The 42538-nt window shown below is 68.5% G+C and carries 36 protein-coding genes; 17 read left to right on the forward strand and 19 right to left on the reverse strand.

What is annotated here, in order from left to right:
* Nucleotides 1-379 precede the first annotated feature (379 nt).
* From N2652_12500 to cimA, 3 genes are read left to right on the forward strand one after another with little or no spacing between them, the layout of a single operon-like run.
* Nucleotides 380-1690, forward strand: a complete 1311-nt coding sequence (locus tag N2652_12500) for a homoserine dehydrogenase (protein MCX7820006.1) — start codon at nucleotides 380-382, stop codon at nucleotides 1688-1690.
* A 19-nt stretch (nucleotides 1691-1709) separates the two neighbouring features.
* Entirely contained in the window at nucleotides 1710-2981 is a 1272-nt protein-coding gene (locus N2652_12505; protein ID MCX7820007.1) for an aspartate kinase, read from the forward strand.
* Complete coding sequence (cimA, locus tag N2652_12510) at nucleotides 2978-4585, forward strand: citramalate synthase (GenBank protein MCX7820008.1); 1608 nt, start codon at nucleotides 2978-2980, stop codon at nucleotides 4583-4585. Before N2652_12505 ends, cimA begins: the two co-directional genes overlap by 4 nt.
* Nucleotides 4586-4881: 296 nt before the next feature.
* Here the strand turns inward: cimA and N2652_12515 are convergent, their stop codons facing one another.
* Nucleotides 4882-5814, reverse strand: coding sequence for a PEP-CTERM sorting domain-containing protein (locus N2652_12515; GenBank protein ID MCX7820009.1), 933 nt, complete (start codon nucleotides 5812-5814; stop codon nucleotides 4882-4884).
* A gap of 268 nt (nucleotides 5815-6082) precedes the next feature.
* Between N2652_12515 and N2652_12520 the strand changes: the two genes are divergently transcribed.
* From N2652_12520 to N2652_12530, 3 genes are read left to right on the forward strand one after another with little or no spacing between them, the layout of a single operon-like run.
* The gene (locus tag N2652_12520) at nucleotides 6083-7225 is read left to right on the forward strand and encodes a glycosyltransferase (protein ID MCX7820010.1); all 1143 of its coding nucleotides are present in this window, start codon (nucleotides 6083-6085) and stop codon (nucleotides 7223-7225) included.
* Complete coding sequence (gene folK / locus N2652_12525; GenBank protein ID MCX7820011.1) at nucleotides 7222-7749, forward strand: 2-amino-4-hydroxy-6-hydroxymethyldihydropteridine diphosphokinase; 528 nt, start codon at nucleotides 7222-7224, stop codon at nucleotides 7747-7749. Before N2652_12520 ends, folK begins: the two co-directional genes overlap by 4 nt.
* 3 nt (nucleotides 7750-7752) lie before the next feature.
* Complete coding sequence (locus N2652_12530) at nucleotides 7753-9825, forward strand: NPCBM/NEW2 domain-containing protein (GenBank protein MCX7820012.1); 2073 nt, start codon at nucleotides 7753-7755, stop codon at nucleotides 9823-9825.
* Between the two features lie 12 nt (nucleotides 9826-9837).
* On the opposite strand, the gene N2652_12535 is transcribed toward N2652_12530, so the two are convergent.
* The 8 genes from N2652_12535 to tgt all read right to left on the reverse strand — a co-directional run bounded on the left by N2652_12535 (nucleotide 9838) and on the right by tgt (nucleotide 20975).
* Entirely contained in the window at nucleotides 9838-10974 is a 1137-nt protein-coding gene (locus N2652_12535) for a KamA family radical SAM protein (protein ID MCX7820013.1), read from the reverse strand.
* Nucleotides 10971-11561, reverse strand: coding sequence for a GTP cyclohydrolase I FolE (gene folE / locus N2652_12540; GenBank protein ID MCX7820014.1), 591 nt, complete (start codon nucleotides 11559-11561; stop codon nucleotides 10971-10973). Before folE ends, N2652_12535 begins: the two co-directional genes overlap by 4 nt.
* On the reverse strand, nucleotides 11561-12880 hold the full coding sequence (locus N2652_12545) for a hypothetical protein (protein MCX7820015.1): 1320 nt from the start codon (nucleotides 12878-12880) through the stop codon (nucleotides 11561-11563). Before N2652_12545 ends, folE begins: the two co-directional genes overlap by 1 nt.
* Entirely contained in the window at nucleotides 12877-15078 is a 2202-nt protein-coding gene (locus N2652_12550; protein ID MCX7820016.1) for a DUF2339 domain-containing protein, read from the reverse strand. The genes N2652_12545 and N2652_12550 overlap by 4 nt, the downstream gene beginning before the upstream one ends.
* Nucleotides 15079-15141: 63 nt before the next feature.
* Nucleotides 15142-16848, reverse strand: coding sequence for a single-stranded-DNA-specific exonuclease RecJ (gene recJ, locus N2652_12555; GenBank protein MCX7820017.1), 1707 nt, complete (start codon nucleotides 16846-16848; stop codon nucleotides 15142-15144).
* 17 nt (nucleotides 16849-16865) lie between these two features.
* Complete coding sequence (gene secD, locus N2652_12560) at nucleotides 16866-19448, reverse strand: protein translocase subunit SecD (protein ID MCX7820018.1); 2583 nt, start codon at nucleotides 19446-19448, stop codon at nucleotides 16866-16868.
* Between the two features lie 31 nt (nucleotides 19449-19479).
* On the reverse strand, nucleotides 19480-19752 hold the full coding sequence (yajC, locus tag N2652_12565; protein MCX7820019.1) for a preprotein translocase subunit YajC: 273 nt from the start codon (nucleotides 19750-19752) through the stop codon (nucleotides 19480-19482).
* A gap of 65 nt (nucleotides 19753-19817) precedes the next feature.
* The gene (gene tgt / locus N2652_12570) at nucleotides 19818-20975 is read right to left on the reverse strand and encodes a tRNA guanosine(34) transglycosylase Tgt (protein ID MCX7820020.1); all 1158 of its coding nucleotides are present in this window, start codon (nucleotides 20973-20975) and stop codon (nucleotides 19818-19820) included.
* A 174-nt stretch (nucleotides 20976-21149) separates the two neighbouring features.
* Between tgt and N2652_12575 the strand changes: the two genes are divergently transcribed.
* The 3 genes from N2652_12575 to N2652_12585 are packed head-to-tail and all read left to right on the forward strand — an operon-like array spanning nucleotide 21150 to nucleotide 24776.
* A complete protein-coding gene (locus N2652_12575; protein ID MCX7820021.1) occupies nucleotides 21150-22595 on the forward strand; it encodes a sulfatase in 1446 nt (481 codons plus the stop codon).
* On the forward strand, nucleotides 22592-23950 hold the full coding sequence (locus tag N2652_12580) for a Gfo/Idh/MocA family oxidoreductase (protein MCX7820022.1): 1359 nt from the start codon (nucleotides 22592-22594) through the stop codon (nucleotides 23948-23950). Before N2652_12575 ends, N2652_12580 begins: the two co-directional genes overlap by 4 nt.
* Nucleotides 23940-24776 (forward strand): uracil-DNA glycosylase, encoded by an 837-nt coding sequence (locus tag N2652_12585; GenBank protein MCX7820023.1) that lies wholly within the window; start codon nucleotides 23940-23942, stop codon nucleotides 24774-24776. The genes N2652_12580 and N2652_12585 overlap by 11 nt, the downstream gene beginning before the upstream one ends.
* 12 nt (nucleotides 24777-24788) lie before the next feature.
* On the opposite strand, the gene N2652_12590 is transcribed toward N2652_12585, so the two are convergent.
* Genes N2652_12590 through N2652_12600 form a run of 3 tightly spaced genes read right to left on the reverse strand, consistent with a single transcriptional unit; the run spans nucleotide 24789 to nucleotide 30258 of the window.
* Entirely contained in the window at nucleotides 24789-28121 is a 3333-nt protein-coding gene (locus N2652_12590) for an SUMF1/EgtB/PvdO family nonheme iron enzyme (protein MCX7820024.1), read from the reverse strand.
* Nucleotides 28122-28171: 50 nt separating this feature from the next.
* Nucleotides 28172-29581, reverse strand: a complete 1410-nt coding sequence (trmFO, locus tag N2652_12595; protein MCX7820025.1) for a methylenetetrahydrofolate--tRNA-(uracil(54)-C(5))-methyltransferase (FADH(2)-oxidizing) TrmFO — start codon at nucleotides 29579-29581, stop codon at nucleotides 28172-28174.
* Entirely contained in the window at nucleotides 29578-30258 is a 681-nt protein-coding gene (locus N2652_12600) for a small multi-drug export protein (GenBank protein ID MCX7820026.1), read from the reverse strand. Before N2652_12600 ends, trmFO begins: the two co-directional genes overlap by 4 nt.
* A gap of 97 nt (nucleotides 30259-30355) precedes the next feature.
* On the opposite strand from N2652_12600, the gene N2652_12605 reads away from it, so the two are divergent.
* The 4 genes from N2652_12605 to N2652_12620 all read left to right on the forward strand — a co-directional run bounded on the left by N2652_12605 (nucleotide 30356) and on the right by N2652_12620 (nucleotide 33666).
* Nucleotides 30356-30847 carry an arsenate reductase ArsC gene (locus N2652_12605; protein ID MCX7820027.1) on the forward strand — a complete coding sequence of 164 codons (492 nt, stop codon included), beginning with the start codon at nucleotides 30356-30358 and terminating at the stop codon, nucleotides 30845-30847.
* A gap of 126 nt (nucleotides 30848-30973) precedes the next feature.
* On the forward strand, nucleotides 30974-32341 hold the full coding sequence (locus N2652_12610) for a Gfo/Idh/MocA family oxidoreductase (protein MCX7820028.1): 1368 nt from the start codon (nucleotides 30974-30976) through the stop codon (nucleotides 32339-32341).
* A 239-nt stretch (nucleotides 32342-32580) separates the two neighbouring features.
* Nucleotides 32581-32865 (forward strand): hypothetical protein, encoded by a 285-nt coding sequence (locus N2652_12615; protein MCX7820029.1) that lies wholly within the window; start codon nucleotides 32581-32583, stop codon nucleotides 32863-32865.
* A 27-nt stretch (nucleotides 32866-32892) separates the two neighbouring features.
* Nucleotides 32893-33666: a radical SAM protein gene (locus N2652_12620; GenBank protein ID MCX7820030.1), complete on the forward strand. Its 774-nt coding sequence runs from the start codon at nucleotides 32893-32895 to the stop codon at nucleotides 33664-33666.
* Between the two features lie 87 nt (nucleotides 33667-33753).
* Here the strand turns inward: N2652_12620 and N2652_12625 are convergent, their stop codons facing one another.
* Both N2652_12625 and N2652_12630 read right to left on the reverse strand, forming a co-directional pair.
* Nucleotides 33754-34167: a HEPN domain-containing protein gene (locus N2652_12625; protein ID MCX7820031.1), complete on the reverse strand. Its 414-nt coding sequence runs from the start codon at nucleotides 34165-34167 to the stop codon at nucleotides 33754-33756.
* Nucleotides 34164-34658 carry a nucleotidyltransferase domain-containing protein gene (locus N2652_12630; protein ID MCX7820032.1) on the reverse strand — a complete coding sequence of 165 codons (495 nt, stop codon included), beginning with the start codon at nucleotides 34656-34658 and terminating at the stop codon, nucleotides 34164-34166. The genes N2652_12625 and N2652_12630 overlap by 4 nt, the downstream gene beginning before the upstream one ends.
* 259 nt (nucleotides 34659-34917) lie before the next feature.
* On the opposite strand from N2652_12630, the gene N2652_12635 reads away from it, so the two are divergent.
* Together N2652_12635 and N2652_12640 are read left to right on the forward strand one after the other, a co-directional pair.
* Complete coding sequence (locus N2652_12635; GenBank protein MCX7820033.1) at nucleotides 34918-35421, forward strand: FHA domain-containing protein; 504 nt, start codon at nucleotides 34918-34920, stop codon at nucleotides 35419-35421.
* Complete coding sequence (locus N2652_12640; GenBank protein ID MCX7820034.1) at nucleotides 35418-36089, forward strand: prepilin-type N-terminal cleavage/methylation domain-containing protein; 672 nt, start codon at nucleotides 35418-35420, stop codon at nucleotides 36087-36089. Before N2652_12635 ends, N2652_12640 begins: the two co-directional genes overlap by 4 nt.
* On the opposite strand, the gene N2652_12645 is transcribed toward N2652_12640, so the two are convergent.
* From N2652_12645 to N2652_12660, 4 genes are read right to left on the reverse strand one after another with little or no spacing between them, the layout of a single operon-like run.
* Nucleotides 36022-37275 carry a glycosyltransferase gene (locus N2652_12645; protein ID MCX7820035.1) on the reverse strand — a complete coding sequence of 418 codons (1254 nt, stop codon included), beginning with the start codon at nucleotides 37273-37275 and terminating at the stop codon, nucleotides 36022-36024. The genes N2652_12640 and N2652_12645 overlap by 68 nt on opposite strands.
* 6 nt (nucleotides 37276-37281) lie before the next feature.
* Complete coding sequence (locus tag N2652_12650; protein ID MCX7820036.1) at nucleotides 37282-37509, reverse strand: hypothetical protein; 228 nt, start codon at nucleotides 37507-37509, stop codon at nucleotides 37282-37284.
* Entirely contained in the window at nucleotides 37506-37958 is a 453-nt protein-coding gene (locus tag N2652_12655) for a hypothetical protein (GenBank protein MCX7820037.1), read from the reverse strand. Before N2652_12655 ends, N2652_12650 begins: the two co-directional genes overlap by 4 nt.
* Complete coding sequence (locus N2652_12660; GenBank protein MCX7820038.1) at nucleotides 37955-38623, reverse strand: exonuclease domain-containing protein; 669 nt, start codon at nucleotides 38621-38623, stop codon at nucleotides 37955-37957. The genes N2652_12655 and N2652_12660 overlap by 4 nt, the downstream gene beginning before the upstream one ends.
* An 89-nt stretch (nucleotides 38624-38712) precedes the next feature.
* Here N2652_12660 and N2652_12665 point away from each other — a divergent pair, with 89 nt between their 5' ends.
* Both N2652_12665 and N2652_12670 read left to right on the forward strand, forming a co-directional pair.
* Nucleotides 38713-40035, forward strand: coding sequence for a phosphomannomutase/phosphoglucomutase (locus N2652_12665; GenBank protein ID MCX7820039.1), 1323 nt, complete (start codon nucleotides 38713-38715; stop codon nucleotides 40033-40035).
* Nucleotides 40036-40112: 77 nt separating this feature from the next.
* Nucleotides 40113-40850, forward strand: coding sequence for a DUF1080 domain-containing protein (locus N2652_12670; protein MCX7820040.1), 738 nt, complete (start codon nucleotides 40113-40115; stop codon nucleotides 40848-40850).
* A gap of 49 nt (nucleotides 40851-40899) precedes the next feature.
* On the opposite strand, the gene N2652_12675 is transcribed toward N2652_12670, so the two are convergent.
* Complete coding sequence (locus tag N2652_12675) at nucleotides 40900-42153, reverse strand: serpin family protein (protein MCX7820041.1); 1254 nt, start codon at nucleotides 42151-42153, stop codon at nucleotides 40900-40902.
* Nucleotides 42154-42538 lie beyond the last annotated feature (385 nt).

Consider the following 42538-nt stretch of genomic DNA (forward strand, 5'->3'; position numbering starts at 1 on the left):
GTGGAGGTGAACACGGGGCGGCTGGTGGACGTGAAGGGGCAGGTGGCGCGGTATGTGCGGCTGTACAGTCGGGGCAGCACCGCGGGGGAGATGAACCACTACATCGAAGTCGAAGTCTACGGCCGCAAGCCGAAAAACTGAACATGGAGGACGGCGGCCGGTTTCGGCGCTCGCGGCTGATGGGGGAGGAGTGCCGCCGGCTCCGCGTTGCGCGCGGCCGCGGGGCGGGCTAAGTTAGAGCGGTGTTCGTGAGGGCCGTTGAGGCCGGAGAACAGCGATGCGGTGGGGTATTACGACGATCGTGGCGGACGGCGCGTGACCGCGCCCGCGGTTGCACGGCGCCCCGCATCGCGGGGTTTTTTTGTATCCGACGAGCGCGATGAGCGGCAGTGAGACAGGCGTGGCGATCCTGGGGTTCGGCACCGTTGGTGGCGGTGTCGCGGACCTGTTGGCTCGTCACGGCGAGCTGATCGCGGAGCGCGCGGGGGTGCGGTTGGTGTTGCGAGCCATCGCCGACACGGACCTCGAGCGCCCTCGGGGCGTCCGGGTGGATCGCTCGTTGCTGACGCGCGATGCGATGGCCGCACTGAGGCGCGAGGACGTGCACCTCGTGGTGGAAACGATTGGAGGGCTGGGCGCGGCGCGGGAGCTGACGCTGGCGGCGCTGGAGGCCGGCAAGACGGTCGTCACCGCGAACAAGTCGCTGCTGGCGCAGCACGGCGTGGAGCTGTTTGCGGCGGCGCGCCGCAGCGGGGCGGGGCTGTACTTCGAGGCGGCGGTCGCCGGCGGCGTGCCGATCATCCGCGCGCTGCGGCAGGGACTGGTCGCTTCCCGGATCCCGGCGATCTTCGGCATTCTGAACGGCACCTGCAACTACATCCTCACGCGGATGGAGGAGGCGCGGGCGCCGTTCGAGACCGTGCTGAAGGAGGCGCAGGCCGCGGGCTATGCGGAGGCCGACCCCTCGCTGGATGTGGACGGACTGGACACCGCGCACAAGGCGGCGATTCTCGCGACGCTCGCGTGTGGGCGGCCGGTGCCGTTCAGCGCGGTCGGTGTGGAGGGCATCCGGACCGTCTCGAATCTGGATCTGGACTACGCGCGGGGTCTCGGGTATGCGGTGAAGCTGCTGGCGGTGATCCGGAACGAGTCGGGCGGCGTCAGCGTGCACGTGGGCCCCTGCTTGGTGCCGCGCAGCCACCTGCTGGGCCAGGTCCGGGACGTGTTCAACGCGGTGTTGGTGAAGGGCGATGCCGCCGGCGACACGATCTACTGCGGCCCCGGCGCAGGGCGCTACCCGACCGCGGGCGCGATCATCAGCGACCTGGTCGAGGCTGCGCGGCGTCGCGCCGCGGGCGCCGCGCACGACGACGCGTACGCGGGAGAGCCGCCGCGCATCCGTGCGGATGCGTATGATCGCGCGCGATGGTACCTGCGGGTGATGCTGCGCGACCAGCCCGGCATGCTCGCCCGCGCGGCGGAAGTGCTCGGACGGCACGAGATCAGCATCGCGTCGGTCGTGCAGCGCGAATCCCGGCTCGAACCGCACGTGCCGGTGCTGTTTCTCACCCACCGCGCCGCGTTCGGCGCGGTGCGGCGCGCGATCCGAGAACTGTCGCGGATGGATGGCAGTGGCGGGCCGCCGGTGTGTTTCCGGATCGAGGATCTCGACGGATCGTCGGGCCACTGAGGGCCCAGGGAGCGGAACGATGGCGTTGGTGGTGCAAAAGTACGGCGGAAGTTCGGTCGCCGACGCGGCGTGCATGATGAACGTTGCGGAGCGCATCCGGCGAACCCGTGAGCGCGGCGACCAGGTGGTCGTCGTCGTCAGCGCAATGGGTGACGCGACCGACGACCTCATCGAGCTCGCGAAGCAGGTCAACCCGGATCCCGACCCGCGCGAAATGGACATGCTGCTGGCCACCGGCGAGCAGGTCTCGATCGCGATTCTCACGATGGCGCTGCACCGGCTCGGCGTGCCGGCGATTTCGCTCACCGGCCCCCAGGCGGGGATTTTTGCGGAGGGTATTCATTTGAAGGGCCGCATCCGCGACGTCCGGCCGGAGCGCATCTGGCGCGCGCTGCGGGAGAACAAGGTCGTGATCGTCGCGGGGTTCCAGGGCCTGGACTCCAGCGACGACATCGTCACGCTGGGCCGCGGTGGTTCGGACATGACCGCGGTCGCGCTCGCCTGGGCGCTGAAGGCGGACCGATGTCAGTTTTACAAGGATGTGCCGGGCGTGTTCACCGCCGATCCGCGGGTAGTGCCCGAGGCCCGCAAACTCGACACGATCTCGTACGACGAGATGCTCGAGCTGGCCAGCATGGGTGCCGCGGTGCTGCAGTCTCGCGCGGTGGAGTTCGCGTCCGCGTATCGCGTGCCGCTGGAGGTGCTGTCGAGCTTCGAGGACCGTCCCGGTACGCTGGTGTGCGAGGAGACCCCCGACATGGAAAAGATCATCGTCCGCGGCGTCGCCGCCGACACGAAACAGGCGAAAGTCACGTTGCTGGAGGTTCCCGATCGGCCCGGCATTGCCGCGGCGATTTTCACCGCACTGGCGAATGCCGGCATCAACGTGGACATGATCGTGCTGAACGTGCGTTCGCAGGGCCAGCGCGCGGACCTCTCGTTCACGGTGCCGGTGGGCGACCTGAAGACCGCGCTGGCGGTGGTCGCCGACGTGGTGCCGGAGGTCGCCTCCAGCGGCGTCACGCACGACCCGGACATCGCGCTGGTGAGCATCGTCGGTGTCGGCATGCGCAGCCACTCCGGCGTCGCCGCGCGGATGTTCTCCGCGCTCGCAAAGCACGGCATTGATATCCAGATGATCTCCACCTCCGAGATCAAGATCTCGGTCGCGATCGCAAAATCCCAGGCGAACGAGGCGGTTCGAGTGCTGCACCGGGAGTTTGAACTCGACCGGGAGCCCGCCACCGCGCCGCCCGGCCGTGCGCGGCGCCGGTCCCCCCGCGCCCGATGAGCACCCGTGTGGAAATCTACGACACGACGCTGCGTGACGGCGCGCAGGCGGAGGGGGTGTCGTTCACGCTGTCGGGCAAACTGCGGGTCGCGCAGCGGCTGGACGCGTTCGGCGTTGACTACATCGAGGGCGGCTACGCGGGCTCGAACCCGAAGGACATGGAGTTCTTCCGGGAGGCGCGCCGGCTGGAGCTGCGCCGCGCGCGACTGGTCGCGTTCGGCAGCACGCGGCGTGCCCGCCGCAGCGTGGAAGAGGATGAGGGGCTCGCGGCGCTGCTGGAGGCCGGCACCGCGTCGGTCGCGATCTTCGGCAAGTCGTGGCGGCTACATGTGCGGGAGGTGCTGCGCACCAGCGAGGAGGAGAACCTCCGGATGATCGCCGACAGCGTCCGCCGGCTGAAGGCGGCGGGCCGCGAGGTGATCTACGACGCGGAGCACTTCTTTGACGGCTGGCGCGATTCCGCCGACTACGCCGCGCGCACGCTGGCGGCGGCCCGCGACGCGGGTGCGGACGTGCTGGTGCTGTGCGACACCAACGGCGGCACGATGCCGCACGAGCTGGAGGGCATCGTCGCGGAGGTGGTTCGGCGGTTTGGCGGCCGGATCGGCATTCACGCGCACAACGACAGTGAGCTGGCGGTCGCGAACTCGCTGGCCGCAGTGCGTGCGGGCGCACTTCATGTGCAGGGCACCATCAACGGGTTCGGCGAACGATGCGGCAACGCGAACCTCGTTTCGGTCGTGCCGAATCTGGTGCTGCGGTTCGGCTGCGAGTGTCTGCGGCCGGACGCGTTGCGGGAGCTGAAGGCGGTCTCGGAATTCGTCTACGAGATGGCCGACGTCCGGCCGCACGCACGCCAGCCCTTCGTGGGTGACAGCGCCTTCGCGCACAAGGCCGGCATGCACGCGGACGCGGTGCGGAAATGCCCGCGGGCCTATGAACACGTGGACCCCGCCTCCGTCGGCAATGAGCGGCGGATCCTTGTCTCGGAGCTATCCGGTGCCAGCAACGTGTTTCTGAAGGCCGTCGAGATGGGGCTGGCGATGGACCGCGATTCGCCGGAGGTGCGCACGGTGCTGCGGGAGCTGGAGCGACTGGAGCGCAGCGGATACCAGTTTGAGGCGGCAGAGGCCTCGTTCCGGCTGCTCGTCGAAAAGGTGTTGAAGCGTCACCGTTCGTTCTTCAGCCTCGACGCCTTCCGGGTGATCGTGGAGAAGCGTCGAGCCGGCGAACCGTGCATCTCGGAGGCGACTGTGAAGCTACGGGTGGACGGCCAGCCGGTGCACACGGTCGGCGAGGGCGACGGGCCGGTGGATGCGCTGAACCGCGCGCTGCGGAAGGCGCTGGAGCCGTTTTATCCGGCCGTGCGCGACGTGCGGCTGGTGGACTACAGCGTCCGTATTCTGGATCCGCAGGCGGCGACCGCCGCGAAAACGCGCGTGCTGATCGAATCGGCGGCGGGCGGGCGCACGTGGAGCACAATCGGCGTCTCCGACAACATCATCGAGGCCTCCTGGGAGGCGCTGGTGGACGGCATCGAGTACAAGCTGTTTCTCGATGAGCAGACCGGCGGCGCCGCCCAATCCCCCCCTGCTTCCGACTGACCACCGGGCGGGGAAGCGGCAACGCGCATACGCCGGGGCCCCTTCGCAACGACGTCGCGAAGCCAAGTCGATCGCGCGCTCCAAGCGTTGGACGCGCTCGGTTGGGTGTCCTCCAAGGACTGGACACACACCTCCGCGATGCGGTTCGAAGCTCGGCCGGTTCCGCACCGCCCTCTGCGGCGTTCATTCCATCGCGGTGCAACTGTGGCGACCAACAGAAACCTGCCGACCACCGGAAGTTCCCGCAACACCGAAGAGGGAAATCGCCCCGGCCGCAGAGCCGGGCCGCAAGCGACTTAGACGCGCCGACGGTGAAATCTGGCGGCCATCAAGCCGAGAAGCAACAGCCCGACCGTTGCCGGTTCGGGAATGGCCTGGACCGCCACGGAATCGATGCGCTGGATTCCGCGGTCACCGTTGCCAGCGATGTAGGCGTAGGCGCCATGCGAGCTGTCGAGGTTGTTGCCAAAGCCGGGATTCCACGTATAGGGGCTGGTCTGAAGGATTAGCGTGTTGCCGCCTGTCTGGCCGTCACTCCCCCAGTCGCGGAGCCGCAGGTTGGCCAGCGTCCAACTCGAATTCGCGGGATTGCCGCTGTTGTAATTGAAGGTCAGGTCGAAAGAGAACTGGTACCAGGTTCCCACGACCAGGCTCGTTGACGCGATGCCACCCTGAAAGTACGTCGCGGGAATATCGGTGCCGGCGCCACCGTATTGTCCGAGGCGTCCGCCGCTGCTGGCACGTGCGATATTGTTCACGTTCTCCGTTCGGCGAAGGCCGATCAGCAGCCGGTCCGCATCGCCGACCGTGTAGGGTGAAACGCCGTCGGTTGCCGGACTCAGGGCCCAGCCGACTCCGAGGAAGCCGCCCAACTGCGTCGAGATGGGATCGAAGCGAAAATGCACACTGAAGCTGACGGCGGAATAGGTGGTGTTGGCGATGTTAAACGTGTTGCGGGCTCGCATCGCAACGTCCTGGCTGTGCACGAAGGATGCAGAGTTGGCGACGCCACCACTGCCCTGCACTTGGAGCGCTGTGCGGAGGCCGGTCGCGTTGCCGAGCTTGGGATCGCTGCCCAGCGGCTGCCCCGTCGAGCCGTTGTAGTTGCCGACCGGTGATCCCGAAAAGTCGTTGTCCACAATCACCAGCTGCGCGGGGACGGTTGTGGCCAGAAGCAGACTCGCCGCCACGCTTTCACGCAACCACGCCGTCGTTTTCTCGATTCCCATAACTGCGCCTCAAGCGGGAAGACTCTTATGGCCAGTTCCAGCCTGTCAAGCCAAGGCCACTCCGGCCGTTCCCTCCGGTGATGTTCGCAACCCGCGATGCGTTGCCGTGGCTTCTAGGGAGTCTGCGTCCGATGCAAGAGGCGTCCGGCTTGGCGGCGCGGGAGTGGGGCTGTGGCTGAGCGCAACGGGCGCACGGGCCCATGGGGCCGGCGTTGCGTGTGTGGTAGCTGGGCCGGTACGATCGTGGGGCGGGCGGAAGCCCGCGGAGATGCCGGAGTTTCCCGAAAGCTGGAAGCGTTGGAGGGTCGTGCTGGGCCACGACTGGCTGACCGGTTTGCGCGGCGGCGAGCGAGTGCTGGAGGTGCTCGCGCGTGCTTTTCCGGAGGCCCCGATCCTGACGTTGCTGCACCGCCGGGCCGCGCTGCCGCCCGCGCTGCGCGATCGCCGGCTGGTCGCCTCGCCGTTGCAGCGGTTGCCCGCCATCCATCGGTATTACCGCTGGATGCTGCCGGCGTTCCCCGCCGCGGTGCGCGCGCTGCGCTGCCCGCCGTGCGACCTGCTGATCACCACCAGCCACTGTGCGATCAAAGCGGTGCGACCACCGCCACGCGCGCGGCACCTGTGCTACTGCTTTACGCCGATGCGGTATGCGTGGACTTTCGCGGATGACTATTTCGGCCGGCGCACCCCGATGCGGCTGGCTGTCTCGCCGCTGCTGGCCGCGCTGCGGCACTGGGATCGTGCGACGGCCGGCCGCGTGGACCGCTTTGCGACAATCAGTCGGCACGTGCGCGATCGCATTTGGAACGCTTACGAGCGTGACGCGGACGTCGTGTATCCCCCGGTTCGGCTGGACTTGTTCACGCCGGATCCTGCCAGTTCTCCCCCGTCGGCGGAGAATGCGTATGATCTGGCGGTTGCGGCGCTGGTTCCCTACAAGCGACTGGATCTGGCGGTGCGCGTCTGTTCTCGACTGCAGCGGCGGCTGCGGGTGGTCGGGGTGGGCAGCGAGGCGTCGCGACTGCGCCGGCTTGCGGGGCCGTGCGTGGAGTTTTTGGGCGTGGTTTCGGACGAGCAACTGCGGGACCTGTATCGCGGCTGCCGCTGCTTGATCTTCCCGGGCGAGGAGGATTTCGGCCTGGCGCCGGTCGAGGCCCAAGCATGCGGCCGGCCGGTTGTCGCGTACGGGCGGGGCGGCGCGGCGGAGTCCGTCGTGGACGGTGAAACGGGGGTATTGTTTCAGCCGCAGACGGAGGCGGCGCTAGCCGCGGCGCTGGCGAGGGCCGACACGATCGTATGGGACGCCGAGCGAATCCGCCGCAATGCGGAGCGCTTCAGCGAGGCCGCGTTTGTCGAACAGTTTGACCGGGCGATTTCGGCTTGCATGGCGGGTACGGAGGCGAGCCGATGAGCAACGCGGTGCCGCTGCGCGAGGCGGGGTTCAGCCTCGGCTCCAACCTGGGCGACCGGCTCGCGAACCTTCGCGCCGCGCGCGCCGCGCTCGCCGCAACGCCTGGCGCGCGCTTGCTGGCGAGCGCGCCGGTATACGAGACCGAGCCGATCGGGGTGCGACCGGAGCATCGGCATCTGAAGTTTCTGAACACCGTGGTGGTGCTCGAGGCGCCACTGGACGCGGCGGCGTGGATGGTGAGGGCGCGTGAAATCGAAACAGCGCTGGGCCGCGTGCGCACGCTCGACCGCTACGCGCCGCGCCCGGTGGATGTGGATCTCTTGTACTGCGGCGAGCAGGCCGTGGACGAACCCGAGCTGCGCGTGCCACATCCGAAGTGGGCCGAACGGCGATTTGTGGTGCAGCCGCTGGCGGATGTGCGGCCATCGCTGCGGCTGCCAGGGTGCGAGGGTGACGTCCAGCAGGTGCTCGCAAAGCTTGCCGACTCGGCGGCGGGGGTCCGCCTGCTGTTGCGGGAGTGGTAGAGGATGCGCTCGACCCGATCGACCGTGTCTCGGTTCGCCGATCGTCGCAGCGGCCCGTACGGTGCGGTGTGTGCCGCGCTGCTGCTGTGCGTGAGCGGTGCACGTAGCGGGGTCACCGTCGGCATGGAGGAGCTCGACATTTCGCGGATGACCTGCGGATGGGCGAAGCCGGTGACCAACCGAAACGTGCGGGGCGGACCGATGCAGATGGGGGGACGCGCCTTTGAGCGCGGCGTCGGCACACACGCGGAGAGCCTGCTGCGGCTTGCGCTGCCGACGCGGTCCGCGAGGTTCTGTGCGTGGGTCGGCGTGGACGACGCGGCGGGTGCGGGCCGCGGCAGCGTCGAGTTTCGGGTGCTGGGCGACGGGCGGCTTCTCTGGAGCAGCGGGCGGCTGCGCGGTGGCGAGCCACCGCGGCGGGTGGAGCTGACACTGGGCGAGATTCGGCAGCTGGTGCTGCGCGTGACCGACGGGGGTGATGGCACCACCGACGATCTGGCGAACTGGGCGGAAGCGATCTTCGAACTCGAGGGAGGAGCAATTGAGGTGCTCGATCCGGTGCCCGAGGAACCGCGGAAGATCCGCACGCCGCCGCGGCCGCGGCGGCCATGTTTCCGAGGCGCGGCGGTGGTCGGCGCTCGGCCGGGGCGGCCCTTTACCTGGACGTTGCCGCTCGAGGGAGAGCGGCCGCTGTTCGTGCGGGCGGCGGGGCTGCCGGAGGGACTGGTGCTGGACGAGTCTCGTGGCCGCATCAGCGGCCGCGTGCCGATGCGAGCGGGCCGCTATGAGGCGTTGCTCGTCGCGTCCAATGCGTACGGCGTCACACAGCGGCGATGGCGGCTGGAGGTAGGGGAGCGGCTGGCGCTGACGCCACCGATGGGCTGGAACAGCTGGAACTGCTATGGCGCGAAGATTTCGCAAGCGATGATCGAGGCAACCGCGCGCGCGATGGCGGCGGAACGGCTGCAGGAGCTGGGGTGGACCTACATCGTGCTCGACGACGGCTGGCAACGTCACCCCGACACGCAGGACCCCGACCTGGTCGGCCCGGAACGGGACCCGCGCGGCCGGATTCTCCCCAACCGGCGGTTTCCGGACATGAGCGCGCTGGTCGCGACGATCCGTGAGCTCGGGTTCAAAGCGGGTATTTACTCCTCCCCCGGTCCGATCACCTGCGCCGGCCACACTGGCAGCCATGGCCATGAGAGCGAGGACGCCGAGCAGTTCGCCGAATGGGGGTTCGAGTATCTGAAGTACGACTGGTGCTCCTACAGCCGAATCGCTCGCGGCAGCACGCTGCCGGAGCAGATGCGGCCCTATCTGCGCATGGCGGAGAGGCTCGCGCAGCAGCCGCGGGACATCGTCTTCAGCATCTGTCAGTACGGCGTGGGCAACGTGTCCGCGTGGGGACGAGCCGCTGGCGGTCACCTGTGGCGGACCACCGGGGACATTGAGGACACGTGGGAAAGCGTTCGGCGGATCGGTTTTGGTCAGGCGGGGCTGGAGCCGTTTGCGGGGCCGGGCGGATGGAACGACCCCGACATGCTGGTGATCGGACGGGTCGGGTGGGGGGAGGTGCTCCGTCCCTCGCGTCTGACCCCGAATGAGCAGTACGCGCACGTCACGCTTTGGTGTCTGCTGGCGGCACCACTGATGCTGGGTTGCGACATGACGCAGCTCGATGATTTCACGCGGGGGCTGATCACGAACGGCGAGGTGCTGGACGTGAACCAGGATCCTCTGGGCCGTGCGGCCTCGCGTGTCGCTGTGCGCGGACCGACCCAGGTCTGGGCAAGGCCGCTGGCGGATGGTTCGGTGGCGGTGGGTCTGTTCAACCTCGACGAGGAGCCGCTGGAGGTGGAGGTCCGTTGGGGTGAGGTCGGGATCGCCGGCGCATGGGCGGTGCGGGATCTTTGGCGCGGTCAGGACCTCGGTGTGTCGACGAACGGATGGTCAATGACGGTTGCGCGGCACGGCGCGGAGATGCTCCGGTTGACACCGGCGGATGCGACCGCCTCAAACACTCCGCCCCGCGTGCCGTGGACCTGGCAGGCCGACGCGCGGGATGGGGGGTGAGCGGTCGCGCGGTCACCGGGCGGTCCGCGGGCCGGCGGAGTCACGTCTGCGGGAGGGTCGCGGATCAGGGCAGAACCAGCGGACGCCACCGGGCCCGCGCAACCAGGCGCCGCGCGTCGTCCAACGGATCACCGCGCCCGGCGCCAGCGGTGTCTTGCTGCGGCCGCCGCGCATGTCCACCACAAAGGTCGGCATCGCGAGGCCGCTGAGCCGACCGCGCAGCGTTTCGACCAGATGCAGCGCGCGCCGCAGCGGGACCCGGAAGTGACCGGCGCCGCGCACAGGATCACAATGCAGCAGGTAGTAGGGACGGACGCGCGCGCGGACCAGCCCGCGAAACAGTGCCCCCAGCGTTTCGACGGTGTCGTTCACGCCGCGGAGCAACACAGTCTGGTTGCCGAGCGGAATGCCTGCATCGACGAGCCGGCCGCAGGCGGCCAGCGCGGCGGCGGTGAGTTCAGCGGGATGATTGAAATGGGTGTGCACCCATAGCGGCGCATGGCGGCGAAGCATCCGGCAGAGTGCGCGGGTGATGCGCATCGGCAGCACCACCGGCATCCGTGTACCGAGCCGGAGCACCTCCAGACTGGGCACGGAACGAAACGCGGCCAGCAACCGGTCCAGCTCGGCATCCTCCAGCGTGAGCGGGTCCCCGCCGGTGATGAGCAGTTCACGAACCTCCGGGTGCTGGCGGAGCCAGCGGACCGCGGCAGTGGGGTTGCGAGGCGGCGGATCGCCCAGCTCGTTGCGCCGCGTACAGTGCCGGCAGCGCACCGCGCACTCGCCAGTCGCCCAGAATGCGGCGCGGTCCCTATAACGGCGCACCAGCCCCGGTGCGACACGGTGGCCGAGCTCGTCGAACGGGTCGGGCGGCAGGCGCTGCTCGGTCAGTTCCTCGCGCGAGGGCACGCACTGGCGGGCGATGGGGTCGGTCGGCGCGAGGCGGCGGATGAGCGAGGCGTAGTAGCGCGTCACCGCCATCCGCCAGCCGGTTCGTGCAGGTTCGACCGCCCAGTCGCCCTCGAAGGGGCGGCCGAGAAAGGCGGAAAGCTCTTCGAGCGAGCACAACCGTTGGCGCCACTGCGCCCGCCAGCCGCGGCCGGCGGGCGGCCGCGCTGCGGTGGGGGGTGCTCCAGTCGGCGGGCTCACGTGGCGGAGCGGTGGATCAAACTCAGAAACTCGGTGCGGGTCGCCGGCGAATTGTGAAAACTGCCGAGCATCGCGGACGTCACCATCACCGAGTTTTGTTTCTCGACGCCGCGCATCATCATGCAGAGATGCCGGGCCTCGATCACCACACCCACGCCTTCCGGCTTCAGGTGGTCCATCACCAGCCGTGCGATCTGGTGGGTGAGCCGTTCTTGGATCTGAAGGCGCCGCGCGAAAATTTCCGCAATGCGCGCGAGCTTGCTGACGCCGATGACCCGGCCGCGCGGGATGTATCCGATGTGGCAGCGGCCGAAGAAGGGCAACAGGTGATGTTCGCAGAGACTGAAAATTTCGATGTCGCGAACGATGACCATGTGGTTGGCCTCGCTCTCGAACACCGCGCGGTTCACGATCTCATCGGGATCCTCCGCATAGCCTTTCGTCAGGAACGTCCAGGCGCGCGCGACGCGCTCGGGTGTCCGCGCCAGTCCCTCCCGCGCGGGGTCTTCACCGATCGCGCGCAGCAGTTCGCGCGTCAGTTGTTCGATGCTCTCGATCCGGCGGGCGTTGCTGGATGTCGGGTCCATCAGTTACCTCTCTTTCTCTGACTTCGGCGCGCGGGCGTCTCCTCCGCACCGACCGGTGGGCGCAGCAGCCGGATGATCACGGCGAGGATCGCTGTGGCGGCCACGCCAACCATCAGCACCGCAACGGCGCTGCTCCCGCCGGATACGGCGCCGGGGCGGTGCCGCGGATTTCGCTCGCGCGTCCCGAGCTCCCGAATCGGGAGGTTCGCAATGGCCGACGCCTCAAGCCGGCGCGACAAGTCGTGCTCCGGCGCGCGGACATCGGCGGCTCCATAGTGCAGCACGGCGGGCCCGTCGGCGAGCGGCTCGATCACCAGCCATGCGACGCGCCGCCACGCGCGGACGCGCACATCGGCGAGTGGGGGATCATCGCCGCGAAAGATGTCAATGCGCCAGTAGCGCCCTCCTCCGGCCACATTCACTCGGGCGCTCATCTGCGTTCTGACGCGGTGAATGGATTCCGAGGCGGCCAGCATCCACTGGCCGGTGGGATGAGTTGCGGCCCACACGATGACCGGCCGCGCATACTCGCCGGCGGCCTCGATCTCAATGAGGTGCAGCGGCGTGGTGCGGATGCCCGTGTCGAAGAGGAGTGATTGCCACATCGGCCGGTCCGTCGGCGGGGTGAGCGGGGTCCATTTCACGATCTCCAACGGCGGATCGGCTGCGCCGGCCGGTGCCGGGAGCACCTCGAGGCGATCCAAGGAGGGGGGCTCCCCGACACGACGCGCATCGGGACCGATGCGGATCCGCAGCCGGGGGAAGTCGGCGGGGGAATAGCGGACCAACTCGCTCTGCACCCGATCGCCCTCGTGCGGCAGCCGCAGAATGTGGCCGGCCGCCACGGTGGCCCACTCGCCCTCTTCGTCGGCACCTTGGATGGTGACCGGCCGAATCCAGTCGTCGCCGCGCAGGAGGATTCGGACTGCCGTGTGGACGGGCCGGTGCTGCGCGGTGGAAGGATCCAGCTGTACATCCAGGCGCAGCGTGCCGGGGGGCTCGGTGGTGGAGAGGTTGAGCACTCGTGCGCGCAGGGGAACGGCGACGGTCCGGGGTGGCGGTTCGCACCAAACGATGCACGGCCAGACACGGTCGGCCGCATCGAACACGCGTAGATCGACGGCCGGTCCCTCGACGCAGCCGTCGTAGATGTCCCCTGTGATGCGCACGCGAAAACGTTCCCCGGCCCGAGCGTCGTCAAGGATCGGTTGTCGCCACTCGAACTGCGCGGGCACGGGCGGCACGGCGGCGCGGCCGGCCGGCGGGAGCGGCGCGGCCGGCACCAGCGCGACGGCAAGCAGAAACGACGAACCCTTCACGGTGGTCCGGCCTCCGAGTGGGTCGCAAGCCGCGTTCTCGCGACGCTCTGGTAGAGGTACGAGAGACCCACCAGTGCTGTTCCTGCCGTGAGGAATGCCGCAACGCGGTGGAGGCCGTCCAACGCCGCAATGTCCAGCAGGAACAGTTTTGTGGTCGCCACCGTAAACACCAGCAGACCCAGTTGCCGCAGATGGGCACGGCGCGTTGCCAGCCCCGCAATCACCAGCGCCAACGCGGCCGCCACCCACCAGATGGTGATGTATGAGGAGCGCCAACCGCGCCCGGTGCGAGCAAGCTCCAGCGTGACGGTGATGATCGCGGCGACGAGCGCGGCGACCTGCGGTGCGGTGGTCCATCCCCGGGGCGCGCCGGTGCGGCGACCGGCGGCGGCGAACGCGAGGGCCATCGTGCCCAGCCACGACCAGACCACGACGGCGCGAAAAGGGGCGATGTTTGCAAGGTGCAGGCGGGTCAGCGGCAGGTCCACCATCACCAGCTTGAGCGCGGCGGCGAGCAGCAGCGCCCGGGCGAAGAGCTCGGCCCGGTCGGCCGTTTCGCGTCGTGCGATCGTGGAGAACGCGAGGGCGAGCATCACGAGGGTCGCCGTGGTGATCGCTGCGCCGACGGGGTCACGCCAGCCGCGCCACCAGCCCACATCAGCCCATACCGCGGCGGCCGCCGCCAGCAGTGCCGCGGAGAGCCACGTCAGGGTCGGGCGCTCTGCCGCGGACGCGCGCGGCATGCGCCGCGATGGCCCAAGCCCCGCGAGCGCGACAGCGCCCAGCAGACTCACCGCGAAGCGCGCGTTCAGAAACAGGCGGGGCGGCTCCGGATACAGCGTGGCGTCGTACAGCAGCGATTTGCCCAGCCCGGCCACGCACATCATCACCGACGTTTCGCGCAGCAGCGGGATCTCGAGGTGACCGCCGAACCGTGCGATGAGTGCGCCGCCAAGAATCCAGCCCGCGGAGACCCATGCGCCGTCGAGCTGCGCGGGCAGCGCGAGCGCCGCGAACATCAGCGCGGCGAGCAATCGAACGGCGACCGGTGCGGAGGCCAACCCGAGCCGCCGCCGCAGGCCCAGCGCCCATCCAAGGTGCGCAACTGCTGCGGTGAGCAGCGCGGTACCGAACCAACCGGCGAGGTCGGATGTGTCGAACCAGTGCGCGAGCGCGCCCAGCAGCGCCAGAGAGTTCAGCGCCAGCAGCGCACCGGCGGGGCGGTGGTGGAGACGGTCCGCGCTCGCCGCCACCTGCGCCCACAGAATCGCGGCGATCGCGGTTCCGCGAATGCTGTGCCCCTCCCCGAGACCCGACCACCCGCTGCCCACCGCGATCGTGTACTGCAGCCAGGACAGCGCAAACATTTGGACCCCCAGCGAGGCCCAACGATGGCGTGCGATCAGCGCCAGCACCGGCAAATTGATGAGCGCGACGATCGCGAGTACGAAGAGACCCTGAGGCCGGTCCACCGTGGCGATGAACGGCGAGCCGTGCGCCCCCAGCACCGCGAGCGCGGCGATGACCGGGCTGCGGTACAGCGAGGCCAGCGCGAACACAGCGGCAGAGACGAGCAACAGTGCCACAAAGGCGACTGTCGGGCCGAGCAAGCCGTACCGTGCGCTGGCGGCGTACACGCTGTAGTACAGCAGACCGGCCCCGCCACCGGTGAGCAGGCGGGCGAGCGCAGTCGGCGGCTGCGGCCGCAGCGCGAGGCGATGGCCCACGACCACCATGCCGGCTCCGGCCAGCACACCGGCGGCGACGCGGATCTCCGGCCCGAGCCACGCGCGCTGGATTGCGTAGACGACAAAGAACGCCACACCCAGCATCAACGCGACGACTCCCGCCCAGGCCGCGGCGCGGCCGCCGAGCGTTTCTTCGATCGCGGGGGAGGCGCAAGCGGTCGTCGCCGGCGGCGGCGGTGGGAACATGGACGGCGGTGCGCGCTCGGCGGCGCGCGGGGGCGTGGCGGGCGATGAGGTCGAATCGGGGTGACGAAGCGGCGCACAGGGGCCGCCGGGAAGGGGCGGCGGGCCGCCGGGCCCGGTCAGTCCGCGCCGGAGCCCCTCCATCTCCTTCCGAAGCTCGTCGAGGCGGGTGGAGAGCCGGGATGAATGAACGAGCGCCCAAATGGACAAGGCCAGAGGCAACCCCACAAGGCCGAGCACGAACAGCAGCAGAAGCGCCCCCGTCACGTGCGGATCATACCGCTGCCGGTACCGCACGCAATCGGTGCCGGCGGTGCGTTCCGGCTGTTTTCATGGTGCCGGCCCGTAGCCGCGCCAGTCGACCACTTGCAGATCCGCCTCGGCGCGACCGTCTCGCTCCCGTCGTTTCAGCTCGACGGCCACGTCCACCGCACCCGCGGGTTGCGGCTCGCCGGCCCGATGAAATGCCACCGCGCGACACCGATGCGAGCCCTGGCTCAGCTCCATCATCACGTGGCGATCCTTTGCGATCTTCCAGTCGGTGATCCGTGCGCGACGGATTCCCCACACCGGTGACGGAAAGCCGTGGCCGTAGGGGCCGAGCCGTTCGATCCAGTCGAGCAGCTCCGCGGACACTTCGTCCAGTCGGAGGGTGGCGTCCACCTGCAGCAGCGGCTCAGGTGGCCGACCCTGAAGGTGACGTCGCACCGCCTCGTTGAACGCCAGCGCAAATGCGGGCACCCGGCGCGGGTCGATTTCCAGACCGGCCGCCATCGCATGGCCACCGACCCGTTGGAGATGTGCGGCGCAGTCGCGTAGCACGCCGGCGATGTCCACACCCGCGATGCCGCGCGCGGATCCGCGTGCGGTTCCGCGCTGTCCGATCGCGATCACCACGGCCGGCCGGCGATACATTGCTACCAGTCTTGCCGCGACGATGCCGACCACCCCCGGGTGCCATCCCCGGCCGGCGGCGACCACGCCGAATTCGCGATCGGATGACGGCGTCTCTTCGATCTGACGGACGGCCTCCTCCAGCACCTCTCGTTCGAGCCGCTGGCGGCGGCGGTTGGCCTCTTCGAGCTCCGCGGCCAGCCGGGCAGCGCGAGAAGGGGCGGAGGCCAGTAGCAGCTCCAACGCGACGTCCGCCGCGCCGATTCGTCCGGCGGCGTTGATGCGCGGTGCGAGCACAAACGCGATTTCCCACGCGCCGCGCACCGCGGTCACCTCGGCGGTCTCCATCAGCGCCGAGACGCCGGGGAGGGGGGCGGCGCTCATCGCCTCGATACCTGCGCGGACGAGGGTCCGGTTGACATCCGTCAGCGGGACGCAGTCGGCGATCGTGCCGATGGCCGCCAACTGCAGCATCGCGCCGGCAGCGGACGGCTCCAGCGGCCGGCCGAGTCGTTCGCCGACTGCGCAGGCCACTTCCAGCGCGAGACCGACGCCCGCCACTGGTCTCGACCCCGCGGTGAGATGGGGGTTGACGACCGCGGCGGCCGCCGGCAGACGCCCCTCGGGGAGGTGATGGTCGGTGATCACGACGTCCACGCCGGCAGAGCGCAGCTCCCGTATCGCTTCGCGTGCGGTGGTGCCGCAATCCACCGTGATGATCAGCTGCGGGGACTGGCGGCGAAGGCACCGGCGCACCGCGGCGGGACTCAGGCCATAGCCCTCGCCGATGCGGTGGGGCAGAAAGGGAGAGGCGGCGGCGCCCAGTTCGCGGAGTCGGCGCGTCAGCAGCGCGGTGGCGGTGACGCCGTCGGCGTCGAAGTCGCCAAAGATCGTGATTCGCCGGCGGGCCCGGATCGCTGTCGCGATCAGTTCCGCGGCGCGATCGAGATCCGGCAGTGGGTGCGCAGCGCCAGGTCGCCAGGTGCAAGGCTCCAGCAGTGCGCGTGCAGCGTCGGGCGTCGGCGCGTTGCGGGCGACCAACAGCCGCGCGATCGGGACGGGGCAGCGGAGGTGCGCGACGAGGCGCCGCACCGCGGCGGCATCCGGTTTGGGCCACCGCCAGGTTCGCGCTGCGCTCCGCATCGGCGGGGGGCTCGGCGTTAGCCACCGCGACGGCCGCCGCGCCGTACGGTCGCGGGCGCGGCGGTCGGGGCGGTCATGGGCGTGCGGTGCCAGAGGAGCATCACCGGCGTCGCGATAAAGATGGAGGAGTAGGTGCCGATCACGAGGCCGATCAACAGCAACAGCGCGAAGTCGTTAATCGCGCCGCCGCCAAAGAGGTAGAGCGCCAACACCGTCAGGATCGTGGTGCCGGCGGTCAGCAGTGTGCGGCTGAGCGTCTGATTGATCGCGAGGTTCGCGACCTCCACATAGGAACGGCCGCGCCACAGTTTCAGCCCCTCGCGGATGCGATCGAACACGACGATCGTATCGTTCACCGAGTAACCGACGATCGTCAGAATCACTGCGATCATCGGCGCGCTGAGCTGCCGCCCGAGCAGGCAGAATACGCCGACGGACAGGATCGCGTCGTGCACCAGCGCGACGATCGCGCCGATCGCGAACGCGAACTCGAACCGGAGCGAGATGTACACGACCATGCCGACCAGCGCCCAGAACAGCGCGAGCAGGCCGCTACGCTTCAGCTCCGCGCCGATGTGCGAACCGATCTCCTCGCGCTGTACGATGCGAAAACCGGCGTCCGCAAACCGTTCGGCCAGCGCCGCCTCCGCCGCGGCGGCATCGTCCGGTCCCACCTGCACGACGAGCCGACGACCCGCTGCATCACCGAGAATTTCGCGGTATTGAACCAGCGGTTCGCCCTTCACGCCCGCCGCTCGCAATTGGGCGCGCAGCTCCGTGTCCGGGACTGCGCGCTGGTACTCGATGGTCAGCGCGGTGCCGCCGGTGAACTCGACGCCGAGCGTGCGCGTGCCGCGCACCGCGAACACGCCGACCGTCAGCGCGAGCAGCGCGCCGGAGATCGCCGCGGCCAGCCGGCGGTGCCCGAGGAAGTCAAACGAAGGTGAACGGATCCACTCCATCATGCGCAGCTGGGTGAGGCGGTTGCGAGCGGTCAGCGCGCTGAACGCCATCTTCGTGACGACGACCGCAGTGTACAAGCTGACCAGGATGCCGGCGGTCAGCATCACCGCGAACCCGCGGACCGGGCCGGTGCCCCACCAGAACATCACGATCGCGGCCAGCACCGTGGTCACGTTGGCGTCGAGGATGGTGACCCAGGCCTTTTCGTAGCCGGCGAGAATCGCCGCGACGAGGTGCTTGCCGGCTTTCAGCTCCTCTCGGATGCGCTCGTAGATGAGCACATTCGCGTCCACCGACATGCCGAACATGAGCGCGATGCCGGCGATGCCGGGCAGCGTGAGCGTGGGCAGCTGGGGCATGCCGGGTGTTCGGGCAAACACCGCGAACAGACCGGCGATCAGGAACAGGCCCAGCGGCAGCAACACCGCGTTGAGTAACAGCGCGAGGTCGGCGATCGCGCCGGCGACGCGGTAGTACACGAGCATGAACGCCGCGACGAGCGCCAGGCCGATCAGGATCGCGTTCCGCCCGGACCGCACCGACGCGCGTCCGAGCGTCGGATCCACGGAAAATTCCTGAGTGATTTTCATGGGTGCGAGCAGCGCACCGGTCTTGAGCACGTTCACGAGCTGACGCACTTCGCGCAGGTCCATGCCGCGGCCGCTGATTTCGCAGGAGCGGATCGTTTGGTCGTGCGGGAAACGGTCGGTGATCTCCGGTGCGGAGCGGAGCACGCCGTCCAGAATGATCGCGAGCCGGCGGCCGCGCTCGTTGTTGCGGTTCATCTCGCCGTTCGGCCGGTAGTCGCGCACGATCTGCGTGAACTTGCGTGCGCCCGCGCGGGTGAACTGCAGCTCCACCACCGGCCGCCCGAGCTGGTCGCTGTCAGGCCGAGCATCCTGCACCATGCTGCCGGTCATCAGCGGCGTGCGCTCGACGTACATCGGGCGCCAGATCACGCGCCGAGTCTCCTCGTCCTCGTCGCGCTGCAACATGAAGTCAGCGCCCTCGCGCGGTGCGAACCGGCGCAGTTCCGCCCAGAACCGCGAGTCCATTTCCTCGTCCGGCACCGCGGCGGGATCGCGCACGTAGTGGAAATTGTCGGGGCTGGTGCCCTCGATGCGGAAGCCGCGCGGCGCACGCTCTTCCTCGAACAGTCGTCGTACCCATTCGTCGCTGTTCTTGTGCACCAGCCGGAACTCGAGGAATGCAACGCTTTGGATCGCGCGGCGGGCCTCCTCGCGCTTTGCGGCGTCGACGCCGGGCATCTGGACGATGATCCGGTCCGAGCCCTGCGGGTAGATCTGGGGCTCGGCGATGCCGAGGCCGTCAATGCGGTTGCGGATCGCCTCGAGCGCGACGTCGCGAGAGGCGCGCGCCTCTCGCTCGACCGCCGCTTCCAGCGCGTCGCCCTGGAGGTCCGGGCTCTTTTGCTTCAGCTGGTTGCGGAGCTCGTCGCGGTCCACCTCGACGGTGAACGAGGTGCCACCGCGAAGGTCCAGGCCCAGCCGCAGCTTACCGCGCCGGACGATGCGGCCGTTCGCGTCGGTGCGGTCGAACGGCGGCCACACCACCGCGGCGGAGGCCAGCAATGCCGCGGCGAGGATCATCCACTGCCACCAGGGTGTCTTCTGCATGAAGGGTCTCCCGTTGGAACCCGAAACTGCCTCAGGTGCCGCGCGGCTCTTCGGCGGGCGCCTCGTCCTTCGAGAGCACCTGTGTGATCGCGCCGCGCAGCGCCTCGACCTTCACGCCATCGGCGATGCGGATCATACAGGTTTTCTCGCGCAGCCCCGTGATCATGCCGATCAGCCCGCCCGCGAACACGACGCGGTCGCCGATTTTCAACGCGGCGAGCATCGCCTGCCGTTCGCGTTCCCGCCGTTGCTGCGGGCGGATGATCAGGAAAAAGAACATGGCGATCATCAGCAGCAGCATCATCGGCATCATCAGGGGGGACTGTTCCGGCGCGGCGGTGCCGGTCGCCAGCCAAGTGCACATGGGGCTCATCGGTGGGTCTCCGGTGGCGCCGCGGCGCGCAGGTGCTCCTGCGAGGGCTCGTGATACGTCGCGGCGATCTCCGCGCGGAGCTCGCCGAACCGTCCCGCCTCGATCGCGGCACGGACGCGACGCATCAGCGCGGCGTAGAACGCGAGGTTGTGCAGCGTGAGCAGACGCAGCCCGAGCATTTCGCCGGTCTGCAGCAGGTGCCGCAGGTAGCCCCGGCTGAACGAGCGGCACGCAGCGCAGCGACAGCCGTCCTCGACCGGCCGGGGGTCGTCCGCGTAGACGGCCGCTTTCAGCGGGAAGCGGCCCTGCGAGGTGAACGCCGTGCCGTGCCGCGCAAGCCGGGTTGGCATCACGCAGTCGAACAGGTCCACGCCCGCGCCGATCATGTCCAGCATCTGCACCACGCCTCCGACGCCCATCACATACCGCGGACGCTCCGGCGGCAGGTGGGGCACGGTGGCCTCGACTGCCGCGAGAATCCGCTCCTCCGGCTCGCCAACGCTCACTCCGCCGATCGCGTAGCCGTCGAAGCCGATCTCGCGAAGCGCGCGGGCGCACCGCGCGCGCAGCGCGGGGTGGCCCGCCCCCTGCACGATGCCAAAGAGCAGACTGCCGTCCGCCCGCGGCTGGCGCGCGCATCGAATCGCCCAGTCTAGGGTGCGCTCGACGGCGCGGCAAGCCGTCGCGTCGTCGCAGTCGCCGGGTGGGCACTCGTCGAGCACCATTGCGATGTCCGAGCCGAGCCGTCGCTGGATCTCCATCACCCGCTCCGGTGTCAGCAGGTGTCGCGTTCCGTCGTAGGGCGAACGGAACTCGACGCCCTCGCTGCTGACGCGCCGGAGGCTCGAGAGGCTGTAGACTTGGTAACCGCCGCTGTCGGTGAGGATCGCGCGCGGCCAACCCATGAAGCGGTGCAGTCCGCCCAGCGCCTCGATCCGCTCGATGCCGGGCCGGGCGAAAAGGTGGTAGGCGTTCGCGAGCACCACTTCGTAGCCCAGCGCGAGCAGCTCCTCCGGTGCGACCCCTTTCACCGCGCCCGCGGTGCCCACCGGCATGAACGCGGGGGTGTCGATCGGGCCGTGCGCGGTGTGCAGCCGGCCGCGCCGCGCGGCGCCGTCGCGCGCCAGGAGCTCGAATGTGCCGGGGCCTGCCATCCGCGTGCTCCGAAGGCGCGCGAGCATAGCCCGTATGCACCGCCAAATCGAGCCGCTGCGGCCGCGGCGGCGGCGGGGGACGGCCTTCCGCGATGCAAGGCTGAGCGGTGGGCGGAAGCGCTTGCGCCGCGGAGCGCAGGCGGCATATCGTTCGCAGAACAAGGAGGCGGTCGGATGCATCGACGCTCGGTGGCTTCTGTCGCGGGGTGGGTGATGGCGCTGGGGCTTACGGCCTCCGCCGCGCAGCGGCCGAACCTGCTGTGGTTGATCGCGGAGGACCTCGGACCTGAACTGGGCTGCTACGGAACCCCCGAGGTGTTCACGCCGCACCTCGATCGGCTCGCGGCGGAGGGCGTCCGCTACACTCGCTTTTTCAACGGCCACGTCTGTTCGCCGAGTCGGTCCGCGTTCATGACGGGGATGTACGCGACCAGCATCGGTGCGCACAACCACCGATCGCACCGCGGCGACGGCTGGCGGTTGCCCGACGGCGTCCGGCTGCTCACCGACTGGCTGCGCGAGGTCGGCTACTTCACCGCGAACATCCGGGAACTGCCCCCCGAATGCGGTTTCCGCGGCACCGGCAAGACGGACTGGAACTTCGAGACCGATGGCTCGCCGTTCGATTCCGACCGCTGGAGCGATCTTCGGGCGCACACGCCGTTCTATGCGCAGCTGAACTTCAGCGAGACGCACCGGCCGTTCCGGGCGCCCCGCCGCGCGGACCCCGCGAAGGTCGAGATCCCGCCCTACTATCCCGACCATCCCGTCACCCGTGCGGACTGGGCGGCGTATTTGGACGAGATCAGCGAACTCGACCGCAAGGTCGGTCTGGTGCTCGAGGCGCTCGAGCGCGATGGGCTGGTGGACACGACGGTGGTCGTCTTCTTCGCGGACAACGGGCAGGCACACGTTCGCGGCAAGCAGTTCTGCTACGACTCGGGCCTGCGCGTGCCCCTGATCATCCGGTGGGCGCGAGCGCTGCCGCCGCCGGCCGGCTTCCGTCCTGGAACCGTAGACGATCGGCTGCTGCACGGCATTGACCTGGCGCCGACGATGCTGGCGATCGCGGGCGCACCAAAACCACCCCGAATGCAGGGCCGAGTATTCCTCGGTGAGCGCGCCGAGCCGGAGCGAGAGTTCGTGTTTGGTGCCCGGGACCGCTGCGACGAAACGGTGATGCGCATTCGCACCGTCCGAGACCGCCGCTGGCGATACATCCGCAACTTCACCCCGGAGGTGCCACTGCTGGCGCCCAATGCTTACAAGGAGCGGCAGTACCCGGTGTGGAACCTGCTGAAGGAACTGAACGCGCGCGGCGAGCTGACCCCGCTGCAGGCCGCGCTCTGCGCGCCGCGCATGCCGGAGGAGGAGCTGTACGATCTGGACAGCGACCCATGGGAGACGCGCAACCTGGCCGCGTCCGATGATCCCGAGGCGCGCGCGGCGCTCGCACGGCTGCGACGCGCGCTGGACGAGTGGATTCGGGAGACCGGCGACATGGGGGCGACGCCGGAGCCGCCCGAGGTCGTCGCCGCTGCGCTCGCGGCGGCGCGGCGTCGCGCAGCTCCGTTCACCAACGCGCCCGCTCGCGGGCCCGCAGGGAGACCTCAACCATGACCACACTACGCCGACGAGACTGTCTGCGTGTGGCCGCCGGCTGGATGATCGTCCGACCGTGGGTGGTCGGGCGTGGTGGCGAGCCTCCGCCCTCCGAGCGGGTGCGCATTGCCGGCATCGGTGTGGGCGGGAAGGGGATGAGCGATCTAGAGGGGGTCGCGCCCGGCAACGAGATTGTCGCGCTGTGCGACGCCGACCCGAACCGCGCGCAGGGCGCTCGCAAGAAGTTCCCGAGTGCGCGGTTTTTCACAGATTTCCGGCGGATGTTCGATGAGATGAGCGACTCCTTCGATGCGGTCGTCATCTCGACGCCCGATCACATCCATTTTCCGGCGGCGCTGTGGGCGATCCGGCGGCAGAAGCATGTGCTGGTGCAAAAGCCGCTCACGCACTCGATCTGGGAGGCACGCCAACTGACGCTCGCCGCGCGGCGGTACCGCGTTGTCTCGAAGATGGGCAACCAAGGACAGGCCTCGGAGCAAACGCGGCGGTTCATCGAGATGATCCGCGCTGGCGCGATCGGTGAGGTGCGCGAGGCTCACATCTGGACCGACCGGCCGATCTGGCTGCAGGGCGCAACGCGGCCGGCGGGTGCGGAGGCTCCGCCGCCGGGCTTTGACTGGTCCAGCTGGCTCGGCCCGGCGCCGGAGCGACCGTTTGTGGCGAAGTGGCCGGCGGATCACCCCGCCCGCGCGATGCGAACATTTCGCCACGAGGCGGTGTATCACCCCTTCGTGTGGCGCGGCTGGTGGGACTTCGGCACCGGTGCGCTCGGCGACATCGGTTGTCACGAGATCAATCCGATTTTTTGGGCGCTCGATGAAATGAAGGGCCCCTTTTCTGTGGAGGCCGAGAGCGGACCGTTCACGGAGGACATGTATCCCGAGTGGTCCATCGTCACCTACACGTTTGCGCGGCCCGCGGGCCGGCCGCCGCTGAAGCTGATCTGGTACGACGGCGGTCGGAAACCTCCCCGGCCGGAAGCGCTGGAGCCCGAGCGCGACTGGGAGAAGATGGATCACGGTGAGCTGTACATCGGTGAGCGAGGTGTGATGCTCGGCAGCCGGCTGCTGCCGGAGGCCGCGATGCGCGAGTATGCAGGCCGGGCACCGCCGCCGTCGCTGCCGCGCTCGCCGGGCCACTACGAGGAATGGATTGCGGCGATCAAGGGGGCGCCGCGCGTGGACAACTCCTTCGATCACGCGGGGCCGTTGACCGAGCTGGTGCTGGCCGGCAACATTGCGATTCGCACCCGACAAAAGCTCGACTGGGATCCGGCTGCGCTGCGGTTCACGAACAGCGATGAAGCCAACCGCTACGTCCGGCGTGAGTATCGGGCCGGCTATGATCTCTGAGCAGCTGCGCGCAGAGGTCCGGCAACGCCTCGCCGCTGCAGTGCGCGAGTTGCGCGAGGCGGTCGCAATCGAGCTGGAGGAGGGCGTGCGCGAGAGCGGGGTGAGCCCCGCGACGCTGGAGAGGCTCGGGCGCTCAGTGGCCGCTGGTTGCATGACGGTGCCTCGGCCGGTGGAGGCTGTGATGCCGCCGCCCGCGGCGACGGTCACGGGTGGTGACCCCGAGTCGAGACTGGAGGAGATCGCCCGGCGCATTGCGGTCTGTACGCGCTGTCCTCTGCATCGCACGCGGAACCGCACCGTGCCGGGTCAGGGCTGCGCGCGGCCAGAGCTAGTGTTTGTGGGCGAGGGGCCCGGCGCGGAAGAAGACCGGCAGGGGCTGGCGTTCGTCGGGCCGGCGGGACAGCTGCTCACCCGGCTGATCACGCGCATGGGGTTCACGCGCGAGCAGGTGTTTATCGCGAACATTGTGAAGTGCCGTCCGACAGAGGGCGGGGCGGGTGTGCGGGACCGGCCGCCGAGCGAAGAGGAAATGGCGGCGTGTCTGCCGTACCTGCAGGAGCAGCTAGAGGTGCTGCGACCCAAGGTGATCGTCTGCTTGGGGGGTACCGCAACGCTGGGGCTGCTGGGGCTCAAAGGCATCACGAAACTGCGGGGGCGCTGGCACGAGTACCGAGGCATTCCCGTGATGCCAACCTATCATCCCTCCTATCTGCTGCGCGCGGGCGGCGACCAAACCACCCGCTTCTGGGAGGTCTGGGACGACATGTGTCAGGTGCTGGAACGCCTCGGCCGGCCCATCCCGCCGACGCCACGCCGTCCGCGTTAGAGCTTGCCGGGATCAACGGGCGGCAACGGAGGGGGGACGGCCCGCGGAAACGACGCGGAACCCCACGTTGAATAGACGTCGCCAAGGGGGATAGGCTGTGCGGATTGTCGGGCGGCACAGCGGGGGCGGATCAAAGAACGAGCCGCCCCTGACCACTCGTTCACCGTCCGGCAGGTCGTCGTTGCGGCCGTCGTGCTCGGCATAGGGATAGGGAGCGTAACGGCTCCGCGTCCACTCCGCGACGTTGCCGATGAGGTCGCACAAACCCAAGGAGTCGGCCCCGAGGGTTCCGACTGGCGCCGTGACGATGTGGCCATCGTCGCCGACGGCCGGCACGCCGGTTTCGCCGTCCAGCAGCAGGTGTTCGATGCCGCCGGTGACGCGCGCGAGCAGCGCGGTGTTCGCAAGACCGAGGAACGTGGCATCGGCGGCGTTCAACCGGCGGGACTGCAGATCCGGCACGCGCGGCCAGCCGGCGAGCCGTGCCGCGTACTCCCACTGCGCTTCGGTGGGAAGATCAAACGGTTCGCCGAGCAGCGCGGACAGGCGCCGGCAGAATTCGCGTGCCTGGTGCCAGGAGACGCGGACCACCGGCTGGGTTGGCCCGTCGAGCGGTAGACCGGGGTCGTCCGGCTCGCGATGTCGCTTTCCGTAACGGCCGCTCAGGTGGCCGGAGACCAGGCGTGCAAACTGTTCGTTCGAAATTTCACAGACGGACATCCAGAATCCCTCGACCTCAACCTGCGTTGCCGGCCGCTCGTCGTCGGCGCCGTCCGCATCGCCCATTTGAACGGTACCGCCCGGCACCCACACCAGCTGAAGGGACAGGCCCTCGCCGAGCGAAATTGTTCGCTGGCGGGCGGTGACGCGGTCGGTTTCGCATTGCCGGGGCCGGGGCGGCGGCAGGGGCGGAGCTGGAGGTCGCGTGGGCGGCGGCGACGGTGGCGTGAAGTCGGGCGGCGGCCGGTAGCGGGGGGTCTCCGGTACCGCCTCAGGGTCGTCGCGGGGCCCACCGGTGATCCGCCACAGCGCCAACCGACGCGCCGGCATGCCCTCCGGCACCGGGACCACCTCGCCCCACGTGCCGTGGTAGGGCGCGTTCAGGTCAATCCAAGTGACCAGCCGATCCCAAGCTTCCGCATCCAAGTGTACGCCGTGGTGGCCGCGTCGCAGCATCTGAACGAGCGGGGAGGTGTCGACGTGGTATTCGCCCGGTACAAGTCGGTCGACCACGTCCTCGATGCCGACCCGGCGGATTCGGGAGACCAGGGCCTCGTAGGCAGGTGAAAAGCGGACCCGGTCGCCCAGCGCCGCGCGCACCGCCGGGTGCATGCGCTGCAGGGTGAGTTTTGAGGGCGTTACGCCGACGTAGCCGGGAACGGCTTCGGCGGGCCGCAGATCCGGCCGGCCGGGGACGGTGCCGTCGTGACACGGACGGCAGTGGTGATCGAGCACCGGCTGAACTTCGCGGTGAAACGCGAAGCCGCGGGGCGGTCCCCGCCATGGTTCAAGGTCGCGCGGCGGGCGTGCGAGCGCGGCAGTGGGGCGTGCCGGCGCGGCTTGGGGTGTCGTCTCGTGGCAACCCACGCACGAGACGTATTCGCCGGGCATCGCGGTCGTCCAGCTCCGCATGAGTTGCACGGCGGCGCCATGCTCGTCGAGAGTCTGGAACGCGATCGGCGTGCGAGCCGGGACGCGGAACAGCGCGGAGCCGTCCTCTTCGATCGGCACCGTTCCGATAATCCGCAGCGGCTCCCACGGACCGTTCAGCCCGATGTAATCAGGGCCGGCAAGGTTGAGGTAGCCGTAGTGATAGGCAATCACCCGGAGCCTGCGGACGGTACCCCGCGGCACGCCTTCAAGCCCCGGCCCCTGGTAAACGTCGTGGATGTAGACGAGCGCGTCGTCGCGCGAGGGATCGGTTCGGTCCGGCAGTGCGGGCGGCCGCGGGCGTGGCGCCAGCGGCATCGGCTCGATCAGCGCGTAGCCGGGCAGCTCGAAGACCGGCGCAAGATTGTCGAACGTGTCCGCCACCGCAAGGCACCACGACGAGGTCGGCGACGCCTTCATCGAGACCAGCAGTGTGGTGTCGTCGATCGGATAGGGCGTGAGGAACAGCGGCCATTCGTTCTGAACCAGCTGGTCGGCGATTCGCCGCTCCCGCGGCCGGCCATCGCCCGTGATCTCGAAGATACCGGCGCCTTCGCCGGCACCGAGCCGGGTATCCACGACGACCAGCCGGCCGCAGCGATGGGGGCCGTGGTAGCCGGACAGAATCGCGACAAGCCGGCCGGGACGCCCCGGCAGTTCGCGGGGAAAGTACAGCGCGTTCGGGTACCACGAGTTGCTGCCGTAGATCGCGCGCTGACCGGTGCCGTCCGGATTCATCACCATCAGCAGCCGCAGGTAAATATGGCTGATGCCAGCATACTCCCAGCGGCTGTACACGATCTGGCCGTTGGAGAGCACCGCGGGGTGCAGGTTGTGATCCTGATCAAAGCAGAGCTGACGCCAGCTCCGCCCGTCGGGTTCCAACCGGTAGAGGTTCGCGACCTTTTTCTGGCCGTGCCAGCAGGGAACAGACTGGAATGTTGCCGTCGCGCCGAACACCAGGCCGCCATCGGGGAGCCACGCCGCATCAAAGACGTCGACGTCGTCCGGAAACTCGCCGATCACTCGAACTTCGCGGCCGTCCGGCGTCATCGTGCAGAGCCGCCACGCATGCGGGAATGACCGCGTGAACACGAGGCGCTGTGCGTCCCAGTCGAGGTCAAACTCGCCCACGTAGCCGCCGTCGGAGGGCTCAAAGATCGTCGTCCAACGGAAACCGTCAGCGTCGCGGTCCAAGCGACCGATCGCGTTGTCGTGTCCGTCGCGCTCGATCGAGCTGTTGCACTCGTGGTTGGAGGGCAGCGCAATTTCGCGACCGGGGTCGCGGCTGATCGAGAGCCGCGGGTTGGCGCCCACGCGCCGGCGTACCGCAACCGGGTTGTGCGGCCGGCGACGGACCACCAACAGCGGCGTGTTGCGCAGCCGAGGGTGATCGAGCATCACGGCCCGGCGAAACTCCTGCAAGCGGCTTGCAAGGTCCTCGGCCACCTCGGGCGCGGTCGCCACATCGAGGTCGCGTCGGAGTGCGGCCAACCGCTCCAGGTGCGTTTCTGCCCGCGCGGCCGAACCGTAGCGCGCCGCTCGGTCGCGCAGCGTCCGCTCAAGGGCCGGCAGACGGTGCTGCCGCCACAGCTCAAGCTCGTCTGGGGATGATCGCGGAGCCGGCAGTTCCGCTCCTACAAGCCCCGCCAGCGTGACACTCCAGCCGGTCGCAATTGCGAGGGCCTGGTGCATCGTCACCAACAGTAGTCGGGAGCAGATGCTCCCACGCGAGTCGGATCGCGTCAAACCCCGCTGGGTGTTGCGCTCGTCGTGCCGCAAGTCGGGGGCGGGTCGTCCCGGCCGGCCGCAAAGGAGGTCCGGACGGTGTTGAGCGCAGCGATCGCGCGGGCGGCGAACCTCTGGGCGCGTTCCGTCCGCGCGCACGGTGTGGGGAGGGGCGGCAGGAGCCCGAGATTCGCCTTGATCGGCTGGAAGGTGTCGGGCGCAGAGGTCACCAGCGCGCGCAACAGGCTTCCGATCATCGTTTCATCCGGCCAGGCGGGAGGGGGACGACCGAGGACCGCGGCCGCGGCGGCACAGCCCGCGACCAGGCCGGTCGCAATGTTGCCGAGGTAGCCCTCAACACCGCAGAGCTGCCCCGCGATCCAACAGCCGGCTACGCCACGCAACTGCAGCGAACGGTCGAGCAGCAGCGGTGCACAGAGGTAGGTGTTGCGGTGCATTTGTCCGAACCGAAGAAACCGTGCATTTTGCAAGCCCGGCACCAGCCGGAACACCCGTTGCTGTTCCGATTCGCGAAGGTTGGTCTGACATCCGACGAGGTTCCAGCGCTCTCCGGCGGCATCTTCCCGCCGCAATTGCAGCACCGCGTACGGGCGCCGCCCGGTGCGCGGATCGCGTAGGCCGACCGGTCGCAGCGGTCCGAACGCCGGCGCCTCTCGTCCGCGGCGCGCCAGCAGCTCGATCGGCAGACACCCTTCAAAGAGGGGGCCCTGGCCCGCGCGCACCCCCTGCTCGATGTCTCGTTCGAACTCGCGCAACGGCGCGCGCTCCGCCGAAATCAACGCATCCACGAACCGCTCGTACTCCTCCCGCGTGAACGGACAGTTCAGATAGTCGCCTGCGCCACTCGCGTCGCGCCCGTACCGCGAGGCCGCAAACGCGATCGAACGGTCCACCGTGGCGCCATCCACGACCGGCGAGATCGCGTCGAAGAAGAACAGATGATCCCTACCGGTCAGTCGTGCGAGCGCGCCGGCCAGTGCCGGTGAGGTCAGCGGACCGCTGGCGATGATCACGGGCGACGGCGGCACCGCGAGGACCTCTTCGCGGATCAGTTCGATGAGCGGTTCGGCCTCAATGGCGGCGGTGACGGCCGCCGCGAAGCGGTCGCGGTCCACCGCGAGTGCGCCTCCGGCCGGAACCGCGGTCACGCTCGCGCAGCGCAGCAACAACGAACCGCATGAGATCAGTTCGGTCATCAGCAGCCCGGAGGCGCGGTCCGGCAGCATGGATCCAAGTGAGTTGGAACACACCAGTTCTGCGAGCCGGTCGGTGCGGTGGGCACCGGTCATCCGGGCGGGACGCATTTCAAACAGACGCACCCGGATGCCGCGACGGGCCAGCTGCCAGGCCGCTTCGCAGCCAGCCAGCCCGCCACCGACCACCGTGACCGGTCCGGTCGAGGTCATTGTGCGGAGGTGATGCCGTCGCCGTCCCGATCGCGGGCGGCGGCCCGGGACCGGGATCGGGCGCCCGCCAGCAGCGCGGCCAGTAGCGCGGCGGCCGCGACACCGGCCCCGATCCATCCGAGCAGCGAGAGCGCGGTGACGATCGCACCAGCGATCAGCACCCCCAGCGCAATCGCGCCCATCGAGCGGACCGGCGGCATGCCGAGCAGAGCGGCCGCCATCGCGCCGGTCCAGGCGCCGGTCGCGGGAAGCGGAATCGCGACAAACAGCGCCAACCCCCACCACTCGTACCGCGGGATGTCCGCCGCTTTCCGCCGCACTCTCGCCAGCAGCCGCTCGACTAGCCGTTCTCCAAACCGGCTTCGACTGGCCCACCGCGTCACCGGGTTCAGCAGCAGCAGGATCAGCGGGATCGGCGCGAGGTTGCCGACCACCGAAACCGCGAGCGCCCGCCACCAGCTCATCTTGAAATGATGGATGCCGATCGGCACCGCACCGCGCAACTCGACCACCGGCAGCGCCGCGATCGCGGCGACAGCCAGATCGTCCGACGCGCCGCGCGCCCGCAGCGCCTCCGCCACACGTTCGCCACGGCGGGACGGCTCAACCCCCTCCGTACCGGCGCCGACGGCAACGGCCGCCAACCACACGCCCAACACAAGGCCGCCGAAGTGCATGGCGGGTCTTATCGCGTCCGTCCCCCCCGAATGCAAGACGCATCGCTGCTGGCCGACCGGATTGCCCTGACGGCGGAGCGGGCGGATATTCAGGACCATGAACCGGATGCCGACCCCGGACACCAGCCGGCCCCGACAACGGATTCTCTACCTTTGCACCGGGAACTCCTGCCGGAGCCAGATGGCGGAGGGGTGGACCCGCGCGCTGAAGGGCGATCAGTTCGAAGCGTGGTCCGCCGGCATTGAGGCGCACGGCCTCAATCCTCTTGCGGTGCGTGTGATGGCGGAGGCGGGCGTGGACATTTCCGGGCAGCGGTCCAAGCGCGTTGAGGAGCTTGGAGATTTGCCGTTCGATGTGATCGTGACCGTCTGCGACCACGCGCGGGAGAGCTGCCCGGTGATCCCTGGTGGCGCACGGCGGGTGCATCGCGCCTTTGAGGACCCTCCGCGGCTGGCGGCGGGCGCCCGAACGGAGGAGGAGGCGCTGATGCATTACCGGCGGGTGCGCGACGAAATCCGGGCCTTCGTCGAGCGCCTGCCGGAGAGCCTCATGGACGATCCGCCCCCCCCGGCAGCCTGTGCCCGCTGAGTCGGGGGCGCGAGTGAAGTCCGAGCAATCGATTTGCATCCGGGGTCGCCCGGCGGTATACGGAGGACCGCATGCGCGGCGGGCTCCGGATGCGCCCGCCCCGTGAATCCAGCAAGGAGAGCACGAATGAGAACGAGACTGTCGAGGCGATCGTTTCTGAAGACCGCCGGCGCGGCGTCCACGATTGTCTGGGGCGCTCCCTCCATCCTGCGCGGTCAGCTCAACGAACAAAAGCTGCGTGTGGCGTTTGTTGGTGTCGGCGGGCGCGGGGCCGAACACGTGAAGCAGGCGTTCGACAACGGCTGCGAGTGTCCCTGTTATTGCGACGTAGACACCCGGCGCTTCGGTGAAGCGGCGAAGCGATGGCCCAACGCGCGCGCCTACCAGGATTACCGCAAGATGTTCGACAAGGAGGCCGGGAACTTCGATGTGGTGATGGTCGCGACGCCCGACCATCAGCACTACGGGCCCACCGCGCTGGCGATGCAGGCCGGCAAGCACGTCTACACGGAGAAACCTCTGACGCACACGATCTGGGAGGCCCGGCAGCTGTTCCTCGCGTACCAAAAGTATCCGAAGCTGGTGACGCAGATGGGCAACCAGGGCCATGCGAACGAGGGGAACCGGCTGATTGTGGAGTGGATTCAGCAGGGGGCGATTGGAACCGTAAAAGAAGCCCACTGCTGGACAAACCGACCGATCTGGCCCCAGCCGGTCACGACGCCTGAGGGTGAAGACCCTGTGCCGCCCGAGCTGGACTGGGACTGCTGGATCGGGCCGGCGCCGTGGCGCAAGTACAAGGCGAAGTCGCCCAACGGCAAGGACGTCTATCACCCCTTCTCCTGGCGCGGCTGGTGGGACTTCGGTGGCGGTGCGCTGGCGGACATGGCCTGCCACACCATGGACTGCGTGTTCTGGGCGATGGACCCGCTGGCGCCGGTCGAGGTTGAAGTGCTCGAGTGCGGCGAGATGCCGGAGGGCAACTTCCCGGCCTTCTCGAAGCTGCGCTTCCGGTTCCCGGCGAAGGGCAACCAGCCGGCGTTCGATTTCTACTGGTATGACGGCGGCCAGAAGCCGGCGAAACCGGAGATCCTCGAGGCTGATCGCGAGCTGCCGAAAACCGGTGCGCTCTTTATCGGGACCAAGGGCGGGTTGCTCTCGGCCGGGGACTACGGCGACAGCCCGAGGCTGATTCCGGAGTCGCACATGCAGGCGGTGGGTAAGCCGAAGCCGACGATCGAGCGTTCGCCGGGGCACTTCAAGGAATTCTTTATGGCCTGCCGCGGCGAGAAACCGCGGGAATATGCGCGCTCGAATTTCGGCTATGCGGCGCGTTTCACGGAGCTGGTGCTGCTGGGCAATCTGGCGCTGCGCGCCGGACGGGGCAAGACCTTTGGCTGGGACTCCGCCAATATGAAGGTCACCGGCATCCCGGAGCTGCAGCAGTTCGTGGACAAGAAATACCGCGCTGGCTGGGAGTACCGGACAATCTGATCCGGGCGGTCGGCGATTTCAACGGGCGGGCGGGGCCGGAGGGCTCCGCCCGCCGACGTTTGCGGGCTCCATCGCGGCGGGCGATTGACACGATGCGGTCGGTGGCATCGAGGGCCGTCGTGAGTGCGCCATGGCGTTTGATGGCCAAACCCGTCGGGCCGCAATGCAATTTGGCGTGCCGTTTTCGATCTGGCGAAGCGGCGCGGTCTGCCCGCCGATGTGCCCTCACGGATGCGGACGTGTTGCTGGCGGCGTATGTGCGCCGCGTGGCGGAAGCGGCCGGCGGACCGCTGGTACTCGCCTGTCAGGGAGGCGAACCGACACTGGCAGGCCTTTCGTTCTACCGGCGTGCGGTTGCGATCGCGTGCAAGGTCGCCTCCGGCCGCGAGCTGCGGCTCTCGCTTCCGACCAATGGCCTGCTGCTCGCTGACGACTGGTGCGGCTTTCTCGCGGAACACCGCGTGCTGGTCGGTCTCAGTCTCGACGGTCCGTCGTCGGCGCATCACGCGTTCCGCCGCCGGTGAAACGGTGCCGCGACGCACGAGGCGGTTGTGGCGGCACTGCGTCGCCTTCCCCGCCACGGCGTGGGGTTCAACGTGCTGGCGGCGGTGCACACGGTCAACGCCAGTCGGCCGCTCGAGGTCGAGCGCCACCTGCGGGATCTGGGCGTCCGTTACATTCGATTCATTCCGATCATCGAACGCGTTCCGGATGCGGCTCAGTACTCCACCGGCCTGGATACGGGCCGCGCGGGGCCCGCACCGCGCCGGACGAGATGGAGCGTGGCGCCCGCGGAGTACGGCAGGTTTCTGATCGCCGTGTTCGAGGAGGGGCGCCAGCGCGACCGTGAGCGCCTGACGCTCCAGATCATCGAGTCCGCCATTGCGGCCCGCCTCGGCGCCGGCGCAACCGTGTGCCAGTTCGCACCAGAGTGCGGCCGCTGCCTAGTGGTGGAGACGAACGGCGATGTGTACGCATGTGATCGCGACGTTCAACCGTACCACCACCGCAGCAACCTGCTGGACAGCCCGCTGGCCGACATCCTGGATTCACCGGCCCCGGTGCGCTTCGGGCGGGACAAGGCGGATCGGCTGTCGTGGACCTGCCGGACCTGCGCAGTGCTCTCCCTGTGTGGCGGCGACTGCCCCAAGCACCGCTGGCTCGCCGATGCCGACGACCCGCATCGTCCCCGCAGCGTGCGATGCGAGGCGTACCGGCGTTTTTTCAATCACTCGTGGGCGACGATCGAGGAGAGCGTGCTTGCGCTGATCTGCGGGACCGCCCCGAATGCGGAAGGGGCGGGGCACGACAATCCGGTACTGTGACCGCCAAACGCAGGTTGCCGCTGCAACCACGGCCGCAAGGACGAGCCGTCCGGCCGGCGGATCCGCAGCTGAGCCGCGATGACGGTATCACCGCCGGCCGATACAACGCTCCAACAGCGCAGTTGCAAATCGCGCCGCCTCCAGCGACTGATCCGCGTCCGCCGCGGTGTACAGAGAGGTGGGGATCAGGTCCGCCTCCCCGTAAAAACTGAACTCCCGCTCCCTGCGCAGGCGACGAGAGTCAGCGGCCAGCCGTTCCAGCTCTTCGCGTGACAGCGCCGGACATCGGTCGGCGTATTCCAACAGCAGTTCGCCGACGTCGTGAATCTTGGGCGGGTCGATCCCGATCGAGCGCAGAATCCCTTTCGCGGCCAGCTCCACAACCTCTTGACTTTCGCGAACGACGTCCGAGTGCGCCTCGCGTGCGCGCAACACCTCAAGTGCGGCCAGACGGTCCCCACATTTCCGCAGATAGCTCCGGGCCAGCTGGTCGGAAGTCATAGTCGGATCACTTCCCCCGGACGCGCGTCGGGTTTGTAGATCCAGTAGTAGCCACCACGGAAGGGGCGTCGTTCAGCACCGAGCTCGCGCAGGCGTTGAGCGAGCGCGGCGAGGTAGCCGGCAAAGAATCCGTTGCGGTCATGTAACAACAGCACGTGCCGGGTCATATCGAGAAACAGCGGGCTGCCCTCTTCCACCTCCGCGGGGGTTTTGAAGATCGGAGAAATGTCCAGCGGTGGCGCCGCCGACCCCCATACCGTGCGGCGGAGCGGTGCAAGTTCGGCCTCGATCGGTTCGAATTGGCGAACGCGGGCCAGCCGTCCTTCGGGCAACGGCTCGGCGACAATCAGCAGGTCGAGATCGGAATACGGAGTGGCGGCGTTGCGGGCCCAGGAGCCAAACACCGCCAACGACACCAGCGCATCGCCGTAGTGACGCCGGCAGGCATCCGTCAGCGCTCGCAAAAGATGTTGTCGGACCGGCTCGGGCATGGGGGCAGTGTACGCGCGGAGGGATCGACCGGCAACGGAATTTGCGCACGCCGGAGCGGCGGCCGCGAACATCGGGTTCGTCCGGCGCCGGTTGCCGTCTGTTCCAATTCTTGGAAACGAGTGCGCCACCCGCTTCCCAACGTTGGCAGCCGGATGCGCGCGAGTTGAAGGCCGTTGGGATCGCCCGTTGACAACGCCGCGACGTTGTTTCATGCTGCGGCCGGCCAGAGTCGAATCCGACGACGGAGAGGAGCCCGTCATGGCGGTGCTGATCGGAATGTCGCCCGAGGTAAAGGGCAAGAACTTTGAGCTCGACCGCGAGAAGATCACGATCGGTCGTAACGCGACCAACATGATCGTGCTGGACCATCCGACGGTTTCCGGCAAGCATTGTCAGATCAGCCGCATCGGCAATCGCTACACGCTCACGGACCTCGGCTCCACCAACGGGACGCGGGTCAACTCTCAGGAGATCAAGGAGATTGATCTGCATCCGAAGGACCTTGTGCAAGTCGGCAGCATCGAGTTCCTGTTTGACGCGGAGGGAGCGGAGGTGAGCGCCCGCGAAGAGGCGCGGGTGCAACCGGAGGTGGTGGTCACGACAGGCCCGGCGACCGCTCCGATTTCCTTTACCAGCATCTCGCCGTTTGGCCCGCGCCGGAAGGAAAATCAGGCGATGTGGTATGTGACGATCGGCATCATCGGTTTGCTGGCGCTGGCCGGCGTCACGCTTTTCCTGCTCAAGTTCCTACGGGTGTGGTGAACGGGGGGAGCGGTCGCCACCAGGGGGGCGTCACGCTGATCGAGGCGGTCGTCGCGGTGGCGCTGACCGCGGTGGTGGTGTTGCTGAGTGCGGCGGTGATGCTATCGGTCCGTCGTGCGCTTGCCGCCCGCCCGTCTTCCCGAGCATGGCTGGCGGCGGACGCGGCGCTTCGCGCGTGGGGTGGCGACGTCGAATCGGCGTTTGCGCCCGAGGGCGAGACGTCATTGCGGCTTGAGGCGAAGGCGGCGGACACGGGACAGCCGCGCCTGCAGTTGGTGCGCTGGGGCGAGCCCGATGCGGAGGGGGAGGCGGGGCCCTCCGAGGAGATTGTGTGGCGCGTGGCCGGCCAAGATCGCGGCGAAACGGTTTGGGAGCGCATCCGTCGGGTGCGGGTCGGACCCGGTGCGGACTCCGCGCCAGTGACGACGCGGCTGGTGCGAGGGTTGGTGGCGGTGCGGATCGAGGCGACTGATGGCACCAACTGGTGGGCCGACTGGCCGCCAGCCCTGGACGAGGCGCGCCGCGAGGCTCCGATGCTGCCGGCGGGCATGCGGGTGACGCTCGTTCCCGCCCGCGGCCAGCCGCAGGAGGCGCTCGCCGCTATCCGGGCAGCAATTGAAGTTCTGCCGCGGATCGAACGCCGCGCGGAGGTAAAGCGCGACCGGTGAGCTCGTGCAGAAGGGCTTCGAGGCGGTCGACACTGCGGTCCCATGACAGCCGTTCGCGCACCAGCTCGAGCGCACGCTGCGCCAGCCGGCGGCGGAGCGGTTCGTCGTCGAGCAGCCAAAGGATCTGTTCCCGCATCACGTCCGCATCGTCCGCAATCAGGCAGGTGCCGCCCGGCTGTACCGGGATGCCCTCAACCGCCGCCGAGGTGGCAACGACCGGCACGCCGGCGGCCATGGCCTCCAGCACCTTTCCGCGAAGGCCGGATCCCATTCGGATGGGGCACACGTACACTGCGGAGCGGTGGAGATAGGGGCGAACGTCCGCGACCTCCCCAGTGACGACGATCCGCGGGTCCCGCCAGGGGCTGTCACGGATGTCGGGTGGTGGGTTGGGGCCCACGACGTAGAAGAATAGTTCGGGGTGTTGGTCCCGGATGCCGGGCCAGACGCGGTCGAGAAACCATCGCACCGCGTCTCGGTTCTGCTCGTGACCGAAGTGGCCGGTGAAAATGATGCCGTCGATCGGCGTGGGCCGTTCGGCCGGACGAAACACCCGCGTGTCCACTCCGCTGGGGATCACCACGGTTCGCAGGTCCGGCGCGTACTCGAGCACGTGGTACCGTTCTTGCGGCGTCAGCACGGTGATGACGTCCGCGGCACGGTACACCTCAAACTCGTAGACGGCCAGTCGGTCTCGCCGCCAGCGTTCGAGCAAGCCGGCGGTCGAATAGTTCAGCAGTTCGGCGCGGCGGCGCGCGGCGACGGTCTCGCATTCGTGCACCGAGACCACTCGCCGCACCGCCGGCAGGTACGGGTTGCGGAGAAACACCTGCGCCATGACCGAAAACTCCGCGATGACGACCTCGTAGCGGGAACGCTCGACCATGTCACCAACCAGTCGGCACATCGCCGGGCTGAACCACTCGGAGAAAGGCGGCGGTGCACGGCGCATCCAGGCCGGCAAGGGCGCCCAGCGCCGCGTGAGGGGGGGAGGCGGCAAGATTTCGAGCTCCAGCAGTCGGCCTGTCCACTCCGCCGCGCGCGGTTGATCGGCTTGATCCGCGAAGCACGCCACACCCACCTCGTGGCCGCGGGCCAGAAGCCGTTGGAGCCGCTCATAAACGATTCGATGTCCGCTGATCACCCGGGCGTGCGGCAGTTCGGGGCACAACACCAGGAGGCGCATGGCGGTTCAACCCGCTGCCCGCGGCGAGCCGGGCGGCGGGTGCGGTGCCTCGCGGGTGCCGCAGGAGGTTCCACAGACGGTGCACCGGTACTCGAGCAGATCGCTGCGGGGCAGCGCCAGAAGCAGGCGTTCACGCACCGGCTGGGCAGTGCGGCAGCGGGGGCAGTAGAGCTCGGTCGCGCGGAACTGCTCAAACTGTGGCGGCAACGAGGAATGGCCGGGGCGCGGTCTCACGGCGGAGGGCTTGAGTGCACGTCGGAGGGGTCGGAGCTGTCCACCAGTTCGTCGTTCTGCCAGACCTGTCGCTTCAGCAGTCGTCCGTCCGCGTCCCAGTACTCGTTGGTGCCATGGCGCCGGTTGTGCTCGAACCACGTCGCGGCGCTCCGCCGGCCGTTGGGATACCATTCTTCGACGAGCCCGTGCAGCTGGCCGTCGCGCATCGGATATCGCGCCTTGAGCCGGCCATCGCGGTCACGGAGTTCCGCGACGCCGGTGAAGGGACGTCCGTCCAGCAGGAAACGGCCGTCTGACCAGGCCAGCTTACGGTAGTCAACCGCGGCGCCAGCGGTCGTGGAGCCGCTGGCCGGCGGCGCGTTTGTCGGCGCCGGTGCGCCACCCGGACGCGCCGCGCTGGCCAGCAGCACGGCCGCGAAAGTGACGATACGGCATCGGCTGCCGTTCATGGGCGGTTCCTCCATGCCGCCGGCGGCCGCACACTGCGGCGCAACAAATGCCGGCGGTAAAAGGCAAGCTCCGCGATCGAGGCATGCAGGTCAAACAACGCGTCATGCCGACCCCCGACGGCGGTCCATGGGCCGGGATACCATCGGCGGAGGTCGGCGGTGTCCGCTTTGTCAAAGTCCAGCCGCGGGCAGAGCCGCCTCCACTCAAACTTCAACGTGGACACATCCAGCCGGCGATAGTGGAGACAGGCCTCGAACCGGGGGAGGAACCGGCGGATCAGCCACCAGTCGGTATGCACGCTGTTGCCCGCCAGCACCGGTCGGCGTTCGACCGCCGCGGGGATCGACCCCACCGCGCGGCGTAACGCGCGGACCAAATGGCGGTCGGCCTGCGCCTCGGTGACCGCCTCCGCACTCCGCGCCGCCGTCACCAAGCCCGGCAGCTGTTCCCGAACCCAACGGCTGACCGGCACGCGCGGTGGCAACCGGATGGTGAGGCACACATCATTGTCCGGCGGTCCGAGACGACGCAGCTCGCTGTCGGTGACGATCATCGCCACCTGCAAGAGTCGCGCCCGCTCCAGATCGAGCGTGGTGAACTCCGCGTCGAACCAAACCAGCACCGAGGAACGATCGCGACGGGCACCTTGCGTGCGCGCTTTCACATTTCTCTTGAGCGGCCGGCGCGCTTTACAGGCCGGCCACGGGGGCCTAGCGTATCACGTCACAACCGGAAGCCCAAGAGGACAGCACCATGGCGGGCATTTTCAAGGCGTACGACATCCGCGGCGTCTACGGGCAGACGCTGACCGACGACATGGCCTGGCGCATCGGCTGCGCGTTCGCCGCGTGGTTGAAGCCCCGCACGGTGGTCGTCGGGCGCGATTGCCGTCCACATTCGTTGCCGCTGATGGAGGCGCTCGCGGCAGGGCTGATGCGGCACGGCGCGGACGTGCTCGACCTGGGACTGTGCAGCACGCCGATGTCCTACCACGCCAACGGTGTGCTGGGTGCGGACGCTAGCATCATGATCACCGCCTCGCACAATCCGGCCGAGTGGAACGGATTCAAGCTCTGCCGCGCACAGGCGGTGCCGATCAGCGGCGCGACCGGCATCGCGGAAATCGAGCGAATCGTGGAGAGCGGCCGCGCCGAACCGCCCGCGCCCACGCCGGGTACGTTGCGACCCGTCGCGATTGCGGACCGCTATCGCGAGTTTGTGCGCTCGTTCGCGCACCTTCACCGGCCGCTCCGCATCGCGATGGACTTTGCGAATGCGATGGGCATCCTCGAAGCCCGCGCGCTCGAGGGGCTGTTCGACACCGTGCGGTTGTACGACACGCTCGATGGCTCGTTCCCAAACCACGAGGCGAACCCGCTGAAAACCGAAACACTGGACGCCCTGCGGGAGGCGGTCCGTCGGGAACGTTGTGATTTTGGAGTCGCATTCGATGGCGACGCGGACCGCGCCGGCTTTGTGGACGAGCGGGGCGAGCCCGTTCCCATGGACATGGTCACCGCGCTGATCGCCGCCGCGATGCTCGAGCGGCACCCCGGCGCGACAATCTTCTATGACCTGCGCAGCAGCCGCGCGGTGCGCGAGGTGATCGAGGAGCGGGGCGGCCGGCCGATGATGTCCCGCGTGGGACATGCCTTCATCAAACAGCAGATGCGCGACCACAACGCGGTGTTTGCGGGCGAACTCTCCGGGCACTACTACTTTCGGGACAATTTCTACACCGAGAGCAGTGCGCTCGCGGTGTTGCACGTCGCCAATCTGGTCAGCGCAGCAGACGTGCCGCTCTCAGAGCTGATCCGGCCGTTCCGTCGTTACTGCGCCAGCGGCGAGATCAACTCGCGCGTGGACGACGTGGAGGCGGTGTTTGAGCGGCTCGAGCGCGCCTACCCAGGAGCGAAGATCACGCGGCTGGACGGTCTCACCATTGAGTTCGATGACTGGTGGTTCAATGTGCGCGCCTCAAACACCGAACCGCTGGTGCGGCTGAACCTCGAGGCGGCAACGCCGGAGGAGATGGCCCGGCGGCGCGACGAGGTGCTCGCGCACATCCGTGGCTGAACGGCGGCGGCCCCTTGCGGGCAGAAGCGGGGGGCTGTCGGTGACGTGAGAGAACAAGGCAAAGGAGCTGAGCTGCAATGAGCACCTGGTCCAGGTCGATGGTGACCGCGGTAATGGCGCTGGGCACGGCGTTGGCGGCGGCCGAACCGCCGGAGGGGTTCCGGGCACTGTTCAACGGTCGTGATTTCACCGGTTGGATCCTACCGGAGGGGGACCAGGGCCACTGGAGGGTCGAGGGCGGAGTGATTGACTACGACGCGCGCAGTGAGGCCCAGGGAGATAAGAACCTCTGGACGGAGCAGGAGTTTGGTGATTTTACGCTGATCGTCGAGTGGCGGATCAAGGAAACCCCTTACCTAAATCCGCGGGTCGCCTATGTGCTGCCCGATGGGACGCACGCGCGCGATGTGCGCGGGCAACCTCTCCGGCTCACTCTGCCGGACTCCGATTCCGGCATCTACCTGCGCGGGTCGCCCAAGCATCAGGTCAACATCTGGTGCTGGCCGATCGGTTCGGGCGAAATGTACGGTGTGCGGATGGATCCGAAGATGCCGCCGGCGGTGCGCGCCGCTGTCACGCCGCGCACGCAGGCCGACCGGCCGGTTGGGGAGTGGAACCGATTCGAGATCACCGTTCGCGGGCGGACCGTGTCGGTAAAACTGAACGAGGTGCTGGTGATTCCGGCTGTCGAGATCCCCGATCTTCCCGAGCGCGGGCGCATTGCGCTGCAGCATCACGGGAACCTGGTGAACGGCGAATGGACGAGCCCGCCGAGCCTCGTTCAGTTCCGCAACATCTGGATCCGGGAATACTGATGGTGGCCTGCCAAGCGCATGGCCACTCCGGCGACGAGCGGCGCGGCGCTCAACGTTCAGGGGGTTGGGGTGGGCGCACGACGTGGCCCCAGAACAGCGTGGCGCCAGTTCGACGGTCGAGAATCACAAACAGGAAAGGCCGGTCAGCGCGGAACACGACGGGCGATTCTTCAACCGGTGCTGCAACGGCTTTCACCACTACCGCGGTTGCCGCGGCGGCCTCGGTGCCCTTCTCCTGAACCTCGACGAACGCTTTGTGCAGGACCGCACTGACGTAGAGCTCCCGCCGGCCACTCATGCGGGAAAGATCCGCGCGGTTCGGATCGAACGCCTCCCCCATCCCCATCCGGCCGAACGCGGCGTCCAGCCGCGCTTCAGACTCGATGCGAAACCGCGGCAGATACACCTGCACCGTGCGCGGACGCAGTGCGCGACGCCATCCCGACAGCGCGCTGCCCGTCAGCCGGGGGGCGAGCGTTCCCCACTGTCCGGGCGACGGTAGCACAAGGAGCATCGCGACGTCCGCGCCCCGATAAGCCAGCTCGCAGATTTGCGCTCCGTCCGCTTCCGCATAGCGGACCGCCGGAAACTCCAGCTCGCGGTACATCAACTCGACTTCGCCCGATGGAACCCCCATCGCGTCATGAAATGGTGCCCGTTGGGTGTCACGCGGCGAAAACGCCTGAAGCCAGGGGCCCAGGAAATACACTGCGTTCACCAACACCAGCCGCGTGCTCGAGTTGAGCAGACCAGGCGGGACCAGCTCGCGAATCCGCCGACGGGTACGCTCTTCTACCCACTTGTTGATCTCCCGGCGAACGCCCTCCGCGTTGTTCACGAAATCCGCGAGGGCAGGTGTCGCCTCAAACACCGACTCAACCGAGCGAACAAAGTCCGGGAGCAGCCCGTAGTCGCGCTGGCTCCAGAATCGACAGGCCGATTCGAGGGTGACATCACGCTGGCCGCTGAACGACGCAATGCGCCGCTGAACTGATCGCAGTCGCGCTGCCCGCTCCACGCGGTCGGATGCCAGACGCAGCCCTCGGACCAGCTCCGCTTCGGTGGTGGTATCGGCGCCCGCGGCGACCATCGCCATGGCGGTTCGTACGCTGAATGGTGAGACGATCAGATTCTTCTCGTCGCTCGCGACCTCTCGGTACAGCGAGGCGGAAAACTCGTTAATCGCATCAACTTCCGCGGGCGAAGGCAATTCGTCCCCACTCTCCAGAGTGACGGCGCGGGACACCGGGGCAATCCCCGGCGCCATGATCGCAAACACGAAAAGCAGCGGAGCGATGTGCATGATGACGTCTCCATGGCACGGTTGCGCGAGCGGACTGGTTCCGGCTGCGAGTCAAAGCGTGCCACAACCGGATTCTAACATGCGACAACGAGTTTCGTATGGGATGCTGGGCCCGAGGTCTGCCTGAGGGCGGTCCGTGCTTACGCAGAAGGTCGGGGTCGAGGTGGTCTGTGTGTTGCCCATGCTGTTGATGGTGGGGAACGCGGCGGACGTGGAGGGCGCTCTTTCACGGGTGTCGCGAGGAGCCCGGTCGGCGTGGAAGCCGACCCTCCATACGGACGGGCCATCCGTAGACCTCCACGACCACACGTGGAGGGTTCGCTCCCACGCCGGCACTCCCCGTGCCTGCGGGCACATTCGGCCGGGCTCGCCACGCGGTCGGGGA

The sequence above is a fragment of the Kiritimatiellia bacterium genome (assembly GCA_026417735.1).
In the GTDB taxonomy this organism is placed as follows: Bacteria; Verrucomicrobiota; Kiritimatiellia; order PWTM01; family PWTM01; genus CAACVY01.

Coding starts and splice junctions, on each gene's coding strand:
- N2652_12670 (MCX7820040.1), top strand. CDS start 40,113: ATGAGCACCTGGTCCAGGTCGATGGTGACCGCGGTAATGGCGCTGGGC.
- folK (MCX7820011.1), top strand. CDS start 7,222: ATGAGCAACGCGGTGCCGCTGCGCGAGGCGGGGTTCAGCCTCGGCTCC.
- trmFO (MCX7820025.1), bottom strand. CDS start 29,581: ATGACCTCGACCGGACCGGTCACGGTGGTCGGTGGCGGGCTGGCTGGC.
- tgt (MCX7820020.1), bottom strand. CDS start 20,975: ATGGCAGGCCCCGGCACATTCGAGCTCCTGGCGCGCGACGGCGCCGCG.
- N2652_12505 (MCX7820007.1), top strand. CDS start 1,710: ATGGCGTTGGTGGTGCAAAAGTACGGCGGAAGTTCGGTCGCCGACGCG.
- N2652_12630 (MCX7820032.1), bottom strand. CDS start 34,658: ATGCCCGAGCCGGTCCGACAACATCTTTTGCGAGCGCTGACGGATGCC.
- N2652_12675 (MCX7820041.1), bottom strand. CDS start 42,153: ATGCACATCGCTCCGCTGCTTTTCGTGTTTGCGATCATGGCGCCGGGG.
- N2652_12610 (MCX7820028.1), top strand. CDS start 30,974: ATGAGAACGAGACTGTCGAGGCGATCGTTTCTGAAGACCGCCGGCGCG.
- recJ (MCX7820017.1), bottom strand. CDS start 16,848: ATGCGGAGCGCAGCGCGAACCTGGCGGTGGCCCAAACCGGATGCCGCC.
- N2652_12635 (MCX7820033.1), top strand. CDS start 34,918: ATGGCGGTGCTGATCGGAATGTCGCCCGAGGTAAAGGGCAAGAACTTT.
- folE (MCX7820014.1), bottom strand. CDS start 11,561: ATGGACCCGACATCCAGCAACGCCCGCCGGATCGAGAGCATCGAACAA.
- N2652_12665 (MCX7820039.1), top strand. CDS start 38,713: ATGGCGGGCATTTTCAAGGCGTACGACATCCGCGGCGTCTACGGGCAG.
- N2652_12580 (MCX7820022.1), top strand. CDS start 22,592: ATGACCACACTACGCCGACGAGACTGTCTGCGTGTGGCCGCCGGCTGG.
- N2652_12520 (MCX7820010.1), top strand. CDS start 6,083: ATGCCGGAGTTTCCCGAAAGCTGGAAGCGTTGGAGGGTCGTGCTGGGC.
- N2652_12515 (MCX7820009.1), bottom strand. CDS start 5,814: ATGGGAATCGAGAAAACGACGGCGTGGTTGCGTGAAAGCGTGGCGGCG.
- N2652_12585 (MCX7820023.1), top strand. CDS start 23,940: ATGATCTCTGAGCAGCTGCGCGCAGAGGTCCGGCAACGCCTCGCCGCT.
- N2652_12645 (MCX7820035.1), bottom strand. CDS start 37,275: ATGCGCCTCCTGGTGTTGTGCCCCGAACTGCCGCACGCCCGGGTGATC.
- N2652_12600 (MCX7820026.1), bottom strand. CDS start 30,258: ATGCACTTCGGCGGCCTTGTGTTGGGCGTGTGGTTGGCGGCCGTTGCC.
- N2652_12575 (MCX7820021.1), top strand. CDS start 21,150: ATGCATCGACGCTCGGTGGCTTCTGTCGCGGGGTGGGTGATGGCGCTG.
- N2652_12530 (MCX7820012.1), top strand. CDS start 7,753: ATGCGCTCGACCCGATCGACCGTGTCTCGGTTCGCCGATCGTCGCAGC.
- N2652_12605 (MCX7820027.1), top strand. CDS start 30,356: ATGAACCGGATGCCGACCCCGGACACCAGCCGGCCCCGACAACGGATT.
- secD (MCX7820018.1), bottom strand. CDS start 19,448: ATGCAGAAGACACCCTGGTGGCAGTGGATGATCCTCGCCGCGGCATTG.
- N2652_12625 (MCX7820031.1), bottom strand. CDS start 34,167: ATGACTTCCGACCAGCTGGCCCGGAGCTATCTGCGGAAATGTGGGGAC.
- N2652_12500 (MCX7820006.1), top strand. CDS start 380: ATGAGCGGCAGTGAGACAGGCGTGGCGATCCTGGGGTTCGGCACCGTT.
- N2652_12655 (MCX7820037.1), bottom strand. CDS start 37,958: ATGAACGGCAGCCGATGCCGTATCGTCACTTTCGCGGCCGTGCTGCTG.
- N2652_12590 (MCX7820024.1), bottom strand. CDS start 28,121: ATGCACCAGGCCCTCGCAATTGCGACCGGCTGGAGTGTCACGCTGGCG.
- cimA (MCX7820008.1), top strand. CDS start 2,978: ATGAGCACCCGTGTGGAAATCTACGACACGACGCTGCGTGACGGCGCG.
- yajC (MCX7820019.1), bottom strand. CDS start 19,752: ATGATGCTGCTGCTGATGATCGCCATGTTCTTTTTCCTGATCATCCGC.